General features: G+C 57.0%; 48 protein-coding genes (2 of these 48 cut by a window edge). 25 read left to right on the top strand and 23 right to left on the bottom strand.

Going from position 1 to position 57,671, the window contains the following annotated elements:
- The 8 genes from QZ862_RS02845 to QZ862_RS02810 form a co-directional block, all read right to left on the bottom strand.
- Positions 1-137, bottom strand: partial view of a tyrosine-type recombinase/integrase gene (locus QZ862_RS02845; RefSeq protein ID WP_296097362.1) — the beginning only. 970 nt of this gene lie to the left of the window's left edge; only the first 137 of its 1,107 coding nucleotides appear in the window; it begins with the start codon at positions 135-137; its stop codon lies off the left edge, out of view.
- Positions 134-370, bottom strand: coding sequence for a hypothetical protein (locus QZ862_RS02840; RefSeq protein WP_296097360.1), 237 nt, complete (start codon positions 368-370; stop codon positions 134-136). The genes QZ862_RS02845 and QZ862_RS02840 overlap by 4 nt, the downstream gene beginning before the upstream one ends.
- 201 nt (positions 371-571) lie before the next feature.
- On the bottom strand, positions 572-2,116 hold the full coding sequence (locus QZ862_RS02835) for a hypothetical protein (RefSeq protein WP_296097358.1): 1,545 nt from the start codon (positions 2,114-2,116) through the stop codon (positions 572-574).
- Positions 2,107-2,391 (bottom strand): hypothetical protein, encoded by a 285-nt coding sequence (locus tag QZ862_RS02830; RefSeq protein WP_296097356.1) that lies wholly within the window; start codon positions 2,389-2,391, stop codon positions 2,107-2,109. The genes QZ862_RS02835 and QZ862_RS02830 overlap by 10 nt, the downstream gene beginning before the upstream one ends.
- A 157-nt stretch (positions 2,392-2,548) precedes the next feature.
- The gene (locus QZ862_RS02825; protein WP_296097355.1) at positions 2,549-4,003 is read right to left on the bottom strand and encodes an ATP-binding protein; all 1,455 of its coding nucleotides are present in this window, start codon (positions 4,001-4,003) and stop codon (positions 2,549-2,551) included.
- Between the two features lie 290 nt (positions 4,004-4,293).
- A complete protein-coding gene (locus tag QZ862_RS02820) occupies positions 4,294-5,586 on the bottom strand; it encodes an SIR2 family protein (RefSeq protein WP_296097352.1) in 1,293 nt (430 codons plus the stop codon).
- A gap of 143 nt (positions 5,587-5,729) precedes the next feature.
- Positions 5,730-6,716, bottom strand: coding sequence for a DUF3883 domain-containing protein (locus tag QZ862_RS02815; RefSeq protein ID WP_296097349.1), 987 nt, complete (start codon positions 6,714-6,716; stop codon positions 5,730-5,732).
- Positions 6,717-6,747: 31 nt separating this feature from the next.
- Positions 6,748-11,661 (bottom strand): type ISP restriction/modification enzyme, encoded by a 4,914-nt coding sequence (locus QZ862_RS02810; RefSeq protein ID WP_296097347.1) that lies wholly within the window; start codon positions 11,659-11,661, stop codon positions 6,748-6,750.
- A 427-nt stretch (positions 11,662-12,088) separates the two neighbouring features.
- Between QZ862_RS02810 and QZ862_RS02805 the strand changes: the two genes are divergently transcribed.
- Both QZ862_RS02805 and QZ862_RS02800 read left to right on the top strand, forming a co-directional pair.
- On the top strand, positions 12,089-12,907 hold the full coding sequence (locus QZ862_RS02805; protein WP_296097344.1) for a hypothetical protein: 819 nt from the start codon (positions 12,089-12,091) through the stop codon (positions 12,905-12,907).
- Between the two features lie 790 nt (positions 12,908-13,697).
- On the top strand, positions 13,698-14,294 hold the full coding sequence (locus QZ862_RS02800; RefSeq protein ID WP_296097343.1) for a recombinase family protein: 597 nt from the start codon (positions 13,698-13,700) through the stop codon (positions 14,292-14,294).
- A 748-nt stretch (positions 14,295-15,042) separates the two neighbouring features.
- Here the strand turns inward: QZ862_RS02800 and QZ862_RS02795 are convergent.
- Both QZ862_RS02795 and QZ862_RS02790 read right to left on the bottom strand, forming a co-directional pair.
- Complete coding sequence (locus tag QZ862_RS02795; RefSeq protein ID WP_296097342.1) at positions 15,043-15,534, bottom strand: hypothetical protein; 492 nt, start codon at positions 15,532-15,534, stop codon at positions 15,043-15,045.
- 188 nt (positions 15,535-15,722) lie between these two features.
- Complete coding sequence (locus tag QZ862_RS02790) at positions 15,723-16,148, bottom strand: hypothetical protein (RefSeq protein ID WP_296097340.1); 426 nt, start codon at positions 16,146-16,148, stop codon at positions 15,723-15,725.
- 1,217 nt (positions 16,149-17,365) lie between these two features.
- On the opposite strand from QZ862_RS02790, the gene QZ862_RS02785 reads away from it, so the two are divergent.
- Positions 17,366-17,644: a hypothetical protein gene (locus tag QZ862_RS02785; protein ID WP_296097338.1), complete on the top strand. Its 279-nt coding sequence runs from the start codon at positions 17,366-17,368 to the stop codon at positions 17,642-17,644.
- Positions 17,645-17,817: 173 nt separating this feature from the next.
- Here QZ862_RS02785 and QZ862_RS02780 read toward each other — a convergent pair whose 3' ends face one another.
- Positions 17,818-18,234 carry a DUF4174 domain-containing protein gene (locus tag QZ862_RS02780; RefSeq protein WP_296019115.1) on the bottom strand — a complete coding sequence of 139 codons (417 nt, stop codon included), beginning with the start codon at positions 18,232-18,234 and terminating at the stop codon, positions 17,818-17,820.
- Between the two features lie 276 nt (positions 18,235-18,510).
- On the opposite strand from QZ862_RS02780, the gene QZ862_RS02775 reads away from it, so the two are divergent.
- From QZ862_RS02775 to QZ862_RS02760, 4 genes are all read left to right on the top strand, one after another.
- Complete coding sequence (locus QZ862_RS02775; protein ID WP_296097337.1) at positions 18,511-19,761, top strand: RDD family protein; 1,251 nt, start codon at positions 18,511-18,513, stop codon at positions 19,759-19,761.
- Positions 19,762-19,897: 136 nt separating this feature from the next.
- The gene (locus tag QZ862_RS02770) at positions 19,898-21,190 is read left to right on the top strand and encodes an RDD family protein (RefSeq protein ID WP_296019120.1); all 1,293 of its coding nucleotides are present in this window, start codon (positions 19,898-19,900) and stop codon (positions 21,188-21,190) included.
- A gap of 116 nt (positions 21,191-21,306) precedes the next feature.
- Positions 21,307-22,095, top strand: a complete 789-nt coding sequence (locus QZ862_RS02765) for an RDD family protein (protein ID WP_296097335.1) — start codon at positions 21,307-21,309, stop codon at positions 22,093-22,095.
- 196 nt (positions 22,096-22,291) lie between these two features.
- Positions 22,292-22,744, top strand: a complete 453-nt coding sequence (locus QZ862_RS02760; RefSeq protein ID WP_296097333.1) for a hypothetical protein — start codon at positions 22,292-22,294, stop codon at positions 22,742-22,744.
- Positions 22,745-22,806: 62 nt separating this feature from the next.
- On the opposite strand, the gene QZ862_RS02755 is transcribed toward QZ862_RS02760, so the two are convergent.
- Complete coding sequence (locus QZ862_RS02755) at positions 22,807-24,054, bottom strand: AGE family epimerase/isomerase (protein WP_296097331.1); 1,248 nt, start codon at positions 24,052-24,054, stop codon at positions 22,807-22,809.
- 189 nt (positions 24,055-24,243) lie between these two features.
- Here QZ862_RS02755 and metH point away from each other — a divergent pair, with 189 nt between their 5' ends.
- Entirely contained in the window at positions 24,244-28,017 is a 3,774-nt protein-coding gene (metH, locus tag QZ862_RS02750; protein ID WP_296097329.1) for a methionine synthase, read from the top strand.
- A 201-nt stretch (positions 28,018-28,218) separates the two neighbouring features.
- Here metH and QZ862_RS02745 read toward each other — a convergent pair whose 3' ends face one another.
- Both QZ862_RS02745 and QZ862_RS02740 read right to left on the bottom strand, forming a co-directional pair.
- Positions 28,219-29,346, bottom strand: coding sequence for an S-(hydroxymethyl)glutathione dehydrogenase/class III alcohol dehydrogenase (locus QZ862_RS02745; RefSeq protein ID WP_062440438.1), 1,128 nt, complete (start codon positions 29,344-29,346; stop codon positions 28,219-28,221).
- Positions 29,347-29,434: 88 nt separating this feature from the next.
- The gene (locus tag QZ862_RS02740) at positions 29,435-30,373 is read right to left on the bottom strand and encodes a DMT family transporter (RefSeq protein WP_296097328.1); all 939 of its coding nucleotides are present in this window, start codon (positions 30,371-30,373) and stop codon (positions 29,435-29,437) included.
- 204 nt (positions 30,374-30,577) lie between these two features.
- On the opposite strand from QZ862_RS02740, the gene glmU reads away from it, so the two are divergent.
- The 5 genes from glmU (at position 30,578) to QZ862_RS02715 (ending at position 35,586) form a co-directional block, all read left to right on the top strand.
- Complete coding sequence (gene glmU, locus QZ862_RS02735; RefSeq protein WP_296034779.1) at positions 30,578-31,939, top strand: bifunctional UDP-N-acetylglucosamine diphosphorylase/glucosamine-1-phosphate N-acetyltransferase GlmU; 1,362 nt, start codon at positions 30,578-30,580, stop codon at positions 31,937-31,939.
- A 161-nt stretch (positions 31,940-32,100) separates the two neighbouring features.
- Positions 32,101-33,927 carry a glutamine--fructose-6-phosphate transaminase (isomerizing) gene (gene glmS, locus QZ862_RS02730; protein WP_296097325.1) on the top strand — a complete coding sequence of 609 codons (1,827 nt, stop codon included), beginning with the start codon at positions 32,101-32,103 and terminating at the stop codon, positions 33,925-33,927.
- Positions 33,924-34,427 carry an N-acetyltransferase gene (locus QZ862_RS02725; RefSeq protein WP_296097323.1) on the top strand — a complete coding sequence of 168 codons (504 nt, stop codon included), beginning with the start codon at positions 33,924-33,926 and terminating at the stop codon, positions 34,425-34,427. Before glmS ends, QZ862_RS02725 begins: the two co-directional genes overlap by 4 nt.
- 115 nt (positions 34,428-34,542) lie before the next feature.
- Positions 34,543-35,211: a DUF502 domain-containing protein gene (locus QZ862_RS02720; protein WP_296097321.1), complete on the top strand. Its 669-nt coding sequence runs from the start codon at positions 34,543-34,545 to the stop codon at positions 35,209-35,211.
- Positions 35,212-35,274: 63 nt separating this feature from the next.
- A complete protein-coding gene (locus QZ862_RS02715) occupies positions 35,275-35,586 on the top strand; it encodes a hypothetical protein (protein WP_296097319.1) in 312 nt (103 codons plus the stop codon).
- Between the two features lie 46 nt (positions 35,587-35,632).
- Here the strand turns inward: QZ862_RS02715 and QZ862_RS02710 are convergent, their stop codons facing one another.
- From QZ862_RS02710 to QZ862_RS02675, 8 genes are all read right to left on the bottom strand, one after another.
- Entirely contained in the window at positions 35,633-36,967 is a 1,335-nt protein-coding gene (locus tag QZ862_RS02710) for an MFS transporter (protein ID WP_296097318.1), read from the bottom strand.
- Positions 36,968-37,152: 185 nt separating this feature from the next.
- Positions 37,153-38,019, bottom strand: a complete 867-nt coding sequence (locus QZ862_RS02705) for a protein phosphatase 2C domain-containing protein (protein ID WP_296097316.1) — start codon at positions 38,017-38,019, stop codon at positions 37,153-37,155.
- A 5-nt stretch (positions 38,020-38,024) separates the two neighbouring features.
- Positions 38,025-39,068, bottom strand: coding sequence for a zinc-dependent alcohol dehydrogenase family protein (locus tag QZ862_RS02700; RefSeq protein ID WP_296097314.1), 1,044 nt, complete (start codon positions 39,066-39,068; stop codon positions 38,025-38,027).
- 56 nt (positions 39,069-39,124) lie between these two features.
- Positions 39,125-40,183, bottom strand: a complete 1,059-nt coding sequence (locus tag QZ862_RS02695; protein ID WP_296097312.1) for an ABC transporter ATP-binding protein — start codon at positions 40,181-40,183, stop codon at positions 39,125-39,127.
- 11 nt (positions 40,184-40,194) lie between these two features.
- Entirely contained in the window at positions 40,195-40,977 is a 783-nt protein-coding gene (locus QZ862_RS02690) for an ABC transporter permease (protein ID WP_296036160.1), read from the bottom strand.
- Positions 40,974-41,864, bottom strand: coding sequence for an ABC transporter permease subunit (locus QZ862_RS02685; RefSeq protein WP_296019151.1), 891 nt, complete (start codon positions 41,862-41,864; stop codon positions 40,974-40,976). Before QZ862_RS02685 ends, QZ862_RS02690 begins: the two co-directional genes overlap by 4 nt.
- A gap of 96 nt (positions 41,865-41,960) precedes the next feature.
- Positions 41,961-43,067 carry an ABC transporter substrate-binding protein gene (locus tag QZ862_RS02680; RefSeq protein WP_296019152.1) on the bottom strand — a complete coding sequence of 369 codons (1,107 nt, stop codon included), beginning with the start codon at positions 43,065-43,067 and terminating at the stop codon, positions 41,961-41,963.
- Between the two features lie 225 nt (positions 43,068-43,292).
- Positions 43,293-44,174, bottom strand: coding sequence for a MurR/RpiR family transcriptional regulator (locus tag QZ862_RS02675; RefSeq protein WP_296019153.1), 882 nt, complete (start codon positions 44,172-44,174; stop codon positions 43,293-43,295).
- Positions 44,175-44,350: 176 nt separating this feature from the next.
- Between QZ862_RS02675 and QZ862_RS02670 the strand changes: the two genes are divergently transcribed.
- The 9 genes from QZ862_RS02670 (at position 44,351) to QZ862_RS02630 (ending at position 54,379) form a co-directional block, all read left to right on the top strand.
- Entirely contained in the window at positions 44,351-45,124 is a 774-nt protein-coding gene (locus QZ862_RS02670) for an N-formylglutamate amidohydrolase (protein ID WP_296084845.1), read from the top strand.
- Positions 45,125-45,320: 196 nt separating this feature from the next.
- Positions 45,321-46,835 carry an amino acid permease gene (locus QZ862_RS02665; protein WP_296019157.1) on the top strand — a complete coding sequence of 505 codons (1,515 nt, stop codon included), beginning with the start codon at positions 45,321-45,323 and terminating at the stop codon, positions 46,833-46,835.
- A gap of 73 nt (positions 46,836-46,908) precedes the next feature.
- On the top strand, positions 46,909-48,276 hold the full coding sequence (locus QZ862_RS02660; RefSeq protein WP_296097310.1) for a glutamine synthetase family protein: 1,368 nt from the start codon (positions 46,909-46,911) through the stop codon (positions 48,274-48,276).
- 17 nt (positions 48,277-48,293) lie between these two features.
- Positions 48,294-49,682: an aldehyde dehydrogenase family protein gene (locus tag QZ862_RS02655; protein WP_296097308.1), complete on the top strand. Its 1,389-nt coding sequence runs from the start codon at positions 48,294-48,296 to the stop codon at positions 49,680-49,682.
- A complete protein-coding gene (locus tag QZ862_RS02650) occupies positions 49,679-50,824 on the top strand; it encodes an iron-containing alcohol dehydrogenase (RefSeq protein WP_296097306.1) in 1,146 nt (381 codons plus the stop codon). Before QZ862_RS02655 ends, QZ862_RS02650 begins: the two co-directional genes overlap by 4 nt.
- Before the next feature lie 111 nt (positions 50,825-50,935).
- The gene (locus QZ862_RS02645; protein WP_296036170.1) at positions 50,936-51,412 is read left to right on the top strand and encodes a VOC family protein; all 477 of its coding nucleotides are present in this window, start codon (positions 50,936-50,938) and stop codon (positions 51,410-51,412) included.
- A gap of 168 nt (positions 51,413-51,580) precedes the next feature.
- Positions 51,581-52,291: a ParA family protein gene (locus tag QZ862_RS02640; RefSeq protein ID WP_296097304.1), complete on the top strand. Its 711-nt coding sequence runs from the start codon at positions 51,581-51,583 to the stop codon at positions 52,289-52,291.
- A gap of 188 nt (positions 52,292-52,479) precedes the next feature.
- The gene (locus QZ862_RS02635; protein WP_363315894.1) at positions 52,480-53,100 is read left to right on the top strand and encodes a TetR/AcrR family transcriptional regulator; all 621 of its coding nucleotides are present in this window, start codon (positions 52,480-52,482) and stop codon (positions 53,098-53,100) included.
- 49 nt (positions 53,101-53,149) lie between these two features.
- Entirely contained in the window at positions 53,150-54,379 is a 1,230-nt protein-coding gene (locus QZ862_RS02630; protein WP_296097302.1) for an MFS transporter, read from the top strand.
- Between the two features lie 114 nt (positions 54,380-54,493).
- Here the strand turns inward: QZ862_RS02630 and QZ862_RS02625 are convergent, their stop codons facing one another.
- Entirely contained in the window at positions 54,494-55,948 is a 1,455-nt protein-coding gene (locus QZ862_RS02625; RefSeq protein ID WP_296036177.1) for a L,D-transpeptidase, read from the bottom strand.
- A gap of 212 nt (positions 55,949-56,160) precedes the next feature.
- Here QZ862_RS02625 and QZ862_RS02620 point away from each other — a divergent pair, with 212 nt between their 5' ends.
- The 3 genes from QZ862_RS02620 to QZ862_RS02610 all read left to right on the top strand — a co-directional run.
- Positions 56,161-56,997, top strand: a complete 837-nt coding sequence (locus QZ862_RS02620) for an aldose 1-epimerase family protein (RefSeq protein WP_296097300.1) — start codon at positions 56,161-56,163, stop codon at positions 56,995-56,997.
- A 123-nt stretch (positions 56,998-57,120) separates the two neighbouring features.
- The gene (locus tag QZ862_RS02615; RefSeq protein ID WP_296015249.1) at positions 57,121-57,459 is read left to right on the top strand and encodes a TIGR01244 family sulfur transferase; all 339 of its coding nucleotides are present in this window, start codon (positions 57,121-57,123) and stop codon (positions 57,457-57,459) included.
- Between the two features lie 43 nt (positions 57,460-57,502).
- Positions 57,503-57,671, top strand: partial view of a RidA family protein gene (locus QZ862_RS02610; RefSeq protein WP_062440491.1) — the start only. Its footprint extends 173 nt past the window's final position; the window shows 169 of its 342 coding nt (coding positions 1-169); the start codon lies at positions 57,503-57,505; the stop codon falls past the right edge of the window.

Genomic DNA, 57,671 nt, shown 5'->3' with positions numbered 1-57,671 from the left:
AATTCCTTGGAACCGGGAATTCCGGGCAGCCGAATACGGTCGCCCTTTCCGATTCGGAAATAGAAGACGATCTTGCCGTGCCTTGTGACTTCTTTAACGACATGGAGAGGTAGTTTTCTGGGCATGGATACGCTCATAGCACAACTCCTCCGCGTCTGGTATGCGAAACACCACCATAGTCGCCTAGCGGCATCGGAGACACTCGAACAATACGTCCGCCGAACTCCATCTCCACCACGACCTGCTCACGCTTCGCAATATCTGCCAGACGTGCAATGTCGGCCTTGCTGATCTGCTTTCGCGCGCCCCCGGGACCTGACGAGTTCTTGCCGGTAAGCGTGTCTTCATTCTTTATCGAGTCAATTTCCATGTTCTCTGCCGCCATGCGGGTTTATGAGAAAATGGTGAGTCCAAAGCTCGCGTGTTGCAACAAATAATTCATTGAAAAATCAAAAACTTAAAAATCAGCAGGAGATTACTGGCGCACTTTACTACGGCTAGGAGGCAACCATAGGAAACTGTGGTCACCGTTCTAGTGAACAACGCGCTATTAGCCGGCGGGGCACCTTATTCACGGCTGCTTCGCAGACACGAGGTCTGTGAATTGCTCCGGTGATGTCCACCTTCCAAGCCTCATTTCCGCAACCGACATGAGATGAGCGACACCCTTGTCGGCCAACGCCGGGTCTTCGCTAATCATGGTTCGAATTCGGTCGATGCGCTCTAGGATTTCACGAGCGCTCTTATGCTTCCGGCTCACATCTCGGACCTGCTCGGCATGAAGCTCCTTAGCCCGCGTTTCTTCACGATGTAGCGCTGACTCCCTTCCTGAGACGCTTATTTGCAGCCGCTGCTTTTCCTTCTCGGCGACGATCAATGCCCGTTCGAGGTCTTGTATTCTCCGGCGGCGGCGGGCCGCCAATCCGATGGCGTAACACCACCACTGCACACGGGGGGCTTTCGAGAGCTGTTCGTGGATGTCCCAACGACGGTCCCGTGTAGCCTTCAGCTTCCCGTTCGCATCTCTGAGTTCTTCCTTTATCTGCTTAACCGCTGGCGTAGGTTTGAAGACCGGAAACGACGTCAATAGGTCATTAGATGCCTTGTTTTCCATAACGGCGAGTTCCTCGGCTACTTGGGCAAATGAGGACCTCGCAACGGTAGGCCGCTCTGGCTGCGTCGGTTGCAGCGGAACAGTGAAATCTGGAGCCCTGCTTTCTTTGAGCTCCTGTGAAATCGAATGGTCCTTGCTGGTCGGCGGCTTCTGGATCGGTAAAGTCGAAACAGCGGGTTCCATCAGCATATCAACCTCTGACTTCCGTCGGCCTGCCAGCCTATGCAGTGCGCCCACCAGGATGCCGTCGGCAGTGTTTACGACGATCCAAGTTCCCGGCTTGTCCCCTGCTTTGACCTCCAATCCCGCAGCCGATAGCGCCTCTACAAGACCGGCTCGCGATGTCCCGTCACTCGTAGCGTCTCTTACGATCTGACGCAGCGCGGGCAGGTCTAATCCAAGACGCTTTTTCTCCTGGTGTTGAGCATGAGTGAACGCCTCCGCTGGGATAGGGGGCATCAGAAGCAATGTCCGCTCCAGACCATCGGCAGCACAAGTCATTCCTCGCTTGCGTAGGCCCTTGATGACCGTATGGGTGTGTTTGCCTGCGACGAACGGATGGCCAAATGCATATTCGCTCGCTCTCGCCACCAGCTCGTGCACCACCCGATCAAACGAAGATTTCAGGACACAACCGGTCACCGGGTCCACTTCGCCGACGAGCACATGCCAATGAAGCTCGGTGGCGTCTTGGGTGGAGCGTCTCTTGCGATGTTCAACCACGACAGCACGGTCGGCGTCGAACTCGAACTCCTTGGCGATCATATCGAGGACTCGTCGCATCTGCGGCCTGTCCATCATCGCGTGCGGCGCTACAATCCAGTGCCGCACAGAATAGGCTGCCCCCTTGAAAAGGGCGTCGCTGTGCATGTCCTGAATATCCGACGCGGTGCCTCGGAGAAACGCAATCGTCTCGTTGTCGTCACCATTCCTTAGGTGCCGTATTAGCCGATTGATGCCCGATTTTGAACGAATGCGCAGCCCTTTGATTATCATTTGCATTGGATCAGCTCTTGCGCGGCTGTCCGTGCGACTTCGCCATGGAGATGGCGAGCATCGATTGGCGTTGAATTCATGACGTCGAGCAGACGATTCGCGGAACGGCGGACATCAGCGCAGGCTCGTCGGAGTCGGTTGCCCGGGACCTCGCCGCGAACGGCGTCGGCTGCAGCTCGGCGCAGAATCTCGGAAACAGGACTGCCGATCCGTTGACTGAAATCTTCAATGCGGCCCTTCTCGGCCTCCGAAATCCTGAACCGTATCGATGAATCTTTCATCGCTGTGTCTCTCCTGGGGGTTCCACAGGGGGCAGCGCCCCCTTGGCCTGCTGCGCGTGTTCACACGCGCATGGCTGGCAACCGAAGGTCACTCGGAATTAAGTGACTACAAGAGAAGAGTTGAACCGAATTTCACCGGCGGCAAGTAGTGTAGTGCCTACAAGTCATCACCTGCATTCACCGGTCCCGCTTGTGCGAGGCGTTGCTGATAACGCTCTTTCCAATGGGACTGAAATTGGGGTCCCTTCGAATCCGGCGGTGATTTTGGCCGTAGAATGCGCAAAGGCAAAGGTGTGGGCAAGTCCGGGCCGATGATGATCGCTTCGCCGGGAGCTAGCATTGGAATGAACTGAGTGGCGGCACGGTCGAGGTCGCCACAGGCGTGTTCGACTGTGCTGCGGTCCTGTTCGTTCGTAAGGCGATGAACGATCAGCGTGCCGAGCTGGCTCAATACATCCTGGGGAATGTCGCGCGGGCGCTGCGTGGCCAGCACGGTTGTCAGGCCATATTTGCGCCCCTCCTTGGCGATCAAGCCAAATGAATCGAGACGGACGCTCCCGTACTCATCGCCGATGGTCCGGCCAAGGAACTGATGCGCTTCGTCCAGAAAAACGATGATCGGGGTGTCCCTAAAGCGGCCTTCGCGAGCGAGGCCGAGAAGATATCGCCCAATAATGTTTAACAGCAATTCGCGGGTACTGTGCTCGAACCTAACTTCCTTAAACGATATCAGGGCAACATCGCGTTCGTTGTCATCCAGAAAGCTAGCGACTTCATCGACAAGTGAGGTGCCATTCGTTTGGAACAGGCATTCAAGCTCGCGAGAATTGATCAGCGTCGCTATTCGAGACGAAAGCGATTCACAGTAGCTGGCGGCATTGTTGTCTGTCCCGCCAAAGTTCGCCGGATTGTTCGTGGCATTCCCCCAGACGCACTCCTGCTTGATCTGCTCGGACAACTTCGTGATGTCAAAATCGCATTTCGTAGTGTGGAGAGCGGCGGCGTTGGCCTGAAGTGCGCCGAAGAATGGGCCACGCTGCCGACCGGCTTTCTCCAGAACGCCATTCTGGACGTGCAATCCGGCGGGCATTGCATGTTCGACAGCACGTACGAGTTTCAGACTCTTGATAGCGTCGCGGAGCTTCGGCCCTTGGCTCTGTCCTGACGGTCGAAATAACGAAAAAAGGTCGTCCTCGGTGGTTTCGGTATAGGGGAAATGAACATGCTGCGTATCCGGGACATCGGCTTCGAACGCGAAGACCGTGTCTACGCTCGCCATGTCGCAAAACTCGCCAGTCGGATCAAAGATGATCGCTTTCCCGCTCTGTGCCTTAATCTGCTCTACAAGGCCGGCGATCGTCCAACTCTTTCCACCGCCTGTGGCACCGAAGATGCCACAGTGACGACCAAATAGTTTTTCCGGTGGTAATTCGATTGTGACGCCTTGGCCACCGGCCTCGATCATGCCGACAGGCACGTTGATTTCACCGGCTTTGGTGGCGCTCCTACCGATCATTTGTGCGAGAATGTCCGCACTCGCGAGGAAGACCCCGTCTCCAATCTTGGGAAAGATGTTGATCCCGCGAGCAAGCTTTGTATCGCCATCGGTCACAGTTGAGAGCAACTGAATGCGTCCAATAGGATTTGGCGTGACCGGAGCGCCGAGGCGGGGTTCGACAGACAGGCGCTCGGCGTCCGGAATTCTTACTTCCGTAATCCGCCCCAATAGTTTGACGCGTTCGCAATCGATGAACACGAAATCGCCGACCGCTCCCCGAGAAAGCGCGCGTCGTTCTGGCTGGGCACTTGCAAGGGGAAGATTGGCCTGGACCTGGCTGGCATTTACCAGAGTGACAGTGCCTATGTATTTGTCAGGATCAACTGGGCTCCTCGTCACCATTGTCATAGCCCCGGATCGCGTAGCGCCTTGACGCGCTCCGCGTGCCGCTCTCTATCGGTCTCTCCAATCAGGTCTGGCATCGCTACCGCGAGGTCTTCAAATCGTCCGTTAATGAGGTGAACGCGGGGGTCGCCGCTAACGGCAAGCGACATAATCTTCGACAAGAATGAGTTGGTATGGGGATCACCGGTCGGAATGACATGAGTCGGGCCTTCGGGAGGTGCCCCACGTAGATCGGCCTCAGAGAGAATGAAGCCGGGATCGCAAATGATCAGCCGCATCGACAGATTGGATTCGAGGGCGGAAAGAATGGGACGGCTGATGTGGTCGTCGTTGAAGCCAAAACCTGCAACCACGAGCGCGGTATCAGGTTCGCGCAGCGCTGCCTGGAAGGCCCCCATCATGTCGAGGTAAGGCGGCTCGAATGCCTCCTGGTATTTGCTTGATCGCGGGTAAATGAGGACCGGCTTGCCTTTGGTGTTGTCGCGGGATCGCAAGACCTCTGCGCCGATGCGACGCCAATCTGTCGAACCGTGAAGCTTGTAAAGCTGGAAGACGTTGGGGATGTAGTCTGGGGCGTCCTTGGTCGCGTCGCGCCGGACAATGTCCAGTTCAAAGTGCTGCCGATCATAGACTTGGTCGAGTGAGTGCGAAAAGCCGTCTATGACCGTGAAGCGCAAACGGCGCGCCGCCTCCTCAATTGTCAGGTCATAATTTGTCGTGAATAGCTTCCCCCGGGTCTTGCGGAAGCCCCGACGCCCGATTTTTCTGACGTAAGTTTCATGCGCTGCCAATGTCGTGCTCTGGCTCACGAAGTCGACTTTTGCGAGAATGCAAGACTCTGCTTGAGAGACGAAGTCCTTGACCGCCGCGACTTCCTGATTGTTTTCATCCGCGGCGTCATTGAGTTCCAGATACACCTTGCAAAGGCTCAGGAGCTTTTCGATGTTTTCGCCGATCGTGGCATTCGGAAACCGCCCGCAAACGGCGGTGAATGCCGGCGCTCCGACAGCCGCCGCAACCGCGTTCCACAAATCTCGCATTGAAGGAGCCTGTGGCTGCCCGGCGGCGTTACGCGCGCATAGGGAGGCACCTGCTCCCGTTAGCGTGGAGAAATTCGAAGCAGACAGAGCATTGATGAGTGCGCTGTCTATTCCCTCCTTGCTGCCGCGCTCGACGACTTTGCCATCACTATCCTCGCGATCGTCATAGGCTATCCATCCCTTGCCCGGAACCAGTAGGCGGAGATTGCCTTTCGCTGCAGCGGTCTCATCCCAATAATCCCATACGCTCACTTGGCATCCCCAAAGTTCGGTGACGGCGTCGCACGACCTATTGGGTCAACCGTTTCGATGTTGCCGAGATCACCTATGTTCCAATCGAAGTCTTTCATTCAAATCGTCTCACTTCGAGCCCTTCCGGTACGGCAATGGCCTGGTTAGGCAATTGAGAGCCGGGCAGCGATGATAGGCTCAATCCGTAGACGTTGCCCGTCGTCAGTTAGCCAGACCAAGTCATTTCCCTTGGAAAGGATCGCATCGTGCCGAAATATGTAAGCCTTCGGCTTCGCCGACAGTACCTGCGCAACCACGTAGACGATGTAGTCGGCTCGATGTTCTGTTGAACGCATCTGCTTGTATTCATTTGGCGTCAACTCAACGACGAGGTCTTTGCCGGAAAGTCCTTTCACCTCGACTTTGAGGAAGCTGCCTTCGTCAGCGAATGCTTCCAGGTCCCAACCGACGCCGTCTTTTTCGACGGACTCCACCCGGTGAGAGCCTCCCTCATCGGACTCGAAATATGCGATCGCATGGTTGATCGCGGCCTGCTCCACCTTACGGCGCAACTCGGGGTCAGTCTGCCGCGGGGACTTGGCCGGTCGTTTGGCACGTCGCCCGCCTCGGCCGATGTATTCAGCGACGTCCTTGTTGAAGGCCTCTCCCTTGCCGTACCAGACCGGGCTTTGGCCCAAGTTGCCAGTCTCCTTCGCCGTCGGAATGACGTACGACCTGGCATCGACTGGCAGCAGTATCGCGTCGGCAGCAGCCGCTTCGATCTGATAGCCGACATCGAAACCTGACGAACGTTCAAGACGTCGATTCTCGGCGTTCCGGTGTATGCGTGCATTCCGATACCAGCCGACGATGACTGTCTTCTTGGTGCGTGGATTTCGCGCGATCCAGACAACCGTGACGCCATCAATCGCGGCGTCGCCTCTTTGTGCTCCAAGTCTTGAAATCTTGATTTCGGCGGAACGAGGCACATATCCGTAGACCTTACCTCTGATCGGCTCGAAGTTCCAAGACTCGTGCGCGATGTCATTCGTTTTCAGAAAACCGAAATTGCCCTCGGCCTTGTCCCCCTTTGGGCCCCGGTAATGTGTCATCCAGGCATGATTTATGTAAACCAGTGTCTCAGTAGCCATTGTCCCCCTCCCGTCTGTTGAATCCGCCTGCTCAGATTTCCAGTCTGGGCAGCGCCCGTACGATCTTCATCGTCTCAAGACTTACAGTGATGACCCGCTGGAACAGCTTGAGCGGATATGCCGGGTCGCCGATGGTCTCGATGGCGTATCGGTTGGCGTCACTAACAATGCCGCTCGCGGTGTCAGTTCGGACGCTCTGACGTTCCATCACCCATTCCAGCGCTGCCTTGCCGTTGACGATGTATTCGTAGGCTTCAAGAGGGATACCGGTCATCGTTATGTTACTGTTGTAGACGACTGTCGATTTGTCGACGCTCGGACGCTTGCCGCCGAATTTCATCTTCTCGACGCGATAAAAGTCTTCAGGGTCGTCGACTGTTGTAAGCTCTAAACTGCCCTGTTTAAACGTGACCGGATACAGGTCGACCTGCTCATACCCGCAGTGAAGGTCGCCTAGCGACCGGCCTGCCGCGACAAAAGTCCAGAAATCGGAAACTTTCTTCACGGCCGGGATGCGCGGCAACTGCTTAGAAAGGTTATCTGCGAAGCGCTCTCGATAATCCTGCGAATGCAACAGGCCATAGATATAATTAAATAGGTCATCCTTGGTGATCGCGTGACCCATATAGGCGGCTTGGAAACGTGCCAGTCCCTCATCCGTGATCGCGTCGAGACGTTGCCGCTCAGCACCGCTGGCGGCGGGAGTTAGCAAGTCACCTTGGGTGTCATCGGCCGCGATGGCTTCTTCACCGTAGAGGTAGCGTGGGAAGCATTGGCTGCCTTCAATGTCCACCATGTGCAGGCTTGGCAAAGCGGCGCTCATCAAGACGCTAAATGGGACCTTTTCACCGCCGCCTGATGTGCAAATCACTCTATTTTCAGCCGTTGCATTTCCCATCGGAAACATTCGTGGCATCTGGTTTACGTAGGCATTTAGCTGCCGATGATAGTAAACCCAGTTAGGTGTGAAGGGACGATACAGGCTCATTGATAGGCAACTTTCATCGAACTGATGATGCCTGTCTTTTGCCAATTCTTGCTTCAGGCTCCTGTTCCAACTTATTTTGCTTGGATCAGTATTGATGAAACGGTCAACGGCCGAATCTCGCGCTTTGCGATTGGCGTGGGGGTGAGCAGCATTGAAGCGATCCAGTTCCACATTGTAAACGCCAATCATGGCCCGCATATTAGCTGCCACTGCTTCACGACTCGGATTAAAACACCAAGCGTCTCGGTTGGTTTCTAGCCCCCTAGAGTAGTTGGCGAACAACACGGGTCTCGCCACACCGCCCTTGTCGCCCAACGGAATAAAGGCGTCGAAGCTATTGTCACGCTGGTTGACCCAATCGCCGTGTTTGTCTGGCGTAATCGCTTGCCAACCATGCTCCCGCTCAATACCGCTGATACCGCCGAAACGCGAAACGATGGACAGCTTCTCGTCGCGGCTGAGATAGTCTCCGATATCGTGAAATCGAATCTGCCCTTGTACGGCTGCTCTGGAGTTTTTCACAAAGAGCGTGATGGCAACAGGCGCGCGGCTCCCGCCGCCGAAAATCTTGCCACCTTCGCGCCTCGAACGATCGCCGGACGTGCGTTGATTGCCGCGTAGATGAAATATGTGGATGCTGGTAAACTCGTCAACCAGACATTGTCTCAACCCATCTGTTGCGGTTCCATCCAACCAACCCGCATTCGACACATATGCTACCACACCCGCATTGCCGATGCGGTCACTAGCCCAACGAATAGCGCGGATGTAACTGTCGTATAGAGCGTTCTTGTTTGTCGCGTTTGAACGGGCGGCGTATGTCTCTCTAATGCGCCCGTCCAGTTTCGGATAAGTAAGATTTGCAGCGTTGTCGTTCGCGCTGCCTTGCCCCACTGAATACGGTGGGTTGCCGACAATAACCCGAATGTCGAGTTCCTTCTGGCGTGTACGGCGGTTGCTGTTGTCTGCCATAAGGTCGCTGATTAGGTCGCGTTCCTGCTCGTAGAGCTGGAAGGTGTCTGTGAGGCAAATTCCCTCGAATGGCACATAGTGACCACCCGCTAGGCCGTGGTACGTGGCCTCAATATTGATGGCAGCTATATAGTAAGCCAGCAGAACGATCTCGTTGGCGTGAATTTCGTTCCGGTACTTGTGTTCCAGCTCGTCTGGCTTGATGAGACCGGATTGCAATAGCCGAGTTATGAACGTTCCCGTGCCGGTAAACGGGTCAAGGATATGAACTCCCCGACTGCCAAGTGTCTGGCCGAACTCGGATTGCAGGACTTCGTTGACCGAGTGAATGATGAAGTCCACTACCTCGACCGGCGTATAGACGATCCCCAACCGTTCTGTCATTTTCGGGAAGGCGTTGCGGAAGAACTTGTCGTAAAGCTCGACGACGATCTTCTGTTTCCCTTCAGCATTGTCGATGCCGGAGGCTCGGATTTTGACGTCGGCATAGAACTTCTGAAGGCTTGTAGATTCCTTCTCCAAATTGTGTTCATGTAGTACGTCGAGAACGCCCTGCATGGCGCGTGAGACCGGATTTTCCTTGGTGAAGTTGTACCCCTCAAACAGTGCCTCGAAGACCGGCCGGGTGATGAGGTGCTGCGCCAGCATCTCAATGGCTTCTTCTTCGGTTATGCTATCGTTCAGGTCGTCGCGAAGCTCGGCGATGAATTCCTCGAAGGCTTTCCGCTCTTCGCTGCCGGGTTGCTCCACCAAAGCCTTGATGCGGGTGATATGGGTCTGGGCGACTTTGCCGATGTCAGTTGCCCAATCCTCCCAATATGATCGACGTCCACATTTCTTGACGATACGAGCCAGAATGGCTTTTGAGATTTCGTCGAATACGAACGATGTCTGCACTGGCTCGGAAATGGAAACTCCGGTGAGGTCTTCCCTTTCTTCGGCGCTGCTCCCTTGACCAATGCGGAGCCCGGTTCTCTCAGGCTTGTTCCTGTTCGGCAGATCATTGGTGACTGCAACGATCTCGATGTGGTTCGAGACGTCGACGCCTAAATCCATCTTGTTGATCGTGGCATCAAATCTGTCGTCGTGGGCGCGGAGTGCGTTCAGAATTTGCCATACGACACGGTATTTCTCGTTATTGTTCAGCGCCTCCTCGGGCTCGACGCCAGCCGGAATGCCGACCGGCAGGATGACGTAACCCATCTTCTTGCCGGGGGCACGCCGCATGACGCGGCCGACTGATTGCACGACGTCGATCTGGGATTTGCGCGGATGCAGGAACATGATGGCGTCCAGCGCGGGGACGTCGACCCCTTCTGAAAGGCATCGTGCATTGCTGAGAATACGGCACGTGCTCTCGTCGGTGTCTTCCTTTAGCCAGTTTAGACGCTCGTTGCGCGCCTTTGCATTGAAGGTCCCGTCGACGTGTTCCAATTCGCACTGGAGTTTGTATTTTTCGGCAGGGAAGCCGTCCATGACGTTACCGCTCGTCAGGTACTCATCGAGAACCTTGGAGAACTCGTCGGTAATCAGCTTAGAGCTCTTGATGTCTTTGCAGAAGGCGAGCGCCCGTTTCATCGGCAGGGGATCAGTCATGACGTCCTGCTTGAGGTCTTCCTTTGTCAGGGCCTTGTAGCAGCCGATGATCTTCGTGGCGTCGTCGAGGACAAGCTCGCTGTGCTCGTCGGCGAGCCGATGCTGGACGCCAGCAGAGACGACGGCTTCATCCACGGCGAGCACGACCACCTTGTAGTCGGTCAGGAGACCATTCTGGACGGCCCAGGAGAAGCCACGTTGAAACAAGACCTCGCCGTAAAGCGAGACGTCATCCATGGAGCAAAGCTCGACGGACGCTTCGCCCGCCTTGGTCTTAACCGCGTCACCATAAATGCGCGGCGTCGCGGTCATATAGAGGCGCTTCTTGCCTTGAATGAAGTCCTGATTGTGGACCTTGATAAAATTGGACTCTTCCTCCCCTTCGAACTTCGCGCCGGTCGTCCGGTGCGCTTCGTCACAGATAATGAGATCGAATTCCGGAAGGCCAAATTTCTTCTGGGCGTCGGATATGGTCTGGATGGATTGGTAGGTCGAGAAGACCACCGTCATCCGGAGATCGGGATGAGCATTGATCTTGGCAGCCAGAACCTTCGCGTCCGTCGTGGCCGGGTAAGCGAGGTCGTGAATATCGATGTCGCCGAGGTCGTCGCCGCCCTTCCGCTTGCCGACCTGGACGTCAGAACAGACAGCAAAGCAGCGCAGCGGCGTCTCGGTGTCTATGGACCATTCCCGAACGGACTGTGACATCAAGGCGAGCGACGGCACGAGGTAGAGCACCATCTTGCCGATGCCCGCAAAGTCTTCGGCGATCTTCAATCCCGTGAACGTCTTGCCTGTTCCGCAGGCCATGATCAGCTTGCCACGATCGGCAGCGGCAAAGCCGTCCTTCACAGCAGCGAGCGCCTCCCTCTGATGCGGCCTGAGTTCTTTCTTTTGGGCAAGAACGACCTTGGAATCCTTGATATAGGCCGTCCAGTCGATTGGGCTCTGCTCGATGTCCGACAGGCCGATCCGCTGCGTGCTGATGTTCTGATCCTGCAACGCGCCTTCGGCGTGTTCGCTCCAATTGGTATTCGTGGTGTCGATGATCAGTCGCTCGGTGAACGGCTTCTTGCCCGACGCTGTGAAGAAGGAGTCGATGTCGCTCTTCTGGATGCGGTGACCTTCACGATAGAACTTGCACTGGATAGCACAGAAGCCGCCATCTTCACGCACCCGGGCTACCAGATCGATGCCTGTATCCTGACCGCTTATGCTTCTTTCAGACGCGAATTCCGCATAGGTCCAGACCTTGTCAAAGCGCTGCGCATATTGCGGATCATTCTCGAAGAAAACCTTGGCGAGGTTCTCAAAATAGGTGCCTTTCTCCCGTTCGCTTTTGGAGCCGGTGCGATAGCGGTCAAACAGTTCTTTAAGTGCACTGGACATCGAATCTCTCGAAATACGGGAACTTGCGGCGTCTTGTATCGCATTGGGATTTCATGGTGTCCATGAAGTCCTCACTTCCTACTATTGAAGGCCACAGAAAGAGTTGATGAGCATATCGGAGCCGGGAGCATAGCGCCCCGACAGGACCCGGCGGGAATTCGCGCATGCGAAATCGGAAACAACGGTAGCCGCAGGAGCGACAGATGTCGCGGGACCGACTGCCGCCGATTTGGCATTCCTTTGTCTGTCGGTCTGCTCGGGCGGGCGGATTTTACTGCGGTATCAATACGAACTGGCATGGCGCTACCGGAGCTTGCATTGAGGTGAGAACAATGCTCTGTGTACGCTCATATCATCCTAAGAGCGTCAGCGTGACATGTCTCTGACTGGCATTTTCAGATCATCCCATCAGCGCCGAGTGTTCTTATTGACATCGGCACTCATTATAGCGGTTTCTGTCGTCGTTATATGGGCGATATACTATTTCGCACCTGACACGAGAGGTTGGAACACTCTCAACAGCCTTCTGGTTTCAGTTGTTGCGAGCGCCGTTTTCGCAGTCGTATCTGCTCTCTACCTTTCATATTTTTTCATAGACACCGAGCATGCGGAGGCACGGACGAGGCTGATCCCTCAGGATATTGGTGGCGCGCTTCGCAGCATTGCATCTGAAGCGACGGACTATAAAATCTTTGTCCGTACCGGCCGCCATTTCAGAGCGGAGATACTCCCGATATTGCGAGAGAACGCGGTTCGAAGGCGGCGTGCCATCAATGTCGAAGTGATCCTTTTAGATTTTCGGGACGACAAAGTCTGTGAAAAATATGCAAATTACCGGCGCACTGCCTCATTTGACCGCATACTTTGGGACACCAGCTACGTTCAGAAGGAAGTAATGGCGACGATCCTCGATCTCGCCGCAGCCTCCTCAGAATTTAAAAGCTTCTTGAATATCTCATTGTTTTTGAGCGATCGCCTCTCCACGTTTCGGATCGAAGGATCGTCACAGGAGATCATAGTGACGCGTGAAGACCCCAAGGATATGGCCTTCCGCTATCCGCGGTCTGACAGCGACCACGCAGCATTCTTGACCGAATTCAGTTGGATAAGGGAGTTTGCTGACCCGGTGGTTCTTTCGTCAGGACCGCAGCCCCTTGAAGATATGTTCGGTGAACTAGGCGTGATCGCCACCCTTGAACAACAAGCAGAAAAATCACGTGGCTCCAGGTCTCCATATGCGCGCTGAGCTCACTTTTCCTCTCACGCTGGAGTATGTGCATACGGCACCAACCGAGCACCTGATGGCTGCACTCAAGAACTGGTTACGCAGCACAAATCCGGTTTGCTTGGTGCATCCCCATGGATTTTTCGTTGTTCCGGTTGACCGAACGGAAGCTGGCGATTGGCGGTTCCATCTCTGGCCGAAGGGGGAAAGGCCAATTCGAGGCATGCCTGCTTACATTCATACCCATGATCGGCACGTTGATAGCCGAATACTATCCGGCCAACTGACTAACATCACCTATGATGCTGCTTCGGCGGGAAGTGACGGGTTACCTCTCTACGAAGTCGGGTACGGCGGCGATAGGTACGAAAAATCGACGTCAAACTTTCTCGTCAAGACTTCAACCCGAGTTGGAGTCCGCCCCGTGAAAACCGAGACGCTAGTAACCGGTCAACACTATCGAGTTGACCGACACGCGTTCCACGAGGCTCAGGTGTCCGAGAGCCTGTGTACCGCAACCCTTGTTTGGATGCATAGCAGGACACCCGGTTCTGTGAAGGTGGTTGGCTGTGATGGTTATCCTGATCGGATAGAGTTCACCAGGACAGACTTCGCGGGAGCAGACCTGGCGAAACTTCTGCCTGCGTAGCTGAGGATTGTCGGCCTGTGGCCAGCACCATCGACAACAGATTTTCCATACATTGAATAAGTAACGCCAAAAGTTACAGCTTGCAGCCGACAATAGCCGAAGTCACCATTTGTCTCAGAAACGGTCGTTTTTGTCACAGATGGGCAGGTTGGGCATGGGGAGTTGGTCGGTTACGTCCGTGTTTCGAAGTCAGACGGCAGCCAGGTACTAGACCTGCAAAAAGACGCGCTGCTGGGAGCGGGCGTTGGGCCTCAGATGATCTATGAAGACCTAGCCTCGGGAAAAAAAGACGGCCGCCCGGGTCTCCAAGGATGCCTCAAGGCCCTGCGATCCGGCGACACGCTGGTAGTCTGGAAGCTGGATCGTCTGGGTCGTGATCTTCGGCATTTGGTCAACACTGTAGATGACCTGTCGAAACGCGGTGTCGGATTGAGGGTGCTATCAGGACAGACGCCAATCGACACCACCACCGCACAGGGCAAGCTGATGTTTGGCATTTTTGCATCTCTCGCAGAATTCGAACGTGAGTTGATCCGAGAGCGGACGATCGCTGGTCTTGCCTCCGCTCGCGCCCGTGGGCGCGTGGGTGGCCGAAAGCCGAAGATGACGCCCACGAAGATAAGGTTGGCGCAGGCTGCTATGGGGCAAGGGGAGACTGTCGTTGCCGATCTATGTGCGGAACTCGGTGTATCCCGTCAGACGTTGTACCGCTACATAAGGCCTGACGGAAAACTTCGAGCTGCTGACAACCTAACGTAAGGTCCGGGACCATCATCATCGGCAGGCTGCCATCCCCTTGTCGATGGAGGTCAAAGCGGGAGGTGGTCCATTCTCACGCCGAAGTATCCCGATGGACCATCGTAGTCCGATATGCTTGCGTAGCCACAGTAAGCTATCAGAATTGAAGGGGGGCTACACGGTAGCATCGCCGAATGCCACCAGGTTAGATGATGTCGAGTAAGGCGAGACCGTAGTGCCATTTCTCGACGTACTCCAAGAAGCTCTTTAAGCAAAGATTTGTTGTAAGGGCGGTGCTTGGCCTCGACTCCAATCAATAAGTCCCGAGTTTTGGGGTATCCGTCTGAAATGTTGGGCCTCGTCAATATCAGATCGAGCTCGTGAGTGTCCCCATATGTCGGGATAGTGAGAGTGTGGTTCTGGTTGGTGGCGCTTAGGGTCTCAAACTCAATATTGGTCCAAATCTCAGCGATTGGGTGATTGCCTCGGAGCATTACAACACATGGCCATCGCCGCCGATCGATTGGCCCCCCCTTCGATCTAAATCGGATTTGCGTGCCACTTTGCAAGGCAAACGAAATTCTCGGATCAGCCAGTTTGAGTTCAGTCAATAGCGCAATCAGACATTTTAGCTCGTAAGCCTTATCGGCCATAGTTGCCCCTGACAACAATTGGCCAGCAGTTGTGGCATTGACGTTCAGGTGATTTTGGAAAGCCCTTCGCAGTCGGCGGATCACAGCTACTGCAACTGGTGTTCTCGTCGGAGCTTTCATGGGGTCATCCCGCCATCATTGTTGTTATTGTTATCGTTATCGTTATCGTCATCGTCATCGTCACCGTACTCGTCGGGGAAAATCACCTTCGGGTCATAGTCACCACTTAATATCTCACCAAACCATTCAAGTTCTTCGATCAGTTGATCAGTCGAGGGGCCAGCGAAAATAGAGACGGAATCCTCTCCTCCTGGCTCATTCGCCTCAACAGCCACAGTGAGACGCCTGTCTGGTCCGGGTGAACCCACCAACACGTTGATCGAATTGACTAGCTCTTCTCGGAAAGAGAGTGTTCCAAGCCTCAGATGGGCTAACAGATTAGAATAGTACATGTTCACACGATCTCTTATCGTGAGATCAAAATTGTCCATCATCGCCGCAGTCGCGTGACGATCCCAATCAGCGTAACCGGCCCGGATAGTCAGAACTCGCAGTTCATAGAAAATCTCTTGCCAATCTTCGGGCGAAACATCTGAGGACGGGGGCACTGCAGGGTCCTTTTCAACGGGGTTCAGAGTCGGTCAATTTGTCACCCTGCGCATCGATAACCGCAAATATGCATTGTGCGAAGGGCGCACCTTATGGATGCAGTCTCTATGTGCGACTTTTGGTTAAACATGCCTTACCCGCCTCGAAGTAAGAGGCGTCTGGAGCTCGGAGGCGTCTTTGCGGTCAGCTATTTGACTATTAGGAAATCAAGCTGGACCCATCGTCTGAATTCGTCCCAGGCAGCGTTATTCAGAGGCCGATAAAAGTCGAATTCTGCTCGACGACCATTGCGTAGCGAATAAGCCGTGAGTGCCGCGACTTCTGACTTCAGTTCGTCTTGCAGACTCCACGCTTCCGCCTGAAGACTAGGACTGCTGTCCGAGAAGGATTCGACCAAGGGGATCGCCATAGCGATGTAGCCGTCGTTATCCGTCGACACGAAATGTGTTTGTGCGAACAGACGCATGTATCCATCCTGGCCTTCGTACTCACGACTGACCAAGACGACGTACTCTCCCGGAACCTCATTCTCGATCCGCTCCACAAACCTCACGCCGTGCTCATCGTTTGCAAATTGTCCAGCCGAGAAGATGATGTCTTCTAGTTCACGCATGCTATGTTCCTTCTAGTTCCTATGACGTCCATCGCGGCGCGTTGGATCGCTGCCTAGAATCTAGCCGGCCTCATTCGGAATGCTACAGACGTATAATTGAATTTGGTACGTAAAATCAGAGTCTTAGATTACCTTTCCTTCATCGCGAATACAAGACGCCGGAGTCTTTCAAATGGCCTTTGGGGAGACTCCGAGACCGCTGTCGATTTGGTGCTCTCAGCCCCGCAACTGTCGGGGAAAAAACGAAGGTATTTATCACAATCAACCCTTGATTGTTTCCGCCTCCCTCCTTCGTCGAGATGATTCGATCCTTTTCTTGGTTTTCTGCTCCCACTTACAAATCGTATGGCGCGTACTGCCGTCGCAAACACGGCAACAGATTTGATCCGAACGCCGATAATGCGGACGGTTTCGGCTGCCTTAGCCAAAAATTTCGAAGTTCGGCTTTTCGTGTGTCCTGGAGCCGTTGTGGTGGCCTTCTGAGTGGTCCCAGATCGTCCCTCGCGCCGCTCGTCAGAGGCGTCATCGTTCGCGGACGTCACTCCCTGAGTTGCGACAATAGTCGCTGAAGAATACTCAGGAACTGCTTCTTTACGAACCTCTTCTGCGTTTAAGGAGGTGCTCGACTGGGTTTCGAAAAGAAGCGCAGCGATCTTCGTGCCGCTACGGCACACCTTTACTCTGGACAACAACCTGTCGCATGTTTGAACCGGTTGCCGCGACCATGCGGTCTCATGACGATTGCGTTGTATTGTCGCCATATCTACGCCGGGCACTGACCGTGTAGCAGATGCTGGACGAGATGATCTCCATTTGGCGAACCCACCTCCGGTGCGAAAAAAGCGAAACCGATGCTGGGTGAGGCTCCAAGCAGCGCGCAGAGCATGATCAGGCCACGTCAACATGTCTTTGTTTCGCCAGATACCCCATAGCATGTAGGTCGATACCGCTGCCGCGTTTCTTATCGGGGCCGTCCTCAAGTCGATCTTGGAGAATTTGGTCATCAATCTGCGATGAACCGCTTCACGGTGATCAGGCGGCACCCGGCACACAAAATGAGCGTGCAAGTCGAAAAGGCCGGTTTGGTGATCAAAACGAGGATGAATGGCAATTAGCAAGACTTCGAACGAATGCCTTTTTCGAAGTTCACTGAACTCGTTATTGTTTGTGCAATTGAAGGTTTTCATCGCGGTCGTTAGATCATCCGGCTCCGCTTTGTGGCCTGGGAGGCCGATGCACCAGAACATGCAATCTGCAAGCCCATCAGTACGCGCGAAGGCCGTGAAGTCTGCGACTATCGGTATATTCTTCCGGATAGCGTGGGTGCCGAAAATTCGGGTCCCACGAAGCGGTTTGCCGAGATCGATAATTTCCCCGGGGCTATCCTGAAGAAGAACAAGGTAACGCTCGTTCTGGGAGGCAAAGGCGTCAATGCCTATCCCTTCGAACCGCCTTGCCAATTCGCGGGCGTAGACGCCCAGGCTCTCGGTTCCTGACGCGGAGTTTAGCATTTTGGAGTGCTCTTTCGGTCAAGAGCGGTGCGGGGTGCATTCCAATTTAGGAAATCAGTTCAATGGCCATTTTTTCGAAGGTGCGGGGCTCTAAGCACTTGAATTTCCTATCTTATGTGACAGCCTCCGGGCCCACCATTCTTTAAAAATGATTCCAGTTAGCCACGCTCGGCTCTACGCATGGGCATTGTGTCGATGAGATCGAAGATTTCCACGCTCTCGACGATTCGGTCGCTTCGGAGCTTTATTCCACCATCCTTGCCTACAAGGACTATCTGGAAGCGCTCACCACTGACATTCGCATCTTTCCTGATCGCAGCGGCGTTTAGTCCGGAGGCGTTGCCATGGACGGGGAGGGCTTCACCTCCTGATACCCGGATGACGACCAGATCACGGTCTTCTAGTTCTTCCTTTTGACGAGCGAGAAGAGCGATTTGCCGGTCCAGCGTTGGTTCGGCCGAACTGCCGAATACGATGATAACGCGGTTTTTCCACTTGAGCTCGGAGAGGCTATCCATGGCGTTCACCTGTGATGCGCTGAATGCGACAATAGCCGCGGCGATAAGTCTGTTCATGTTGAGATATTTTCCCATTCAAGGAGATAACGGTCAGGGTGGAAAATGGTTCGTCAGGGGCTCACTGGAGACGCGTTCCGGCGATTAGGTGTCAAAGAACGGATGGTGCTTGATCAAAAATCTAAAGTGGCGTGGTGACCAAAGACTTGCTTTGTTGCCAAACGGATAGCTGAACCAGCGGTTTCGTAGAGGCACTAGCGTTGGACTTTCAGTATCCGCCTTTACGGGACTATAGCGCCTTGTTAAAGCTTCTGCGGGGAAGCGGGGCATGACAGCATGACAGTGTGGTACTATGCCGTTGGACAGGAGCGAGAGGGGCCTGTCAGCGAAGATAAAATCCGCGATCTGATTACAGGCGGTACGATCACCCGCGATGCTTACATTTGGCGCGATGGCATGGCGGACTGGGAGATCGTTGGTACCCATCCGGAATTCTCGGATGCTTTCGTGACGCCTCCTCCAATTGCTGGCGTAACGCCACCTCCGCTTCCATCGAGGTCTCAGCGCACGGAACCAGCGCAAGCCCCCTCGGAGCCAGTTCAGCCGGAACCGGTTTCTGCTCCTCGCTTGCGTGCCTGGCCCCGCTTTTGGGCGCGAATGTTTGATTTGCTGCTGATTGCGCCGTTACTGTCCACCGGTATCGTAGCCGCCTCAGTCTTATATGCCCCGCATCTGTACATGATGTTCGTCACATATGAATTTCTGTGGGGTTTCATCATTACTCCACTTGTGGGGTTCGTGCTGGCGGTGCTCATGGCGCTTTTCGGCAATACTCCAGGCAAGGCCATCTTGGGCGTGCGGGTTCCCGTTCCGCCGCAAGCCAATCGATTTTTGTTCTATGTTAAACGCGAACTCAAAGTGTGGTTCTGGGCCTTTGCTCTTGGCATGCCGGTCGTATTCCTGATTACCTTCGCCGCCCAATATTGGCGTTTGGCCACAGGTCGTCCAGCTGTCTACGATCAGCGCAATCCACCTGTTATCGCCAATCCGGGTAAGCTGCGTCTCACCCTAGGCATAGCGCTCGTTGCTATTCTTTTCACCGCGAATGCTGTGTGGTGGCGAGTGCAGGAAAAGGCAGAGGTAGACCGCACGGCCACCCAGTATTGGGTCAATCCGGTCACAGGAAACACGGCCACAATCAAAAAATACTGGGAACGTCTTCCAGACGACCCTGAAATCCAGAATGCGTTCATTTTCGTTGCCCGTCATCTGCTTATGGAAGGCCTTTTCAGCCATTTGGAGCTTCCTGCCGAAAACGTCGATCCACGCTTATATGCCGCCTTCTATGCGGCTCGACTGAAAAACGTCACCCTGACGTCTGACTGGGAGCCGGTCGTGATCAATCGTGTGCGGGGATTTCGGTCAAATGGTGTGAGTATCAAGGATGCAAACCAACTGGTAGAGGTAACCGTTGTCGTGGACGGTCGTGATGCGTGGCGGTTAGTGATGTTCACCGAGGGCGGCTCAAACTTGCAAACAAGCGAGCGGGAAGCCTTTGTCCATGAGTTGTTCGGGACGACTCGATAAGCCACCGATGTCCCGCCTAGACCTCACATTCAACCGCACTATAGCGAAAGCCGGCCGTCCGAGTTCCGTCTTTCAAACTTTATTCTCCGGTGGCGTTTGTCCGACGCTCAGCCGTGGCAACGAGGCGTAAAACGGTATGGCTGACTGGCATTACACCATTGGGCGCAAGCGAGGAGGGCCCGTCGACGAGAAGATCATTCGCAGGCTCATCGAGACTGGTCATGTCACCCGCGAGGACTATCTCTGGCACGAACAGATGACGGACTGGGAGAAGGCTGGTCTCATTTCCGTTTTTGCCGATAGTTTTGCAGCACGGCCTCCCGGGGCTGAGACAAAACCTCTTGGCCCGGAACAGACCTTTGTACCCGCACATCCTTGGCGCCGTCTGTGGGCAAGGCTTTTCGATCTGTTGATGATGTCACCTTTGTTCACGGTTCTTGGACAAGAAATCTGGGTTGCTTACTTCTATTTCCCTGGAAAACGACCCGGTCATATCATTGGGGCATTTATTCTGTACCTGATGCTGATCACTCTCGCCGCTATGATACCCGCATTCTGCTTGGCATTGTTCGGTACGACGCCGGGCAAAGCCATATTCGGCGTAAGGGTGCCCACGCCTTGTAACGGTCTTCGTCTGCGCTTCACATATCACTTCCACCGTGAGTACAGGGTGTGGTTTTCGGGTTGCGCCTTGGGTATCCCCCCATTGTTCATCTTGACGTTCCTTTTCCAATACAGTCGGCTGAAGGCTGATGGAGTCGCGGGCTATGACATGGAGCGGCCGAGGGTAGTGGCCGTTCGGCCAAGCCGCGTCGCAGCCTTAATCATGGTGCCGTTTATGCTGCTTCTTGTTAGCGGTGCCGTTGTTAATGTGAGCAAGCCCCGCTTCGACAAAAGGACCAATGCGAGCCATAGCACTCTTCCCATTTCTTCTTCTGGAGGTGTCCCGGTTGATCGAATGGTCGTGCCGAATTTGACGCTGACCGATTCGACCAGAACATGGGTCAATCCCAAGACGGGCAGGGGCGCCAGGATCAGCGAAATCTGGGAGCATGTCGCTAATAACGATCCTACCGATCATGACACGTTCATATTCAGATCCAGGGAACTGAGGATGGTGGCAATGTTTGGCTCCGATCTTATTGTCGATGAGGACGTCGATCATACGGCTTATCTGAAGGATCTGGAAATGCAGTTTTCTCCCCTGATAATACCACGCTCAGATTGGAGAGAAACCTATGTCAATGGGGCGCGGGTTTTTAGGTTGGAAGGAATTGCGCCACACGTGCCAGACACACATGTAGACGTGACAGTCTTCATTAGGGGGCGAAATGTATCGAGGCTTTTCACAAGCATGCGGGGGCGTTCCGAGCTGCAATTGGTGGAAAAGAAGAATTTTCTGAGCGCAATATTCGGTACAATCGATTGACTGAATGACAAGCCGTTCGTCCATTAAGTCGACGTTGCAGCATCTTGCTCTCCATACAACTTTACGTATCGATACCGCCTTGCTAGATGCTGTTGGTCGAAATGGGGGCACGAAATATGACCGTTTGGTATTACGCGGTCGGGCAGGAGCGCGAAGGGCCGGTCGACCAAGATAAAATTGAAAAGCTGATTGTCGGTGGCGTGATCGGACGCGACGCCTATATTTGGCGCGAGGGTATGGCTGACTGGCAGGTCGTCGCCGACCATCCCGATTTTGCCGCGTTTTTTCGTGTGCCGACTCCTGTGTCTGCACCGCCTGCGTTACCGCCTACACATGCTCCGGTGACGCGCGCCGAGCCCGCAACTGGTGCTGCGCAGTTGGCTTATGCACCCCGTCTGCGACCGTGGCCGCGCTTCTGGGCAAGAATGCTTGACAATATGCTTCTCTGGCCATTTCTTGAGGTGGGAAGTCGGGCCGCGATGATCACCTTCGCGCCCTATGCAGATGCACTACAAACGCTCGGTTATTCCGCGCTGTTCGGCCTCGCGGCGATGTTTGCGAGTGCCGTTTTGCTGGCGACGAGTATGACGTTGTTTGGAACCACACCGGGCAAGGCTCTCGTTGGCGTCCTGGTGCCTGTTCCGGCAGGGGGAAGTGCATTCTCATTCTATCTCGCACGTGAGTTCAAGGTTTTGTTCTTTGCGTATGCTTTGGGAATACCGCTTGCGTTCATCGTGACCTTCATCATTCAATATCTGCGTTTAGCCTCTGGCCGTCCGGCCATGTATGACGAATACAATCCGCCAGTGATTGCAAACCCAGGAAAATTGCGGCTGACCGTCGCGATCATACTGGTCGTCATTGTTTTTGTGTTCGCTGTTCTCGTTAAGGCCGCCTTGCGGTAAGAGCAGAGATAGAGCCCTGAGAGTTCGATTGCCGTCTCTCCGGTTCTTCGTTTTGTTGTCACGCCGACTTTACTGCGTCTCTCTGTGCGTCTTCGCCTTTACCGCGCTATAAGGGGAGCGAAGCATGCCTTTTATCAAAGGCTTTGGGAGAGAGAAGACTGACTGACATGATGTCTCGTATTGCGGAGCGCCGTTCATGATCGTCGGTGTCGTTCTAACGGTCGCTTTGCTGTTGTTTCTCATCGCTTTTCCGCGGCATCTGAAGGCGGTTGTGGCGGCACTTGCCGTGGTGTGGGTGTGCCTTGGCAGCTGGGTGTTGTTCGACTGGATCCGCTCCGGCGAAAGGTTGGCGAAGATCATCGCCACAGCCGCCTATGATCCGACCTGCCAAGATGAGAATGCACCGATCCGCGTCAGTTTCCAGAATACCAATGACGTGGCGGTGGAGCGGCTGACTTACACGCTGCAGGGCTTCGAGCCGGCATTTCGTGCTCCTATTTCGCTCGAGTCATACCAGCCCAACGAAAGGCGTCTTGAGGCGCATGAAAGTTATGCTGCCTGCAGGCCTTTTCGGTTGCGCAGCAACGAACAGGCCGATCCGGCAAAACTGGAATGGCGGATCACGGTTAATTCTGCGGATTTCGAGTGAGTTTTTCTATGGAGCGGCAAAAGCGGCGGTCCGCGTCGCCGCTCCATTTTTAAACGCTTGGACTAGAAGCGGGCGCCTTTTTCGGCGATCACCTTTGTCAGGCTTCCATCTGCCGGGAAAAGCGGGATGAGGCAGGCTTGCAGGGCGTGATAGATATCACCCTTGCCGGGGAAGAGTGTGTTGGCCGGAACGAGCTCTTCGGTCAGTTCCTCATGCCAGCCGCCGAATTGATGGTCGAGGAAGTTGTTCGCAATCGTGCTCCAGATGCGGCGGTAGCTGTCCTCGTAAAACTCGTCCGCGGGCAGGTGCTCGTTGAGGAAGTGGGCGGCACCGGCTGCCTCGCACATGGGCCACCAGAGTTTTTCTGTCTTGGCGGGCGTGTTGTCCCAGTCGAGCGTGTAGAAGAAGCCGCCTTTTTCCCGGTCCCAGCCGAGCGCCATGGACTGGACGAAGAGGGACTTTGCAGCAGTCGGCATCCACTCATGCTTGCGATTGCCCAGGACCCAGAGTTGCAGGATAAGGCGGGACCATTCCAGCCAGTGGCCGGGCGTGGAGCCTGAGGGGCGGAACATTTCGTTGCCGCGATAATCCTTGTCCAGCACCCAGTTCTCGTCGAAATGCTCCGGCACGCGGAAGTCCAGCGCGCCCGCTGCCCGGCGGATGATGAGATCGGCGATCCGTTCGGCTTTGGTAAGATAGCTCTTGTCGCCCGTGGCCTCGAAGGCGGCCATCAGGGCTTCGGTCAGGTGCATGTTAGAATTCTGGCCGCGATAATTCTCGATCGGCGACCAGTCTCGGTGAAACTCTTCATTGATGGCGCCGTGCTTCTCTTCCCAGAAGCGGGTTTCGAGAACCTCGGTGATGTCGGCCAACATGGCATCTGCCAGCGGATGCCCGACGACCTTGGCGGAGGAGGCGGCGAGAAGCACGAAGGCGTGGCCGTAACCCTGCTTGGTAGCGTCGGCAGGGCCGTTGTCGTCCACCTGCCAGAAATAGCCGCCATGCTCCTGGTCTCGGTGCTTGTCCCATAGATAGGTCATGCCATGGTCAACGATATCGCCGCAGCCGGGGCGACCGAGCAGATGACCGATGGAGAAGCAATGCACCATGCGGGCTGAGGCGTGGATGCCGCGCACAGTATTGTCGGAGGAGAGAGGAGCGCCGTGCCGGTCGAGATCGAAGAAGCCGCCCTTAGGGTTGACCGCGCGATACTGGAAGAAGTCGAAGAGGCCTTCCGCCTGCTTTACCAACCATTGGCGATGCCATGGCAGCGTGCTCCAATAGGCTTTCGTGCTTTCCGTGTCGCTCATCCATTCCTCCTTTGATGCACTGGTGGAGGATACCTATATCTTTGAGGCGCGAGGGTGTCATCCGCACTGGAAATTTCGTACCCTATTTCTCGAACGGGAGCCGCGGAAGCTGCGCGATATGTTGACATAAAGATATCTTTATGTGACTTGATGACTTGCTGATTTGCACAGAATGAGGAGTAAGTGCCGATGTTGGACGATCTGTTTGGCCCTTTGGGCGGCAAACGCGACGGCGCGGAAATTCTGAAGGCGCTGAAACAGGCGGCTGAAGAGCGCATCCTCATTCTCGACGGCGCCATGGGCACGCAGATCCAGGGGCTTGGATTTGATGAAGAGCATTTCCGTGGCGACCGCTTCATCGGCTGTGCCTGTCACCAGAAGGGCAATAACGACCTGCTGATCCTGACGCAGCCGGATGCGATCGAGGATATCCATTTCCGTTATGCCATGGCAGGCGCGGATATTCTCGAAACCAACACGTTTTCCTCCACGCGCATCGCGCAGGCGGATTACGAGATGGAAGGCGCGGTTTACGACCTGAATCGCGAGGGCGCCTTTGTCGTTCGCCGTGCCGCGCAGCGCGCCGAGCGGGAAGATGGGCGCCGCCGTTTCGTCGCCGGTGCCATTGGCCCAACCAACCGCACCGCGTCGATCTCGCCAGACGTGAACAATCCCGGTTATCGTGCCGTCAGCTTCGACGATTTGCGCGCTGCCTATGGCGAGCAGATTGACGGCTTGATCGATGGCGGTGCTGATATCATTCTGATCGAAACGATCTTCGATACGCTGAACGCCAAGGCTGCGATCTTCGCCTGCGAGGAGCGCTTTGCTGCCAAGGGCATTCATCTGCCGGTGATGATTTCTGGCACGATCACCGACCTTTCTGGCCGCACGCTGTCTGGCCAGACGCCGTCGGCCTTCTGGAACTCGGTGCGTCACGCCAACCCGTTTACCATCGGCCTCAACTGTGCGCTTGGCGCGAACGCCATGCGTCCGCATTTGCAGGAACTGTCGGATGTGGCCGATACCTTCATCTGCGCCTATCCGAATGCCGGCCTGCCGAACGAATTCGGCCAGTATGACGAAACGCCGGAGATGATGGCGGCACAGGTGGCCGAGTTTGCCCGTGAAGGACTGGTCAATGTGGTGGGCGGCTGCTGTGGCTCGACGCCGGAGCATATTCGCGCCATTGCAGACGCCGTAAAGGGTTTCGAACCGCGCAAGGTGCCGGAACACAGGTCCTTCATGTCGCTGTCTGGCCTCGAGCCTTTCGTGCTGACCAAGGACATTCCCTTCGTCAATGTCGGCGAGCGCACGAACGTGACGGGCTCTGCCAAGTTCCGCAAGCTGATCACCGCTGGCGACTATACCGCTGCTCTCGCCGTTGCCCGCGATCAGGTGGAGAACGGCGCGCAGATCATCGACATCAACATGGATGAGGGCCTGATCGACAGCCAGAAGGCCATGGTCGAGTTCCTCAATCTGATTGCCGCCGAGCCGGATATTGCCCGCGTGCCTGTGATGATCGACAGCTCCAAATGGGAGATCATTGAGGCTGGCCTGAAATGCGTTCAGGGCAAGTCGATCGTCAACTCCATCTCGCTGAAGGAAGGCGAGGAGAAGTTTCTGGAACAGGCGCGTCTGGTGCGCAATTACGGTGCTGCCGTTGTCGTCATGGCGTTCGACGAAGTGGGGCAGGCGGATACCTACGAGCGCAAGGTGGAAATCTGCACCCGCGCTTATAAGCTTCTGACGGAGAAGGCCGGGCTTCTGCCGGAAGACATCATCTTCGACCCGAATGTCTTCGCCGTCGCGACCGGTATCGAAGAGCACAATAATTACGGTGTAGACTTCATCCAGGCGACCAAGACCATCCGCGAAACCATGCCACTCGTGCATATTTCCGGCGGTGTCTCGAACCTATCCTTCTCCTTCCGCGGCAACGAGCCGGTGCGCGAGGCGATGCATGCCGTGTTCCTCTACCACGCCATTCAGGTTGGCATGGATATGGGTATCGTGAATGCGGGCCAGCTTGCCGTCTATGAGGGCATCGATGCGGAATTGCGCGAGGCCTGCGAAGATGTGGTGCTGAACCGCCGCGACGATGCGACCGAACGGCTGTTGGAAATTGCCGAACGCTTCCGCGGCGCTGGCGCCAAGGAAGGCAAGGTTCAGGACCTGTCGTGGCGCGAGCTCCCCGTTGAGAAGCGGCTGGAGCATGCGCTCGTCAATGGCATTACAGACTATATCGATGCGGATACGGAAGAGGCGCGCCAGCAGGCCGCTCGTCCGCTGCATGTCATCGAAGGCCCGCTGATGGCGGGCATGAATGTGGTCGGCGATCTCTTCGGTTCAGGCAAGATGTTCCTGCCGCAGGTGGTCAAATCCGCCCGTGTGATGAAACAGGCCGTTGCCGTTCTTCTTCCCTATATGGAAGAGGAAAAGCGCCTGAATGGTGGCGATCAGCGCAAGGCTGCGGGCAAGGTGCTGATGGCGACGGTGAAGGGCGATGTCCACGATATCGGCAAGAACATCGTCGGCGTCGTTCTCGCCTGCAACAATTACGAGATCATCGATCTCGGCGTGATGGTGCCGACCACCAAGATTCTCGAAACGGCTGTTGCGGAGAAGGTCGATGTCATCGGTCTTTCCGGCCTTATCACCCCCTCGCTGGATGAAATGGTGCATGTGGCCTCCGAGATGGAGCGCATGGGGCTCGACCTGCCGCTTCTGATCGGTGGGGCGACGACGAGCCGTGTTCATACAGCGGTGAAGATCCATCCGCGCTACGAGAAGGGCCAGGCGATCTATGTGACGGACGCCTCGCGCGCGGTCGGCGTGGTGTCAGCACTTCTGTCGGAAGACCAGAAACCAGCCTATATTGACGGCATTCGCGCAGAATATGCCAAGGTTGCCGATGCGCATGCGCGCAACGAACGCGAAAAGCAGCGCCTGCCGCTGTCGCGTGCGCGCGAAAACGCGCAGAAGGTGGATTGGGCGAGCTATCAGCCGGTCAAGCCGCAATTCATCGGTACCAAGACATTCGAGGACTACGATCTCGAAGAACTGTCACACTATATCGATTGGACGCCTTTTTTCCAGACCTGGGAGCTGAAGGGTCGTTTCCCGGCCATTCTCGAAGATGAGAAGCAGGGCGAGGCAGCGCGCCATCTCTATGCCGATGCGCAGGCCATGCTGAAGAAGATCATCGAGGAAAAGTGGTTCCGACCGCGCGCCGTCATCGGCTTCTGGCCGGCCAATGCGGTGGGAGACGATATTCGTCTGTTCACCGATGAGAGCCGCACGTCTGAACTCGAAACCTTCTACACTCTGCGCCAGCAGCTCTCCAAGCGCGATGGACGGCCCAATGTGGCGCTGTCGGATTTCGTCGCGGCGAAGGACAGCGGCATTGCCGACTATGTCGGTGGCTTCGTGGTTACGGCTGGTATCGAAGAAGTGGCCATTGCCGAACGCTTCGAACGGGCCAATGACGACTATTCATCCATTCTGGTCAAGGCACTTGCCGACCGTTTCGCCGAAGCCTTTGCCGAGCGCATGCATGAACGGGTGCGCAAGGAGTTCTGGGGCTATGCGCCGGATGAGCGCTTCAGCAGTGATGATCTTGTCGGAGAAGCTTACGCCGGTATTCGCCCGGCTCCCGGCTATCCGGCTCAGCCTGACCATACGGAGAAGGACACGCTGTTCCGTCTTCTTGATGCGACGAACCAGACGGGTGTGGAGCTGACCGAAAGTTACGCCATGTGGCCGGGCTCGTCCGTGTCCGGCCTCTATATCGGACATCCGGAAAGCTATTACTTTGGTGTTGCCAAGGTGGAGCGAGATCAGGTCGAGGATTATGCTCGGCGCAAGGGTATGGCGGTGAAAGATGTCGAGCGCTGGCTTGGACCTGTGCTGAATTATGTGCCGACGGATGCGGCGAAGGAAGTTGAGACGGCGGCCTGAGTTGGGGATGAGGTTGCGTCTGACGTTGAGCGTTAGGCGCCGTAACTCCTCTGTCCTGCCAGATATCTCCGCCTCAAACGGGCAGAGCCGATGCCGCAACCGCCCGCCAATCTCTAAAGTGAAATAGAAAGAGGGGCCTCGCAGCCCCTCTAAATCCTTCCAGCGCGGAAGCGCGTACTCCCGCGCCAATCATTTCTTACATCAATAGACCACGACGCCGCGGATGCTCTCGCCCTTGTGCATCAGGTCGAAGCCCTTGTTGATGTCCTCAAGCGGCATGGTGTGGGTGATCATCGGGTCGATCTGGATCTTGCCTTCCATGTACCAGTCGACGATCTTCGGAACGTCGGTGCGGCCGCGGGCGCCGCCAAAGGCCGTGCCCATCCAGTTGCGGCCGGTGACCAGCTGGAAGGGGCGGGTGGAGATTTCCTGGCCGGCGCCTGCGACGCCGATGATGACCGATTTGCCCCAGCCGCGATGCGATGCTTCGAGCGCCTGGCGCATGACCTTGGTGTTGCCGGTGCAGTCGAAGGTGTAGTCCGCGCCGCCGATCAGGTCGCCATTGCGCTTCGTCATGTTGACGAGATAGGGCACGATGTCGTCTCCGACGTCCTTCGGATTGACGAAGTGCGTCATGCCGAATTTTTCGCCCCAGGCCTTACGATCATTGTTGATATCGACGCCGATGATCATGTCCGCGCCGGCAAGGCGCAGGCCCTGAAGCACGTTGAGGCCGATGCCGCCGAGGCCGAAGACGATCGCCGTCGAGCCGATCTCGACCTTTGCCGTGTTGATGACAGCGCCGATGCCGGTCGTGACGCCGCAACCGATGTAGCAAACCTTGTCGAAGGGCGCGTCCGGGTTGATCTTGGCAACGGCAATTTCCGGCAAAACCGTGTAATTGGCGAAGGTGGAGCAGCCCATATAGTGGTGGATCTTGTCCTTGCCGATGGAGAAGCGGCTGGTGCCGTCCGGCATCACGCCCTGGCCCTGAGTCGAGCGGATGGCGGTGCAGAGGTTGGTCTTGCGCGAAGTACAGGAATAGCACTCGCGGCATTCCGGCGTGTAGAGCGGGATGACGTGGTCGCCCTTCTTGACCGAGGTGACGCCGGGGCCGACATCGACGACGATACCGGCACCTTCATGGCCGAGGATCGCGGGAAAGAGACCTTCCGGATCGGCACCCGAGAGGGTGAAGTCATCGGTGTGGCAGATACCGGTCGCCTTGACCTCGATCAGCACTTCACCGGCGCGTGGGCCTTCCAGCTGAACCGTCATAACTTCCAATGGCTTGCCTGCCTGAACGGCGACTGCGGCGCGAACGTCCATCCTCTGGTCTCCTTTATGTCTTTATCATTCGTGGAAGCACTTTTTGCCCGACGCGGGCCTTACGAACAAGTGCAGTTGCGGCAATTCTTCAAACTTCCGCGACCTCTGCCATCTTGAGACGTCGAGCGCTCAATCTCTCGCGCCAGATGATGAACAGCCCTGACGTCACGATGATGACGATGCCGAGCCATTTGGACGGTGTTGGGAAATCGGAAAACAGCAGGTAGCCGAGGATCGTGGCGGAGATGATCTCAAAATACTGGAAAGGTGCCAGAAGCGATACGGGCGCAAGGCGAAACGCCTTGACCACGAGAAGATGCATATAGCCCGAAATCGAGCCGAGAAGGATCAGGAGAACGAGGCCGTGATCCCAGCCGGGCAGGGACATGTCGAAATTGGTGTCTCCCAGTCCGTGGCCTATCAGAAGAGCGACGCCCATGAAGATCGTGCCGGCAATGCCTGCCATGGTCTGCATGACCAGGGGGCTGTCACCCTCACCAATCGCGCGGTTTAGGAAGAGGTAGAGCGTGAAGAGAAAGGCGCAGGCGACAGGCAGCAGCGAAGTGAGGCCGAAGAGTTCGAAGCTTGGCTGGATGACGATCATCGCACCGATGAAGCCGACGGCGATCGCGCTCCAGCGCATCCAGCCGACCCGCTCTCCCAGAAACAGCGCGGACATTATGGTGAGCAGAAAGGGTTCGACGAAATAGATGGCAAAGACGTCGGCGAGCGGCATGTATTTGACAGCGGCGAAGAAGGCGAGGCTTGCCGCCGTATGCAACACGCCGCGCAGCAGGTTGAGCCAAGGGCGCTTGGCATGGATTAGCGACTTTGGCGACATGAAGAGCAGCAGCGGAAGCGTGCAGACCAGCTGGAAGAAGAAGCGATAGAATGTCACCTGACCGGGGGACATGCCCTCATGCGCCATATATTTGGCAATCGCATCCATCACCGGCAGCACGATCATGCACGCCGCCATGATAAGCATTCCACGGACGGGCTGGCTGACGCTCTGCGAAGAAGACATGCGGGATTCCGGATTTCGTTAGGAGGGCGGTCAAGACAGATTAGAAGATTTTCAAAGCGTTGAAAGGGCGTTTTGGACTTCAACCGACCTCATGAAGCTTTCCATCACGTCGCTTTTCAACCCGTCATGCAATTTCCATGGTTTCTTTCTCGTCGAGCGTTTATAGCGGCTGGACAATATTCGATACTTTGAGTGGAGATCCAAGTGGAACGCACCTGTCTTGCCGTCATTCTCGCCGCCGGTGAAAGCACGCGCATGAAATCGTCCATGTCGAAGGTTTTGCACCCCGTTGCCGGACGGCCGATGATCGCGCATGTGATGCAGGCGGTGTCCGGCGCTGGCGTGAGTGCTGCCGCGCTTGTCGTTGGTCGCGATGCGGAGAAGGTTGCGGATGCCGCGCGTGTCGCAGGCGTTTCTGTAGAACCTTACCTGCAGAAGGAGCGGCTTGGCACGGGCAACGCCGTGCTGGCGGCTCGCGAGGCAATCGAGAAGGGTTTCGACGATATTCTGATCGCCTATGGCGATGTGCCGCTTTTGACGGCTGAAACGCTGAACCGGGCGCGTCAGGCGCTGGCAGGGAACGTGGATATCGTCGTCATAGGTTTTCATACGGACAAACCAACCGGTTATGGTCGACTTCTCGTGCAGAATGGCGAACTCGTCGCCATCCGCGAGGAGAAGGATGCCAGCGACGACGAGCGCAAGGTCACATGGTGCAATAGCGGCCTGATGGCGATCAATGGTCGCCGGGCGCTGGATCTGCTCGATCGCATCGGCAACAACAATGCCAAGGGCGAGTATTATCTGACCGACATCGTCGAGATCGCCCGCGCCAATGGCGGCAAGGCCGTGGCTGTCGATGCGCCCGAGGCTGAGATGACCGGCTGCAACAACCGCGCCGAACTCGCAATTATTGAGAAACTCTGGCAGGAGCGGGCGCGCCATCAGTTCATGATCGACGGTGTTTCGATGATTGCGCCGGAAACCGTGTTTCTTTCCTGGGATACCAAGATCGGCCAGGATGCGTTGATCGAGCCCAACGTGGTGATCGGACCCGGAGTCACCATCGAATCGGGTGCCGTCATCCATGCCTTCTCGCATCTGGAAGGCGCTCATGTCAGCGCTGGTGCGACAGTTGGCCCCTATGCGCGGTTACGTCCCGGCGCCAATCTGGCGGCGAAAGCCAAGGTCGGCAATTTCTGCGAAATCAAGAAGGCCGAGATCGGCGAGGGCGCCAAGGTCAACCACCTCACCTATATCGGCGATGCCTTCATCGGTGCTGGCAGCAATATCGGTGCGGGCACGATCACTTGCAATTATGACGGCATCAACAAGCATGAAACGCGGATTGGCAGGAATGCCTTTATCGGCTCCAACTCAGCACTCGTGGCACCCGTGACGATTGGCGACGATGCCTATGTTGCTTCTGGGAGCGTGATTACCGATGACGTTCCCGGCGACGCGCTGGCCTTCGGCCGTGCGCGCCAGGAGGTGAAGGAAGGCCGCGCCAGTGTGCTTCGCGCCCGCGCCCAGGCGATCAAGGATGCCAAGAAGAAACCGGCGTAACCTTCTGACAAAGGTAACGAATAGACATTGAAAGTGACCGCGGTTGCGATTGCGGTTTTTGCGGAAATCGCTACGACTTCCGCCATTGAAAAAGCATCCGTATGGATACCCGACTCAGGTTTCGGATCGACGGATGCTCACCAAAATCTTTGGAGAACTGTATGTGCGGTATCGTCGGAATTGTTGGAACGCAACCGGTTGCGGAGCGCCTTGTGGATGCGCTGAAGCGGCTGGAATATCGGGGCTATGACTCCGCAGGCGTTGCGACGATCCATGATGGCGCGATGCACCGCCGCCGCGCCGAGGGCAAGCTCTTCAATCTGGAGAAGAAGCTGTCGGAAGAACCGCTTCCCGGCATTACCGGCATTGCCCACACCCGCTGGGCAACGCATGGGGTTCCGAACGAAACCAATGCCCATCCGCACTTCGTCGATGGCGTTGCCGTTGTGCATAACGGCATCATCGAGAATTTCTCGGAACTGCGTGAGGAGCTGAAGGCCGAGGGCGCGACGTTTACCACCCAGACCGATACGGAAGTGGTGGCGCAGCTGCTCGCCAAGTATACCCGTGAAGGGCTTTCCCATCGCGATGCGATGCTGACGATGTTGAACCGCGTGACTGGTGCTTTTGCGCTGGTGGTGATGTTCCAGGACGAGCCGGGCACGCTGCTGTCGGCCCGCTCCGGCCCGCCGCTGGCCGTCGGTCATGGACGTGGCGAGATGTTCCTCGGTTCGGATGCGATTGCGCTTTCGCCCTTCACCAATGAGATCACCTATCTGGTGGATGGCGATTGCGCCATCATCACCGCATCCGGTGCCGAAATCATCGATTTTTCCGGCGACCCGGTGCAGCGTCAGCGCCAGATTTCGCAGGCGACGGCCTATGTGGTGGACAAGGGCAACCACCGCCACTTCATGGAAAAGGAAATCTACGAGCAGCCGGAGGTCATTTCCCACGCGCTCAGCCACTATGTCGATTTTGCCGACAAGCGGGTGAAGGATATCGATCCGGCCATCGACTTTTCCAAGCTCACCGGCCTTGCGATTTCCGCTTGTGGCACTGCCTATCTCTCCGGCCTGATCGGCAAATACTGGTTCGAGCGCTATGCACGCCTGCCGGTGGAAATCGATGTGGCGTCGGAATTCCGCTATCGCGAAATGCCGCTTTTGCCGACACAGGCAGCCCTCTTCATCTCCCAGTCGGGCGAGACAGCCGATACGCTTGCCTCGCTGCGTTATTGCAAGGAGAACGATCTGAAGATCGGCGCGGTCGTCAATGTGCGTGAATCGACCATCGCCCGCGAATCCGACGCGATTTTCCCCATTCTGGCCGGTCCTGAAATCGGTGTGGCTTCCACCAAGGCCTTCACCTGCCAGCTTGCCGTGCTGGCCTCGCTGGCGATTGCTGCCGGTAAAGCGCGTGGCACGCTGACGGCGGCGCAGGAAACCGAACTGGTGCGTCATTTGATCGAGATGCCGCGCGTCATGAGCGAAGTGCTGAACGCCATCCAGCCGCAGATCGAAACCCTGTCTCGCGATCTCTCGCGTTTCAAGGATGTGCTCTATCTCGGTCGCGGCACCTCCTTCCCGCTGGCGCTGGAAGGCGCGCTAAAGCTGAAGGAAATTTCCTACATCCACGCGGAAGGCTATGCGGCAGGCGAGTTGAAGCATGGGCCGATTGCGCTGATCGACGAGAACATGCCGGTCATCGTCATTGCACCGCATGACCGCTTCTTCGAGAAGACCGTGTCAAACATGCAGGAGGTGGCAGCCCGCGGTGGGCGCATCATCTTCATCACCGATGCGAAGGGGGCCGCGGCCTCGTCGCTGGAAACCATGGCGACCATCGTGCTGCCGACCGTCGATGAACTCATCGCGCCGATGGTCTTCTCGCTGCCGATCCAGCTGCTGGCCTACCATACAGCGGTCTTCATGGGCACGGATGTGGACCAGCCGCGCAACCTGGCAAAGTCGGTCACGGTGGAATGATGATCCGTTCGGAACAGGTCGGCGATCTCGACGCAATCGGCGTCGTGACGCAGGCGGCGTTCCGGGATGTTCCCTATAGTGACCATAACGAGCACCTCGTCATCGAACGCTTGCGTCGGGCCGGTGCGCTCGCTGTTTCGCTTGTGGCCGAGGAGAATGGGGCGATCACTGGCCATATCGGCTTTTCGCCTGTCGGACTTTCTGCAAGCAGCGACATCTGGTTTGGCCTCGGTCCGCTTTCCGTGTCGCCGGAACGGCAGGGGCGGGGTGTAGGTTCGGCGCTCGTTCATCGCGGCCTCGACGCATTGCGCGAACTGAATGCCGGCGGGTGCGTCGTCATGGGCGATCCCGCCTATTACCGTCGCTTCGGTTTTTGCCACGATGAGCGACTGAAGGCCGAAGGCATTGATGACGAATATTTCATGATCCTGCCCTTGCAGGGCGGAACGCCGTCCGGCATTGTCCGTTATCATCAGGCATTCTTCGGTGACATCGCCTAGAGCATTCCGGTGATAACGGGACCACCTTCAATGCTCTCGGTCTCTGTTTTACCGCATTGTCCGACGCCAAAGCGATCACGCTTCGGCTGGAGATGCTCCAACATTCAGTGAGTTGATGACGGATCACCCAATCAGAATTTCTTTTGCGACACGCCTGCGTAACAGCTTTCTGACCGGCGTTCTCATTCTGGCGCCAGTCACGATCACGATGTGGCTGGTCTGGACCTTCCTGCAATGGGCCGATAGCTGGGTGAAGCCGTATATCCCGACGCGTTACGACCCGGAAGAATATTTCAACGTCGCCATTCCCGGTTTCGGCCTGCTGATTGCCGTCATAGGCATCACCGTCATCGGCTTTCTCGGCAACAATCTGATCGGCAAATGGATCGTCGGTGTCGGCGAATCTATCCTCAACCGCATGCCGCTGGTGCGGCCGATCTACAAGAGCATCAAGCAGCTGTTTGAATCGGTGCTGAAGGAGCATTCCAATTCCTTCAAGCGCGTCGGCATGATCGAATTTCCCGGACCCGGCACATGGGCCATGGTCTTCGTCGCATCCGAAGCCAAGGGTGAGCTCGCCTACCGCTTCAATGAGTTAGGCCAGGAAATGGTGGCGGTCTTCCTGCCGCCAACACCGGTACCAACGGCGGGTTTTTTGCTGTTTGTCCCCAAAGAAAAGATCATCATGCTCGACATGTCGCCAGAGGATGCTGCGAAGCTTCTGATTTCCGGAGGTCTGGTTGCGCCGGATTTCGAGCCGCCGAAGGCTCTTGCTCCAGTTTAATTAGGTTTACCTAGACCTTTGCGTGCTTCCGACCTATTGTTGGATTCAACCTGGGGGAGATACATGCGCTTTATTCGAAATTGGGTTATCCCGTTTTTTTCAACGGTCATTTTCGCCTGCATCGGCCTTCTGATCACTGGGTCGCCGGGATACAATATCGTCACGACATTTGACGGGCAGCCTATCGACGGCGGCCCCACACCTCAGCAGGTTGACGCCACAATTGCGAGAGGAACAGGGCTCGATAGTCATGTCGATTTCTATGGCATCGCGCTTCCAGGCGAGCCCCTGTTTTGGATGATCGGCATCGTTCTCGTAGCAGCGTTTATCGGCTACAAGTTCGGGTCGGCCTTCAAGATGCCCGCCTCTGCCTGATCGATTGGGAATGGCGCGAGCGCGCCAAGTCCCGTTTAGTCGGTTATTATCGCTTCTGCAACGTCGCGAGCTCTTCCACACCCACATGGCTCTCCACCGCGCTGCCGCGCAGGTGAAGATAAAGTCCGATGAAGAAGGCGAGCCCGGCGATGAACACCAGATACCAGGCATGCGCCATGGGGTTGATCGCAAGCGCTGTGCTCACCGCAATCGGCGTCAATCCGCCGAAGACGGCGTAGGAGACGTTGTAGGCGAAGGACAGGCCTGAGAAACGAACCGAGGCCGGGAAGGCGCGGACCATCACGTAAGGCACCGCACCCGCCATGCCTACCGACAGGCCCATCACCGCGTAAAGCGCAAACATGGTGCTGAGCGATGTTCCGGCATAGCTGTAGAAGGTGAAGGTGGCGATGCCGAAGAAGATGCTGGCGCCCATGAAGAAAATGCCGCTGCCGATGCGGTCGATCAGCGCGCCGGCGATGATGACACCGAAGATCAGGAACAGGGTGCCGAAGCTCGTGCCGGCCAGCGCTTGTGTCGGCGTGTAGCCGTAGAGCTTTTGCAGGAAGGTGGCCGTCATCAGCGTCGTGACGACGATGGCCGCGGACAACACCCAGGTGAGCAGCGCGGAGACCACGACGCCGCGCATATGGTTCTTCAGCACGAGGCTGAGCGGCAGCTTGTCCGAGAGCGTTTTTGAGTTCTTCATCTGCGTGAAGATCGGCGTTTCTTCCAGCCAACGACGCAGATAGACCGCGATCAATCCAAAGACGCCGCCGATGAGGAAGGGAATGCGCCAGGCATAGCCCGACACGGCTTCCGGCGTGAAAATGGTGTTGATCGCAAAGGCGATGAGCGATCCCAGCATGATTCCGAAAGACAGGCCAGACGTCAGCAGGCCGCAGGCAAGGCCGACATAGCGAAAGGGCACGTGCTCAGACACAAAGGTCCAGGCGCCCGGCACCTCGCCGCCGATGGCCGCTCCTTGCAGCATGCGCAAGACGATGAGCAGGATGGGCGCTGCGACGCCAATCGTTGCATAGGTCGGCATAAGGGCCATGCCGAGTGTCGAGAGTGCCATCAGCAGGATGGAGAAGGCGAAGACGCGTTTGCGGCCATAGCGGTCTCCATAATGGGCGAGAATGATGCCGCCGATGGGGCGCACAAGATAGCCGGCGGCGAAGATGCCGAAGGTCTGGATCATCACCAGCCAGTCTGGCATATCCGGCGGGAAGAAGAGGTGGCCGATCACCGTGGCGAAGAAGACGAAGATGATGAAGTCGTAGAATTCCAGCGCGCCGCCGAGAGCGGAAAGGCCAAGCGTTCTATAATCCTGCGCATTCAGCGCGCGGGCGGGAACCGGGGTCGTGGTGGGAGACATGAGCGGTTTCTTCTCTCAGGGATCGTTCCCTGTGCCATGCGTTAAAGAGCCTGCTAATTCAAGTCTTTTGTCAGCTTATGTCACAGCGTCTATTAAAGCTTACGGTGATCGTTCAGATTTGTCTTTTGGGCTTTTGTTGTCTTACCGCACGTCTTGACCGCAAGGCCGCTGCACAATTTTGCGCGTCATGCGTTTGTGATCCTGCACAAAATGGCGGTCGTGTCGTCAGACTGTTTCAGCCGGGGGTATTTTAGACCCTTTGGATCAATATCCCGCTCCAACTGGCGAAGCTCTCGGATGAGGCTTGCAAGTCCGGCTGTGACGGCGCGGCGGATGAGGGAGCCAGAGGTGTAATTCCTATAAAGACTCACAAGATCTGCCAGTCCATCAGAACAGATGATAGCCGTGGCGCCGCCTGAGATTTCGATCTCGGCGGTCGCGATGTGGTCAGCCGTTTCGGGAACGAGACTCAGGGACCAGACGGTGCCATCTGCCGTGTTCTGTCGTTCGCGATTGCGCCTTAGATCGGCAAGCGTTTTGGGGTCGCTGGTTGCCATGCCCGCCGCACCGATGCCGCCCAGACGAGCGATATGGGCGCGTGCCGCTGCTTGTTCACGCTCGAAGGCGTCGGGCAGGGCCATCAGGTTTTCTTCCCGGCCGTCATCATGAAGGATATAGACGACGCTATCGCCAAGGCCGGCGAATTGCAGCCCGTTGGGCGTGATGCGCAGACCCGCGAGCGCGGCAACCGGCCAGGCATAGCGCGGCTGATCGCCCGCCGTGGCCTCGAAGATGGTTCTGGCATCCTTGGAAATGCGGCGGATGATGTCTGTAAAATCCGCCCCGGGCGAGACTTCGCTCATCAAACGCTTGGCGGCGAAGTCGGCAATCCATGCGGCATCCGAGCCAAACTCCGTCATGAACTGCCACTCGCCAAGGCCAGTCGCGCCATCGACGACGAATGCGCTTGAGGCATTCCATGCCAGCCGATCCTCGTTGGGGCGCTCTGCCTTGCTGGGATCGCTGATGCTGTCGATAACGTCAATCTGCATGGGAGTTACTCGAAGCGGCTGATGATGCTGATGCCGCTATCCTTGAAGCTGTCCATCGCGGGTAGCGCGGTGACGGCATCGGAGAGAGAAATGTGCTTGCCGATGAGCTTTTCCGGAGAGAGCTTGCCGGTGCGGATCATCGCCAGCATGTCGTCATAGCGCCAGGCCTGCATACCGTGGCTGCCGTAGATTTCCAGTTCATGGGCAATCACCCGCGCCATCGGGATTTGCGGCGTGGAATGATCGGCGAGCATCAAGCCCACCTGCACGTGGCGGCCACGGCGGCGCAAGTTACTGATCGAGTTGCAGCAGGTTTGCGGGTGGCCAAGCGCATCTACGGAGACATGCGCGCCGCCGCCGGTCGCATCGCGGACAGCTTCGATCACGTCGGCAACGTTGCGGCTGTTGATGGTGACGGTGGCGCCGAGTTCCTTGGCCAGCGCCAGCTTGTCATCGGCAATATCAATGGCGACGATCTGCGCGCCAAGACCTGCGCCAATCATGATGGCGGAGAGCCCGACACCGCCGCACCCGTGAACCGCCAGCCATTCGCCGCCTTTCAGACGACCCTGGTCGACGACAGCGCGGAAGGAAGTGGCAAAGCGGCAACCGAGGCTTGCTGCCGTATCGAAGCTCATATCGTCAGGCATATGGATCAGATTCTGGTCGGCATAATCGATCGCGACATATTCGGCAAAAGAGCCCCAATGGGTGAAGCCCGGCTGGAACTGCGTTTCGCAGACCTGCTGGTTGCCAGAGCGGCACTCCTGGCAGTGGCCGCAGCCGGAAACGAAGGGAACGGTGACGCGGTCACCCACCTTGAAACGCATGACATTCTTGCCAACCGCAGAAATCACGCCGGCGAATTCGTGACCCGGCACATGGGGCAGGTGGATGTCGCTGTCATGGCCCATCCAGCCGTGCCAGTCGCTGCGGCAAAGGCCGGTCGCCTTCACCGAGATGACCACGCCGCCCGGTGTCGGCTCCGGGTCCGGCAAGTTCGAGATTTTCGGTGCTTCGCCAAACCGTTCGTAGAATAATGCGCGCATAGGTGCCTCCTGAGTTGGAGCGGAGTTACCCGGTTTTCCGGACTCGAAACAGTGCGCTACTCTGCTACAATCATCAAATCTTCTGATGCAAAGTGTAAGGTGACGCGCTCGCCGATGGCAGGCTGTGCCGTGCCGGGATCGTTGAACATGTCGAACGAAAGCACGCTGCCGCCGACATCGAGACGAGTGCGGATGACCGAGCCGAGGAAGTGGCTGGAGGTCACAATGCCGGAAATGGCGACATCGCCCTTGGCGCTTTCGGCCAGCGATCCAGCTTCAGGGCGAAGTGCAACTGTGACCTTTTCGCCGTTGGCTTTGGCAAGCGGCTTTTTCAGCGAGACCTTCTGATCACCGATCAGAATTGTGCTTGTTGCTGCATCGACAACGGTGGCGTCGATGAGGTTCAACGTGCCGACGAAGGAGGCGACGAAGCGCGTGGCCGGACTGTTGTAAATCTCGAAAGGCGAGCCAATCTGATCGGCGCGACCGGCATTCATCACCACGATACGATCCGAAATCGACAGGGCCTCTTCCTGGTCATGCGTGACAAAGATTGTGGTGATGCCAAGCTTGCGCTGGATCTGGCGGATTTCTTCACGCAGCGACACGCGGATCTTGGCGTCAAGCGCAGAAAGTGGCTCGTCGAGGAGCAGCACTTCCGGCTTGGGTGCCAGCGCGCGTGCAAGTGCCACGCGCTGTTGCTGGCCGCCCGACATCTGGTAGGGATAGCGGTCTGCCAAGTGCTCCAGATGAATCAGCGCCAGCATTTCCTTGACGCGTTCGTCGATTTCAGCCTTCGGCTTGCCTGCGACCTTGAGGCCGAAGGCAACGTTTTCGCGGACATTCATGTTCGGAAACAGCGCGTAAGCCTGGAACACCATGCCGATGTTGCGCTGGTTGGGACGAAGTGTCGTCTGGTCCTTGCCGTTGATGACGATTGCGCCATCGCTCGGCGTTTCGAAGCCTGCGATCATGCGCAACACGGTCGTCTTGCCGCAGCCTGAGGGGCCGAGGAAAGAGACGAACTCGCCCTTCTCGATGGCCATATTAAAGTCATGCACGACCTGAATCGGACCGAAGGACTTTTTGATGTGCGTGAGTGTCAGAAAGCTCATGTAGAAATCCTTCAGGCCTTTGGAGGCGCGCCCTTCTGGTAGCGGGAGACGAGTTGGATGAGACCGAGGCAACCCCAGGTGATGCCGAATGAAATCACGGCAAGGGCAGCAGGCTCGTAAGCACGGTTCGCGCCGAGAAGCTGCATGTAGGGGCCGAAGGCCGGTCGGTTCAAAAGCGCTGCCATGGTGAACTCACCGATGACGATGGCAAAGGTCAGGAAAGCGCCAGATAGGACGGCGACAAGGACGTTCGGGAGGATGATGCGGGCAAGAATGGTCGTCCAGCCAGCGCCAAGGCTTTGCGCCGCTTCCGTCAGCGTGCCGATATCGATGGTGCGAAGGCCGGTGTCGACGGCACGGTACATGTAAGGCAGAGCCAGCGTGGTGTAACCAAACATCAGGAGCAGGTTGGTGCCCGTTGTCGTACCCGTCAACGGCAGCCAGCTTGAGGTGTTGTAAAGGCGGATATAGCCGAAGACGATGACGATGGCCGGAATGACAAGCGGCAGCAGTGTGATGAACTCGATCACGGGGCGCAGTGTGGGCAGTTTCAGCCGCACCCAATAGGCTGTCGGCACCACCAACACTACGCCGAAGACGATGGTGACGAGCGCCATGACCACGGAATAGGTGAAGGTTTCCTGAAAGCGCGGGTCGCTCAACACTACGGTATAGGCATCGAAAGAATAGACACCACGCCGCATCTTCAGCGAGAAGTTGGTCATGCCGATCAGCGGCAGGGCGAAATAGAGGATACCGAAGAGGAGGGCGCCCCAGGCGAAAATTCGCTTCATTTCAGCCACCTCTCGCTGCGCGTGCGCATCCAGATATAGAGTGTGTTGGCGATACAGGTTACGACGATCATGCCGAAGGCCAGCGCATAGCCAAGATTGGCATTGCCGAGAACGTCACCGCGGATCTGGGCGAAGAGCAGGATCGGCACGATGCTGAGCGAGGAGCCGGTGAGCGCAATCGCGGTTGCGACAGCGCCGAAGGCGTTGGCGAAGAGGAGCGAGAAGGTGCCAAGGATCGATGGCAAAAGAATTGGGAAGGCGACCATGCGCCAATATTGCCAGCCGCTTGCGCCGAGAATTTCGGCGGCTTCGCGCCACTCGCGCTTCAGGCCGTCGAGCGCTGGGGTGATAATGAGGATCATCAGCGGGATCTGGAAGAACAGATAGGTGATCGTCAGGCCCCAGAAAGACAGAATGTTGAAGCCGAGGACGCGCAGATCGATGCCGAGCTGGGTCTTCAGAAACAGCGTGACGAGGCCGACGGGGCCAAGCGTGGCAATGAAGGCGAAGGCCAGCGGCACACCGGCGAATTGGGACGCAACGCCCGAGAAGGTCAAAAGCGGCGCACGGATTTTCTGCGGCAAGCCGCCAAGCACGACTGCGGAGGCCACGGCAAAACCGATCAGACAGCCAAGGGCTGCGGAGGCAACGCTGATCTTGATCGATATCCAGTAAGCGGCAAGGATTGAGGGTGTGAAGAGCCCGATAATATTGTCAAAGGTGAAGCTGCCGTCCGGGCCTTGAAATGCGCCGATGACGATCTTCATTGTCGGCATGATCAAGAAAAGCAGGACAAAAATGGCGAATGGCAAAATGCCGAGCCATTCGAGCTTCGGCCGGTAACGCCGTTTAACCGGCAGGGCTGTGCCAGTATCTGCTGATGACATTCTGTCCCCATTGCCGCGATCATCGCGGTCTCATTTTTTATGTGCAGCCAGCCGCTCCGGACTTTCGAGATCGGGGCGGCTGTTCGTTGTTACGTCTTACTTGACGTTGGCGCCGACGACCTTGTCCCAACCGCCGGTGACGGCTGCCTTGTTGGCATCGACATCTTCGAGCGTCGGGAAGGTTGCCTTTTCATAGGCTGCCGGTGGCGGCAGGGCGTCGAGAAGGTCCTTCGGGATCTTGTTCGCCTTGGCCATGGCATTGAAGCGGATCGGATGGCAGAAGCCCTTCAGCCAGCCGAGCTGACCGTCGTCCGAATAGAGGTGCTCCATCCACAGTTTCGCGGCATTCGGGTGCGGGGCGTAAGCGGAGATGCCCTGCACGTAGACGCCAGCCAGAACGCCCTTTTCAGGAACAACGACTTCTGTCGGTGGGTTACCGTTCAGCGTCTTTGCCCAGCCGAGAGCGTTGTAGTCCCAGGCAATCACGATCGGCGTTGCACCCTGTGCCAGCGTTCCGGCCTTGCCGATAACGGGCACGAAGTTGCCAGCCTTGTTCAGGTCTGCAAAGTACTTCAGGCCTGCTTCACCAGCTTCCTTGCCATCTTTCGCGCCTGTGGACAGACCAGCGGCGAGAACGCCGAGGATCGCCTGGTTGGAGGCGCGCGGGTCACCAGCAAGTGCGACCTGACCGGCATATTCCGGCTTCAGCAGATCGGCCCAGTCTTTGGGAGAATTCGTCACAAGGTCCTTGTTCACGAAGAAGGACATGACGCCGTAATAGTCGCCGTACCAGTAGCCTTCGGCGTCCTTGACGTTGTCTGGAATTTCGTCCCAGGTGGAGACCTTGTAAGGCTGGAGAAGACCGTCCTTCTTGGCCTGTGGGCCGAATGCCAGACCGACGTCGATCACGTCCGGTGCCTGCGGGCCCTTGTTGTCCTTGTTGGCCTTGATGGCTTCGATCTCGTCAGCCGAACCGGCATCAGGATTCAGCTCATTGACCTGGATTTCAGGGTACTTGGCCTTGAAGGAGGCGATGACGTCGCCGTATCCACACCAGTCGTGCGGCAGGGCGATGGTCGTCAGCATGCCTTCTTTCTTGGCAGCTGCGATGAGTTCTTCGCTCGGTGCTGCCGTGGCGATTGCCGTGGTGGCAAGCACGATTGCGGTGGTAAGCGAAAGCAGTCGGCGGCTATTTGAGATCACTTTTGTTCTCCTCTACGTGTCTCATGCGTCGGCGGACGCTGTACGTGGCTTGCATGAATGTTATGTGACGTTTGTAAGGGTGCTTATTGCGGTCACGCTAGCCCCGTTTGGGCCTCCTTGCCATGTTTACGTCACTTTTTTGTCATGTTGCAATGTTTGCGACATTTGTCGTTCTACTTGCGTCTTCTCCCTCTCATCCCTTTATGTGCTTCGATCGCTGGCGTCTCACCGTCGATCTGGTTTTCTGAACAGGCGTGTCTGTTCGAAAAGGCCTTCGAGCGCGTTCATGCGCTGACGGGTTTCATCCCATCCATTGCTTTGCACCGCTTCGATCAAGGCCTCGACGACGAAGAGGGTCACGACCGAGCTGTCCCAAGCGGATGGCGCTTCAATGCGCACACGGAAGGTGTGCTTGGCAAAGCGTGATACGGGCGAGGTCCATTGATCGGTGAAAAGCAGAATGCTGACATTGTTGTCATGCGCCACTTGGGCGAGCGTCACCATGTCCTGTTCGTAGCGACGGATATCGAAGATCACCAGCACATCACCTGCGCTCATGTTCAGCATGTATTGCGGCCAGGAGCTGGAGTTGGATGACATCAGTGCCGTCTTCGGGCGGATGACCTGCATATGGGTGAAGAAATATTCCGCAATCGCACCAGTGATGCGCCCACCGACGAAATAGATGCCGCGCTTTCTGTCCGAGAGCAGTGCGGCCGCATTGTCGAAATCGGCCGTGTCCAGATCGCTTAGCGTGTCGCGCAGATTGTTGGTGATGGCAGCGGCGAAGCGGTTCAGGATATGCAAGCCAGGCGCGTTGCTTGCCCATCTGTCATGCTTGGCAATCGGGTTAGAAATGGTGGCTTCCAGCTCCTGGTGGAGGCTTGCCTGAAATTCGGGGTAACCCTTGTAGCCAAGCTTTTGCACCATGCGCGCCACTGTGGGAGTGGAAACGCCTGCATTTTCTGCAACGGTGGTGATGCTGCCGAGACCCGACACCGGATAGTTCGCCAGCAGACTTTCGGCGAGCTGTCGTTCGGCGCGCGTCAAATCCTCATAGTGGGTCTGGATGACCTCCGACACCGTCGCAGACGACGTGTTGCTCAAATTTTTCCCCTTTTCCGGTTTTCTCACCGGGTTTTGCGCAAGATTAAGATACGCCGCTGCGCCGGAGTCAATCGGAAAAATGAAGAGAAAATTTCAAAAATCCATTTGACACTTTGGGATATGTGAAGAATTCTCTTCGCGTCGTTGGGGAACGGCAAAACCAGTGGGGTACGACCATGACGGTTCGTTCGCAATTTTTCCATGCCGACGAAGGTGACGCAGTCGCGGTGGAAAACGAAACGGGGAACAGCGCTGTGCTGCTCGTCTGTGAGCATGCCTCGAACACGCTTCCCGCCCGCTACGGGGATCTCGGTCTTACCGAGGATGTTCTCTCGAGCCATATTGCCTGGGACCCCGGTGCGCTTTCAGTGGCGCGCTTTATGTCTGAAAAGCTCGATGCGGCGCTGGTGTTTCAGCGGTTTTCGCGACTGATCTATGACTGCAACCGTCCGCCGGAGTCGGCATCCGCGATGCCGGTAACGAGTGAGATTTACGACATTCCCGGCAATGCCGATCTGGATGAGTCAGAGCGGTTTCTTCGCACTGCCGCGCTTTACGTGCCTTTTCATGAAGCCGTTTCCAGTCTAGTGGAAAGGCGCAAGATCCTCGGTATCGAGAGTGTCGTCGTTACGATCCATAGTTTCACGCCGATTTATCACGGGCGGGTACGCGAGGTGGAAATCGGCATTCTGCATGACAGGGACTCGCGCCTTGCCGATGCGATGCTGGTCGATCGAGACAGATCCTCTTTCAAGGTAGAGCGCAACCAGCCCTATGGGCCGGAAGACGGCGTAACCCATACGCTTCGCCTGCACGCGCTGCCGGACGGGTTGCTGAATGTGATGATCGAGGTTCGCAACGATCTGATCGCCGACGAAGCGGGGCAACGTGCGGCAGCCGACTATTTGAGTGAAAGCCTCGAAAGAGCGCTTGCCAGCATAGGAGACTAGACTTGAACGGCGGCAGGTTTTCCTGCCGAAGAACGATGTGCCGTGTGGTCCAGAACGCCGATAAAGGCGCGAGCCAGACGGGATAGGGAACAGCAGATGCATGCGGTTGGTGGGAAAGCCCTGCCAGCCGAAACTGGGGCAAAATCGGCCAATCCGGCTGACTGCCTGCTTTTTTCTTGATCAGGAGAGACAAGGCATGGACAGTTCATCATCCGGCGTCAGCTATAAGAAGGCGGACGCATCCTATTTCGAGAAACGTGGACTTTCGCGTTATGCGGGCGTCTGGTCGCTGTGGGCGCTCGGCGTCGGCGCGGTCATTTCCGGGCATTTTTCCGGCTGGAACTTCGGCTTTGCCACCGGCGGCTGGGGCGGTATGCTGGTGGCGGGTATCATCATCGCCATCATGTATCTGGGGCTTACTTTTTCCATCGCGGAAATGAGCCCGGCGCTGCCGCATACCGGGGCGGCCTATTCGTTCGCGCGAACGGCTATGGGGCCATGGGGTGGTTTTATCACCGGGCTTTGTGAGAACGTTGAGTATGTTCTGACCCCTGCCGTCATCGTCACCTTTATCACGGCTTATGTGAACTCAATCCTCGGTCTCGATCCGGCCTATTCGCCTCTATTGTGGGTGCTGTTTTACATCATCTTCCTTAGCCTCAACGTGTTCGGGCTTGAGTTGTCCTTCAAGGTCACGCTGGTCATCACGCTGATTTCGCTCGGTGTTCTGGTGTTCTTCTGGATCAGCGCCATTCCCAATATCGACTTCTCGCGCTGGGCGCTGAATATCGGTGTCGGGCCGGATGGCAAGGCTGTCGAACTGCCGGAGGGCAATGGCTCCTTCTTCCCCTTTGGTATTTCCGGCGTTCTCGCGACACTTCCCTTTGCCGTCTGGCTGTTCCTCGCCATCGAGCAGTTGCCGCTCGCAGCGGAAGAATCGGTCGATCCGAAGCGCGACATGCCCAAGGGCATCATTCTCGGCATCATCACGTTGATGATTTCCGCGTTCATGATCGTGCTGCTCAACCCTTCGCTTCCGGGTGTTGGGACGTTCCATCTCAGTTCGGCGCTCGAGCCTCTGCTGGATGGTTTCAAGGCGGTCTATGGTGACAGCGGCGTGGTTCTTTTAGGCCTCGTGGCGCTGACTGGTCTTATCGCCAGTTTCCACACAATCCTTTACGCACAGGGGCGGCAAATTTATTCGCTCTCGCGTGCGGGCTACTTCCCGACCGCACTCTCCATCACCCATTCCAAGTTCAAAACGCCGCATGTCGCCATGCTGACGGGTGCGATTGTGGGTTTAAGTGTCATGATGATCATCTGGTTCGCGCTCGGTGCGGAGCAGGGCGGCAGCATCATCGGTAGCGTGTTGCTGAACATGGCGGTATTCGGCGCGATGTTCTCCTACATCATGCAGGCGATCTCCTTCATACTGCTACGCAAGAACCTCCCACATATCGAGCGGCCTTTCCGCTCGCCGCTTGGGGTGCCGGGTGCGGTGCTCACCATCATCATCGCAGTCGTGACATTGCTTTATCAGGTGCAGGATCCGAACTTCACCAAAGGTGTACTTTGGGTTGCGATCTGGTTTGCCGTTGCAATCGCCTATTTCGCGATGATCGGTCGCCATCGTCTCATTCTCTCTCCGGAGGAAGAGTTTGCGATGGAGCAGAAGCAGGTTGCGCGCAACGTCTCTCCTGTGAAGGCGTGACGGTCCAAATATCGCAGGGCGGCTCCTTCGTGGCCGCCCGCTGCCAAACACGAAAAAAGGGAACAACCACATCATGACGACCTACACATTCGACGAGCTGAAGAAGGATGTCGCCGAAGGGCGGATCGATACGGTTCTGGCATGCCTCGTGGATATGCAGGGTCGCCTGATGGGCAAGCGGTTTCAGGCGCAGTTCTTTGTCGAGAGCGCGCATGAGGAAACGCATAGCTGCAACTATCTGCTCGCCACCGACATGGAGATGGAAACCGTCTCAGGTTATAAATCCACAAGTTGGGAGAAAGGCTATGGCGATTATACGCTGAAGCCGGATATGGCGACCTTGCGCCGCGTGCCCTGGCTGGAAGGGACCGCGCTCGTTCTGTGCGATGCCTATGATCATCACACCCATGCGGAGGTGCCGCATTCGCCGCGCGCCATGCTGAAGCGCCAGGTGGCGCGGCTTGAGGCCATGGGTCTGAAGGCTTACATGGCAAGCGAACTGGAATTCTTCCTCTTCGACCAAAGCTTCGAATCGGCACGCGCCAGCGGGTATCGCAACCTTAATCCAGCGAGCGCCTATAACGAGGATTACCATATCTTCCAGACCACCAAGGAAGAGGAGGTGATGCGCGCCATTCGCAACGGGTTGCAGGGTGCGGGCATCCCGGTGGAGAACACCAAGGGTGAGGCCTCCGCCGGCCAGGAAGAAATCAATGTGCGCTATGCGGACGCGCTGACCATGGCCGACCGCCATGCCATCATCAAGAACGCCACCAAGGAAATCGCCTGGTCCAAAGGCAAGGCCGTGACCTTCCTCGCCAAATGGAATTACAGTGCCGCTGGCAGTTCCTCGCACATCCATCAGTCGCTCTGGAGCCTGGATGGTAAGACGCCGAAATTCTTCGACAAGGACGCCGAGTATGGCATGTCGCAGATGATGAAGCACTATGTGGCAGGGCTTCTGGCGCATGCCAGCGAGATCACCTATTTCCTCGCGCCTTACATCAACTCCTACAAGCGCTACATGGCAGGCACATTCGCACCGACCAAAGCGGTCTGGAGCATGGACAACCGCACGGCGGGGTACCGTCTGTGCGGCGATGCCACCAAGGGCATCCGCATCGAGTGCCGTGTGGGCGGCTCCGATCTCAACCCGCATCTTGCCATGGCAGCGCTGCTTGCGGCCGGCATTGACGGCATCGAAAAGAAGATGGAACTTGAGCCGCAATTCGTCGGCGACGCCTATGGCGGAAAGGAAGTTCGAGAAATCCCGAAAACGCTTCGCGACGCCACGGATCACCTGAACGGTTCCGCCATGCTGCGCGGGGCTTTCGGGGACGACGTGATCGACCACTATGTGCGTGCCGCAAAGTGGGAGCAGGAAGAATATGATCGCCGCGTAACCGACTGGGAAGTCGCGCGCGGTTTCGAAAGAGCATAACAGGCTAGGAACATATCATGGTCATGATCCAGAATATCTCGCCGATCGACGGCTCGGTTTATGCCGAACGGGAGGCGATGTCGCTGGATGCGGCGCGTAGCGCCGTGTTGAAGGCGCGGGCTGCGCAAAAAACGTGGGCGCATCGTCCTTTGGAGGAACGCGTTCAACTGGTTCTGAAGGGCGTCGCACGACTTAACGAGATGGTGGACGAGGTGGTGCCGGAACTCGCCCATATGATGGGCCGTCCCGTGCGCTATGGTGGCGAGTTCAAGGGTTTCAACGAGCGCTCCAACTACGTCGCCTCGATTGCGGCAGACGCGCTTGCCCCGCTCGTCATCGAGGATAGTGGCAACTTTCAACGCCGTATCGAGCGCGAAGCCCATGGCGTCGTCTTCGTTATCGCGCCGTGGAACTACCCCTATATGACGGCGATCAACACGATTGCGCCGGCCCTGATGGCGGGCAACACAGTGGTGATCAAACATGCGGCGCAGACGCTTCTCGTCGGCGAGCGGATGGTGCGTGCCTTTGTCGAGGCCGGTGTGCCGGACGATGTGTTCATCAATCTGTTCCTCGATCATCAGACGACGTCTGCGCTGATCGCCGAAGGGTTTTTCAACTTCGTAAATTTCACCGGATCGGTGGAAGGCGGGCGCGCGATCGAGCGGGCGGCGGCAGGCACCTTTACCGGACTTGGTCTGGAGCTTGGCGGCAAGGACCCAGGCTACGTCATGGACGATGCCGATCTAGACGCGGCGGTCGATACGCTGATGGATGGCGCGACCTACAATTCCGGCCAGTGCTGCTGCGGTATCGAGCGCATCTATGTCAACGAAGCGCTGTTCGATGCCTTCGTCGAAAAGTCGGTCGCCTGGGTCTCCAACTACAAGCTTGGCAATCCACTAGAGCAGGAAACGACGCTTGGGCCAATGGCCAACAAGCGTTTTGCCAAGGTCGTGCGCCAGCAGGTGGCCGACGCGATGGCCAAGGGTGCCAAGGCGCTGGTCGATCCGAAGCTGTTCCCCGCCGATGATGGCGAGAGCGCCTATGTCGCGCCGCAAATCCTCATCGACGTCGATCACTCCATGGAGTTCATGACGGAAGAGACCTTTGGTCCTGCCGTCGGCATCATGAAAGTGAAGAATGACGATGAAGCCATAAAGCTGATGAATGACAGCAAATACGGTCTCACCGCATCGCTCTGGACGCAGGATCCCGAGCGTGCGGGCCGGATTGGGCGCGAGATCGAAACGGGTACCGTCTTCATGAACCGTGCGGATTACCTCGATCCCGCACTCTGCTGGACCGGCGTCAAGGAAACCGGGCGCGGCGGCTCGCTCTCTGTTATCGGCTTCCAGAACCTGACACGTCCGAAATCATACCATCTGAAGAAAGTCACGAAATGAATATCGTCGCAAACTGGAGCTATCCGACCCCGATCAAGCTCGGACGGGGCCGCATCAAGGAACTGGCGGATGCCTGCACGACACTTGGCATCAAGAAGCCGCTTCTTGTGACGGATCGCGGCCTTGCCGGCATGGCGATCACCGGTCATGCGCTGGATATCCTTGATGAGGCGGGTCTTGGACGCGCGATCTTCTCCGACGTCGATCCGAACCCGAACGAGATCAACCTCGAAGCCGGTGTGAAGGCGTTCAAGGATGGCGGTCATGATGGCGTCGTCGCCTTTGGTGGCGGCTCGGGCCTGGATCTCGGCAAGGCGGTTGCCTTCATGGCGGGGCAGACGCGTCCCGTATGGGATTTCGAGGATATCGGCGACTGGTGGACGCGCGCCAATTCGGATGCGATTGCACCAATCGTCGCCGTGCCGACGACTGCCGGAACGGGGTCTGAGGTGGGGCGCGCCAGCGTCATCACCAATTCAAAGACCCATGTGAAGAAGATCATCTTCCACCCGAAATTTCTGCCGGGCGTCGTCATCTGCGATCCGGAACTGACCGTCGGCATGCCGAAGGCGATCACCGCTGGCACCGGCATGGATGCGTTTGCCCACTGCCTGGAAGCTTATTCCTCGCCCTTCTTTCACCCAATGAGCCAGGGTATTGCGCTGGAAGGCATGCGGCTGATCAAGGAATTCCTGCCACGCGCCTTTAAGGACGGAACCGATATCGAAGCGCGCACCAACATGATGGCGGCTGCGGCGATGGGCGCGGTCTCCTTCCAGAAGGGGCTTGGCGCCATTCACTCGCTCTCGCATCCGATCGGTGCGGTCTACAACACCCATCACGGCATGACCAATGCGGTGGTGATGCCCGCCGTGCTGCGCTTCAACCGGCCTGCGATCGAGGACAAGATCGCGCGTGCGGCAGCGTACCTCGGGATCGCCGGCGGGTTCGACGGCTTTTACGACTACGTGCTGGAGCTTCGCAAGGAACTCGGCGTGCCGGAGAACCTGACAGCCATGGGTATCAAGCCGGATCGCATCGACGAGCTGACGGCGGAAGCGATCAAGGATCCGAGCTGCGGAGGCAACCCGATCGAAATGACGCTTGAGAACACCAAGGCGTTGTTCGAGGACTGCTTCTGACCGATAGAGGCGGGGCTTCACGCGTCCCGCCGCCAGCCTTCGGTAGAGACCTGAATATCGCTACGTACTGATAAACGCGTTATGATCCTTATTTCCATGGGAGGAAGGATCATGAACAAGAACAGGATCTGTATCTGGTACGACAAAGACGCCGAGGCCGCGGCGCGGTTTTATGCGCAGACCTTTCCAAACAGCGCGGTAGGCGCCATCACCCGGGCGCCCGGAGATTATCCGAGTGGCAGCCAGGGTGACGTTCTGGTGGTGGAGTTCACCGTTGCCGGAATACCCTGCATTGGCCTGAATGGTGGACCGACCTTCAAGCACAGCGAAGCTTTTTCCTTTCAGATATCAACCGACGACCAGGAGGAAACCGACCGCTACTGGAACGCCATCGTCGGTAATGGCGGTCAGGAAAGCGAATGTGGCTGGTGTAAGGACAAATGGGGCATCTCCTGGCAGATAACGCCGCGCAGTCTCACGGACGCGCTGGCTGCTGGCGGCGGTGAAGCCAAACGGGCATTCGCGGCAATGATGACAATGAAAAAGATCGATGTGGCAAAGATCGAGGCCGCGAGGCGCGGCGACTGATTGGGGCAATCCACAGTGCCCCTGAACGGAGGAGCGGTGCCGCACCGAGGCGCCATTCCGCCGGTGTTTCCAATTTGTTAACCATATTGGTTAACACTCTCCCAAGCACCATGCTTCGGTGCATTCCAGAGCATCGCACTTCCTAGGCTCTGACATTTCGGGGTCGCTATGACAGTCATTACATTCGCCAATACCAAGGGTGGGGCAGGCAAGACGACAGCAGTTCTTCTGCTGGCAACGGAACTTGCCCGTACCGGTCACCGCGTCACGGTTCTCGATGCCGATCCGCAGCTTTGGATTTCGCATTGGTTCGAGCTCTCCGGCTCGATCAACAATCTCAGCGTCATTTCCAACGTGACCATGGCGTCCCTGGAAGGTCATATTCGCGAGAACCGCTCCAATACGGACTGTTTCCTCATAGATCTTCCCGGCACCAAGAGCCCGCTCTTGACGATGGCGCTCGGGATTTCCGACCACGTTCTCATTCCCGTGCAGGGTTCGGCCATGGATGCGCGTGGCGCTGCGGAAGTCATGGATCACCTCGCATTTCTCGACATGAAGATGGGCAGGAAGATCGACCATTCCGTCGTGCTGACGCGTGTGAACGCGATGGTCAGCACCCGCGCTCTGCTTCAGGTCAAGATGCTGCTGGAAAAGCGCAATGTCCGCGTTCTCAATACGCCGATTGCCGAACGCGCGGCCTTCCGCGATATCTTCGATCATGGCGGCACGATTGCAGCACTCGACTGTCAGAAGGTCAGCAACGTCGACAAGGCACTGGAGAATGTCCGGCTCTTTGCATCCGAGGTGCTGACCCTTCTTCCCGCGCGCGTGGTTCGTTCTGGACGGGATTTCAGGTTCGGTCGCAAAGCAGCCTGATCTTTATATCCTCGACGTCATGGATTCTTGCGATCCCTACGCCAATTAGGGATCGCCTCATGCCTGGTCGTTAGCGATCATAACTGGCCGGTTTACAAACGTCAGATCGAGCGCTCCTCATCAAGCCGCGGCGTGCCATCCAAAAATTACGCTTGATTTGGAAACGATCATTTCCTATATCTCCTTTCATGACAGAAATTGCTTCCTCATTCCCATCACAGCGCCAGCGCGGACGTCCGCGTGAATTCGATGTCGATGCCGCTATCGACAGGGCCATTGGCGTGTTCGCAGAGCGCGGCTTCCACGCCACCTCCGTCGGCGATCTGACGGGGGCGATGGAGCTGACGCAGGGCAGCCTCTACAAGGCCTTCAAGGACAAGAAGGATATCTATATCGCTGCCATCGAGCGCTACAAGCTTGTGCAGACGAAGCGGTTCGAGGCAAGGGTCCAGGCCGGCGAAAATGGCCGCGAGAAGCTGCGGGCTGCCATGGAGTTCTACGCGGGAAACTCGGCGGGATCATCTGGTGAGCAAGGCTGTCTGATCGTCGGTGCCGTGGCCGATCTCGCGTCGCTGGATGAGGATGTAGCTCGCGTCGTTCGAAGCGCGATCAAGGTGCGTGAAAATATACTGGCCCGCCTTGTCCAAGCAGGGCAGGCAGACGGCTCTATCACAAACACAGCGGATTGTGATGTCCTTGCGAAAACGGCGCTTTGTCTGCTGTACGGAATGCGGGTTGTCGGCAAGACCGCCCCCACACGGGAGGAAATGTCTTCGGTCGTTGATGCCGCCATGCGCATTTTCGATTGATCTTTTTGCTTATTTCGGAAACGAATGTTTTCTAATTTGGAGTGACGTTATGGCGTTGAAAGCTATCGACACGGATGAACCGACGGAAGAGACGATGTCTTCCGCGATGATATTTTTGCTGGCGAGCGCCTGCGGGCTCGTGGCAGCGAACATTTATTACGCACAGCCGCTAGCAGGTGTGATCGGCCCTGAACTGGGCCTTTCGTCGGCCGCGACCGGGCTGATCGTGACGCTTACTCAGATCGGCTATGGGCTAGGACTTCTTTTCGTCGTACCGCTCGGCGATCTCGTTGAAAATCGCAAGCTCATTGTCGGTACTGTTGCCACGGCGGTTCTGGCTCTGATTTCGGCGGCGCTCGCGCCACATGCCGGTCCTTTTCTGTTTGCTATGTTTCTTGTTGGTGTCAGCTCTGTAGCGGTTCAGATGATCGTTCCCTTTGCGGCACACATGACACCAGCCGCAATTCGCGGCCGTGTTGTCGGAAATGTCATGAGCGGGTTGATGGTTGGCATCATGCTGGCGCGCCCGGCCTCCAGCATCCTGTCGGAGTTCGTCTCCTGGCGCGGTGTTTTCCTTGTTTCCGCTGTGGCGATGGGTATTCTGGCGACTGTGCTCTACCGTCAACTGCCGCGGCGCATGCCTGATGCCAAGCTGCCCTATCGCGCTCTGCTGGCTTCAATGGCAGAACTTGCTCGCACGACGCCCGTTCTGCAGCGGCGCTCAGGCTATCAGGCAGCCATGTTCGGGGCCTTCAGTCTGTTCTGGACGACCACGCCTCTTTATCTGAGCGGTCCCGCTTTCCAGCTATCGCAAGGGCAAATCGCGCTCTTCGCGCTGGCAGGAGCAGCCGGTGCCATCGCGGCTCCCATAGCCGGACGTGTGGCGGATCGAGGCTGGACGTGGGGCGCGACGCTCTTTGCGCTCAGCGCGGCTGCGATCTCCTTTCTCGTTACGCATATCGCACCGGAAGGGTCGCATCTGTCTCTAGCGCTCCTCGTTATCGCCGCCATCATCCTGGACTTTGCTGTCACCACCAATCTGGTGCTGAGCCAGCGTGCCATCTTTGCGCTCGGCGCAGAGTTCCGCAGCCGCCTCAACGGCGTCTTCATGGCAACCTTCTTTATGGGTGGCGCGGTCGGATCGGCTCTTGGTGGCTGGGCCTATTCCCGTGGGCAGTGGACGGCGGCCTCATGGCTGGGTTTTGCACTGCCGGTCATGGCGCTTGGTTTCTTTCTAACAGAACGCAGAGGAGAGAGGCGGGCGGTGAGACTGGGCTGAGGAGAACCTGCCTCCTCCACTTCTTCGATCGGCTTCTCATAGGCGCGGCAGTGGTCTAGAAACAAAAAAATCCCCGGTCAGAGGCCGGGGATTTCTGTTTTCAGAGGTTGGAGTTTACTCCGCGAATTCTACCACGACGCCGGGGCGGACCATCTTCGCCAATTCCGTTGCATCCCAGTTGGTCAGGCGGATACAGCCATGGCTGTTGGTCTTGCCGATCTTGGAGGGCTCTGGCGTTCCATGGATGCCGTAGGTCGGCTTGGAGAGCGCAATCCAGACTGTTCCGACTGGGCCGTTCGGGCCTGGCGGGATTTGTAGGATCTGAGTGTTCTGGCCCTGCTGGAAGTTGATCTTCGGATTATAGGTATAGCCCGGGTTCAGCGCGATGCGCTCAACCGTATGTGTGCCGCTTGGCGAGGGCGTGTCTGAAGAACCGATGGTCGCCGGATAGGCAGCGATCAGCGTGCCGCTTTCGTCATAGGCAAAGACCTGTTTGATACCCTTATGCGCTACGATGCGGGCAACTTGGCCCTTCTTCGGTTCACCGGGGTTTGCAACCTTGATGATGGTGCCAGGAACGGTGAAATCGACGCCGGGGTTGAGTTCCTTCAAATAGGTCTCATCCATGTGGAAGCGCTCGGCCAGGGCTTCCGTCGTGGACGTGTAGGACATGGCGGGGAGAGCGGCCTTGGCGGCGTAGTCGTCTGGAATAGAGGCGACGTAAGGGCCCGCTGCATCGGCTGCTGTAATCGTGTAATCCACGATCGCCAGACCGCCGCTGTTGCGCAGGCGCTCCAGAATGTCGTCGGTATTGTTGGGATCCAGCCTTTCGCCGGTCATCTCCTGCCAAGCCGCAATTGCCTTGTTGACGTTGTCGCCCATCTTGCCATCGATCACACCGGGAGAGATGCCTTCGCGGTCTAGAAAGACTTGAAGGGCGACGATCTCCTGGCGCGAACGATTGACCGGTGCGGTGACAGGCTGGTTTCGTTCGATCAGATGGTCTGGCTGGGGCACGGCAGCGGTGGTGCTTTCACCCGGCATGGGCTGGCTCAAAGGACCGCTTTCGACATCACCACGGCGCGGCTCGACGGAGCCGGTGTAGACCCCGTCGCTGTTGCCATCATTGCGAAACTCGCGATAGTCGCGGTACTGGCCTTGGCCCTGATAGCGTTGATTTTCCTGGTACCCATAGCTCCGCCGTGGCTGCTCCGGCTCGCGATAACGACCGGGTGGCGGTGGGTAGTAGGTGTCCGGCTCGCTATAATAGGGGTCGCGCTGTGCCTGATAGGGATCACGCGGCGCCTGCGGCTGTTGCTGAGCGCCGCCGGGCATCTGCGTGCCGACGAGATTGCCGTAGCGATCGTAATAAACGGTGCGACCCATGCGGTCACGGCTGATGACCACATCGTTCGGGTTCGGCAGATAATCCAGAACGGTGCCGTCGGGTGCGACCAGAACGCCCTGGTCCTGAGTGACATAGCGCTGTTGTGCGGACGCGTTCGACGGTGCAAGCACCGGCGACGCTGCGACTGCGAGACAGAACACGGCGTTAAGAAAAAGTTTCACGTTCTTGCGATCCCTTGGGTTAGTCCCAATAAACACACGGTAATCTTGACCCTATTGTGAAAAAGGTGAATTCGCGGTTAATGCAATCTTAATTTTACGCGGCTGCGATAGCTTTTGCGTGAGCGATGCGTCAATTGCGTCACGGAATTTTCGCATTCTCGCAGGAAAACCCTGGTCGAGTGTGCCGCAGACATGCCTGGGAGGAGCCGCTGATGAAAGAATTCAAAGCCGGAAAGTCGCCGTCCATCTTTCTCGACGACACATCCATGCTTGATATCGGCCCTTGCATCGTCGATGGTGTGAATATCGCACCCGAGCGCGCCATTCCGGATGACGGCGATCCGAGAATCGATCACTCGCTTGAGGGGTTCTTGTTCACCTGCGGTCCTGATCATATTCGCCATCCCCAACCGATTGCAGGCGATGCGAGTGGACGGAAATACCCGTTGCATGGCTCTTTCTCCTCTCATACTGCGGAGATCACCCGATGGTCTCTGACCGACGGTAATGCCGAAGCTGCGGCGCGGGTTCCGGTCGGGCTGGCTGACGGCGGCACGGCGCTGCTGGAACGGATTTGGCGAATCGATGGTGCGACCGGAGAGGTAAGCCTAGAGGACCGCGTGACCAATACCAGTGATCACACCCGTCCTACCTTCCTCATGTATCACGTGAACGTCGCTGCGAAGCTCTTCGACGACGCCGTGCGGCTGGAGAGCGCATCCTTTGAAGGTGGCGGCTTTGGCTGGCGTTTCGGCGAGGAGCCCGGCAGCGTCTTTTGTGTCCCCGCGCAGGCGGAAAACGGCTGGTCATCGCTGACACTTGGGCCAATTGCGTCGATTGGCGGTCGCACCCTCAAGGTTTCTTTTCGCACCGACACATTGCCCTATCTGCAGATGTGGCGAAACCAGAAGAGCCCCGCCAATGTGCTTGGCATAGAGCCTGTTTCGCACCGGTGGGTCGACCGGGCTGAGTTGGAGCGTGAGGGCGAGTTCAACATGCTGCAGCCGGGTGAAAGCCGCACCTATGGTTTGCGCTTTTCTATTCTTTAAACCGCTGTTTAATTGGAAAGGCCTGTCATTGACGCATCCGGCTCAACCCCTTACATCGGAGGCGGAATTCGTGAAATGGCGGTCCTGGAGCGCTACGAAGCCGTTACCCTCGGAGGATAGAAGATGGATATCAGACGCATCGATGACGATTACTCCGTTACCGGACAGATCAGCGTGGCCGATCTCGACGAGGTGAAAGCGCTTGGCTTCAAATCCATCGTATGCCACCGCCCGGATGACGAGGAAGAAGGCCAGCCGCGTTTTGCCGATATCGCCGAACGTGCTGAAGAGCTTGGCCTCACCATCATGCATGTGCCGGTCGGCCGCTTTGGCGTCGATCCCGATGCCGTGGCCGGCATGGTGGATGCGCTGGATGAATTGCAGCGCCCCATGCTTGGCTATTGCCGCTCCGGCGCACGCTCCACTGCCATCTACGAAAAGACCCATCATCTGCGGGGCTGATCCCGCACCTCTTATCCAAAGCCTACCAAACAGGAGTTTTACTATGAGCATCAAGCGCATCGAACCCGGCAAGCGCATGAGCGGCGCGGTCGTTCACGGCAACACCGTCTACCTCGCAGGTCAGGTCGGCGAAGGCACCTCCGTGACCGAGCAGAGCAAGTCCGCGCTGGCTGAAGTCGATCGCCTGCTGGCTCTGGCCGGCTCCGACAAGT

This window comes from uncultured Agrobacterium sp. (assembly GCA_913777615.1).
Taxonomy (GTDB): Bacteria; Pseudomonadota; Alphaproteobacteria; order Rhizobiales; family Rhizobiaceae; genus Agrobacterium.
This window is presented reverse-complemented; position numbering and strand designations above follow the sequence as displayed.

Excerpts from the sequence above, each read along its gene's own strand:
- QZ862_RS02840 (WP_296097360.1), bottom strand. The coding sequence starts at position 370 with ATGGAAATTGACTCGATAAAGAATGAAGACACGCTTACCGGCAAGAAC.
- QZ862_RS02835 (WP_296097358.1), bottom strand. The coding sequence starts at position 2,116 with ATGCAAATGATAATCAAAGGGCTGCGCATTCGTTCAAAATCGGGCATC.
- QZ862_RS02830 (WP_296097356.1), bottom strand. The coding sequence starts at position 2,391 with ATGAAAGATTCATCGATACGGTTCAGGATTTCGGAGGCCGAGAAGGGC.
- QZ862_RS02815 (WP_296097349.1), bottom strand. The coding sequence starts at position 6,716 with ATGGCTACTGAGACACTGGTTTACATAAATCATGCCTGGATGACACAT.
- QZ862_RS02810 (WP_296097347.1), bottom strand. The coding sequence starts at position 11,661 with ATGTCCAGTGCACTTAAAGAACTGTTTGACCGCTATCGCACCGGCTCC.
- QZ862_RS02790 (WP_296097340.1), bottom strand. The coding sequence starts at position 16,148 with ATGCGTGAACTAGAAGACATCATCTTCTCGGCTGGACAATTTGCAAAC.
- QZ862_RS02780 (WP_296019115.1), bottom strand. The coding sequence starts at position 18,234 with ATGAACAGACTTATCGCCGCGGCTATTGTCGCATTCAGCGCATCACAG.
- QZ862_RS02775 (WP_296097337.1), top strand. The coding sequence starts at position 18,511 with ATGACAGTGTGGTACTATGCCGTTGGACAGGAGCGAGAGGGGCCTGTC.
- QZ862_RS02770 (WP_296019120.1), top strand. The coding sequence starts at position 19,898 with ATGGCTGACTGGCATTACACCATTGGGCGCAAGCGAGGAGGGCCCGTC.
- QZ862_RS02765 (WP_296097335.1), top strand. The coding sequence starts at position 21,307 with ATGACCGTTTGGTATTACGCGGTCGGGCAGGAGCGCGAAGGGCCGGTC.
- QZ862_RS02760 (WP_296097333.1), top strand. The coding sequence starts at position 22,292 with ATGATCGTCGGTGTCGTTCTAACGGTCGCTTTGCTGTTGTTTCTCATC.
- QZ862_RS02755 (WP_296097331.1), bottom strand. The coding sequence starts at position 24,054 with ATGAGCGACACGGAAAGCACGAAAGCCTATTGGAGCACGCTGCCATGG.
- metH (WP_296097329.1), top strand. The coding sequence starts at position 24,244 with ATGTTGGACGATCTGTTTGGCCCTTTGGGCGGCAAACGCGACGGCGCG.
- QZ862_RS02745 (WP_062440438.1), bottom strand. The coding sequence starts at position 29,346 with ATGGACGTTCGCGCCGCAGTCGCCGTTCAGGCAGGCAAGCCATTGGAA.
- QZ862_RS02740 (WP_296097328.1), bottom strand. The coding sequence starts at position 30,373 with ATGTCTTCTTCGCAGAGCGTCAGCCAGCCCGTCCGTGGAATGCTTATC.
- glmS (WP_296097325.1), top strand. The coding sequence starts at position 32,101 with ATGTGCGGTATCGTCGGAATTGTTGGAACGCAACCGGTTGCGGAGCGC.
- QZ862_RS02725 (WP_296097323.1), top strand. The coding sequence starts at position 33,924 with ATGATGATCCGTTCGGAACAGGTCGGCGATCTCGACGCAATCGGCGTC.
- QZ862_RS02720 (WP_296097321.1), top strand. The coding sequence starts at position 34,543 with ATGACGGATCACCCAATCAGAATTTCTTTTGCGACACGCCTGCGTAAC.
- QZ862_RS02715 (WP_296097319.1), top strand. The coding sequence starts at position 35,275 with ATGCGCTTTATTCGAAATTGGGTTATCCCGTTTTTTTCAACGGTCATT.
- QZ862_RS02710 (WP_296097318.1), bottom strand. The coding sequence starts at position 36,967 with ATGTCTCCCACCACGACCCCGGTTCCCGCCCGCGCGCTGAATGCGCAG.
- QZ862_RS02705 (WP_296097316.1), bottom strand. The coding sequence starts at position 38,019 with ATGCAGATTGACGTTATCGACAGCATCAGCGATCCCAGCAAGGCAGAG.
- QZ862_RS02700 (WP_296097314.1), bottom strand. The coding sequence starts at position 39,068 with ATGCGCGCATTATTCTACGAACGGTTTGGCGAAGCACCGAAAATCTCG.
- QZ862_RS02695 (WP_296097312.1), bottom strand. The coding sequence starts at position 40,183 with ATGAGCTTTCTGACACTCACGCACATCAAAAAGTCCTTCGGTCCGATT.
- QZ862_RS02690 (WP_296036160.1), bottom strand. The coding sequence starts at position 40,977 with ATGAAGCGAATTTTCGCCTGGGGCGCCCTCCTCTTCGGTATCCTCTAT.
- QZ862_RS02685 (WP_296019151.1), bottom strand. The coding sequence starts at position 41,864 with ATGTCATCAGCAGATACTGGCACAGCCCTGCCGGTTAAACGGCGTTAC.
- QZ862_RS02670 (WP_296084845.1), top strand. The coding sequence starts at position 44,351 with ATGACGGTTCGTTCGCAATTTTTCCATGCCGACGAAGGTGACGCAGTC.
- QZ862_RS02665 (WP_296019157.1), top strand. The coding sequence starts at position 45,321 with ATGGACAGTTCATCATCCGGCGTCAGCTATAAGAAGGCGGACGCATCC.
- QZ862_RS02660 (WP_296097310.1), top strand. The coding sequence starts at position 46,909 with ATGACGACCTACACATTCGACGAGCTGAAGAAGGATGTCGCCGAAGGG.
- QZ862_RS02655 (WP_296097308.1), top strand. The coding sequence starts at position 48,294 with ATGGTCATGATCCAGAATATCTCGCCGATCGACGGCTCGGTTTATGCC.
- QZ862_RS02650 (WP_296097306.1), top strand. The coding sequence starts at position 49,679 with ATGAATATCGTCGCAAACTGGAGCTATCCGACCCCGATCAAGCTCGGA.
- QZ862_RS02645 (WP_296036170.1), top strand. The coding sequence starts at position 50,936 with ATGAACAAGAACAGGATCTGTATCTGGTACGACAAAGACGCCGAGGCC.
- QZ862_RS02640 (WP_296097304.1), top strand. The coding sequence starts at position 51,581 with ATGACAGTCATTACATTCGCCAATACCAAGGGTGGGGCAGGCAAGACG.
- QZ862_RS02635 (WP_363315894.1), top strand. The coding sequence starts at position 52,480 with ATGACAGAAATTGCTTCCTCATTCCCATCACAGCGCCAGCGCGGACGT.
- QZ862_RS02630 (WP_296097302.1), top strand. The coding sequence starts at position 53,150 with ATGGCGTTGAAAGCTATCGACACGGATGAACCGACGGAAGAGACGATG.
- QZ862_RS02620 (WP_296097300.1), top strand. The coding sequence starts at position 56,161 with ATGAAAGAATTCAAAGCCGGAAAGTCGCCGTCCATCTTTCTCGACGAC.
- QZ862_RS02615 (WP_296015249.1), top strand. The coding sequence starts at position 57,121 with ATGGATATCAGACGCATCGATGACGATTACTCCGTTACCGGACAGATC.